This window comes from Actinomycetota bacterium, from assembly GCA_035765775.1.
Classification (GTDB): Bacteria; Actinomycetota; CADDZG01; order JAHWKV01; family JAOPZY01; genus DASTWV01.
Window position 1 is genome coordinate 1 of the sequence record DASTWV010000050.1, and the last position, 57,671, is coordinate 57,671.

Sequence of the window (57,671 nt, forward strand, 5' to 3'; positions counted from 1 at the left end):
ATCACGTGCACGACGTCGGCGCCGTCGTAGCGGTAGCGGTCCTGGATGAACATCTTCGAGACGATGAGCTCGGTGGGGGCGGTGATCTTCGCCTCCACGCCGTAGACGACGATCGTGTCGTTGTTCTCGAACCAGGCGTCGGTGACGGGCGCCGCGCCGTTGGACATGGCGAAGATCACGTCGAAGAAGCGCTGCTCCTGCCAGACCTTGGCGATCCAGCGCTCGTCCTCCACCTCGGTGCGGTAGCCGCGCGCCTGGAAGTAGGCGAGCGCCTTGGGGAAGTCGCCGGCCTTGCAGAACACGTCCAGGTCCTTGGTCGGGCGCACGATGCCCGTGTAGGCGCTCACCGCGTAGGTGCCCGACAGCAGGAAGGGGATGTTGGACTCGGTCAGCAGCCGCAGGCTTTCCGCGTAGAAGGCCTCGGCGTCCGGCGGCGGCTCGAGGGCGGAGGCGTCGTGGGCCTGGGACATCGGGCGGTGGAACGGGGCCGTGCGGCGAGGGTTCCGCCGGGCGGGACGGCCGCGGCCGCCTTCGGCGGGCCTGCCGATATTTGCGGGCGGCCGGGAACCCGGGCCCGAAACCTACGTTTGCGCGATAGGGTGGGGGTGCGCCTCCGCGCAACTCCCCGCCATGCGCACGAGCTCCCCGGGGGATACATGCCTGCCCAGACCAAGACCGCCGCCAAGGCTCGCCGCGGCGCCGATTCGGACACCGAGGCCGATACGGCCCAGCTCCTCGCGGCCCTGCGCGCCTTCCGGCGGGGCGACTTCTCGGTCCGCCTGCCGCGGGCCGCCGGCATGGCCGGCGAGATCGCCGACGCTTTCAACGAGGTCGTCGAGCTCAACGATCGAATGACCAAGGAGTTCGAGCGCCTGGGCGATACGGTCGGCCGCCAGGGCAAGATCAGCCATCGCGCCAAGCTCCCCGCCGCGCAAGGCTCCTGGGCCGCCAGCGTGGACGCGGTGAACGCGCTGATCACCGACATGATCCACCCCACCGCCGAGATGGCGCGGGTGATCGGCGCGGTGGCCAAGGGCGACCTCTCCCAGACGATGGACACCGAGAACGAGGAAAAGCCCCTGCGCGGCGAGTTCCTGCGCATCGGCAAGGTGGTGAACACCATGGTGGGCCAGCTCGGCTCGTTCGCCGCCGAGGTGACGCGCGTGGCGCGCGAGGTCGGCACGGAAGGCAAGCTGGGCGGCCAGGCGCAGGTGAAGGGTGTCGCCGGCACGTGGAAGGACCTCACCGACAACGTGAACTTCATGGCCGCCAACCTGACGAGCCAGGTGCGCAACATCGCCGAGGTGACCACCGCGGTGGCCAACGGCGACCTCTCGCGCAAGATCACCGTGGACGTGAAGGGCGAGGTGCTGGAGCTGAAGAACACCATCAACACCATGGTGGACCAGCTCAACGCCTTCTCCTCGGAAGTGACCCGGGTGGCCCGCGAGGTGGGCACCGAGGGCAAGCTCGGCGGTCAGGCGCAGGTGAAGGGCGTGGCCGGCACCTGGAAGGAGCTGACCGACAATGTGAACCTGATGGCCGGCAACCTGACCGGCCAGGTGCGCAACATCGCCGAGGTGACCACCGCGGTGGCTCGCGGCGACCTCTCCAAGAAGATCACCGTGGACGTGCGCGGCGAGATCCTGGAGCTGAAGAACACCATCAACACCATGGTGGACCAGCTCAACGCCTTCTCATCGGAAGTGACCCGCGTGGCGCGCGAGGTGGGCACCGAGGGCAAGCTGGGCGGTCAGGCCCGGGTGGAGGGCGTCACCGGCGCCTGGAAGGACCTCACCGACAACGTGAACTTCATGGCCGGCAACCTGACCGGTCAGGTGCGAAACATCGCGCAGGTGACCACCGCCGTGGCCAAGGGCGACCTCTCCCAGAAGATCACCGTGGAAGCCCAGGGCGAGGTGGCCGAGCTGAAGAACACCGCCAACACCATGGTGGACCAGCTCCGTGCCTTCGCCGACGAGGTGACTCGTGTCGCACGCGAAGTGGGTACCGAGGGCAAGCTGGGCGGCCAGGCCCTCGTGCCCGGGGTCTCCGGCACCTGGAAGGACCTGACCGACAACGTCAACCAGCTGGCCGGCAACCTGACCGGCCAGGTGCGCAACATCGCCCAGGTGACCACGGCCGTCGCCCGGGGCGACCTCTCCCAGAAGATCACCGTCGAGGTGCGCGGGGAGATCCTGGAGCTGAAGAACACCATCAACACGATGGTGGACCAGCTGCGGGCCTTCGCCGACGAGGTCACCCGGGTCGCCCGCGAGGTGGGCATCGAAGGCCGCCTCGGCGGTCAGGCGGAGGTGCCCGGGGTCTCCGGCACCTGGAAAGCGTTGACCGACAACGTGAACCAGCTGGCCAGCAATCTCACCACGCAGGTGCGCAACATCGCCCAGGTGACCACCGCCGTCGCCCGGGGCGACCTTTCCCAGAAGATCACCGTCGAGGCCCGGGGCGAGGTGGCCGAGCTCAAGGACACCATCAACATCATGGTGGACCAGCTGTCGGCCTTCGCCGACGAGGTCACCCGCATGGCCCGCGAGGTGGGCATCGAAGGCAAGCTGGGGGGCCAGGCCACCGTGCCGGGCGTTTCGGGCACCTGGAAGGACCTCACCGACAACGTGAACCAGTTGGCCGGCAACCTCACCTCCCAGGTGCGCAACATCGCCCAGGTGACCACCGCCGTGGCCAAGGGCGACCTCACCCGCAAGATCACCGTCGAGGTGCAGGGCGAGCTGCTCGAGCTGAAGAACACCATCAACACCATGGTGGACCAGCTGTCCGGCTTCGCCGACGAGGTCACCCGCGTGGCCCGCGAGGTGGGCACCGAGGGCAAGCTCGGCGGCCAGGCGCAGGTCAAGGGCGTGTCCGGGACCTGGCGGGCGCTGACCGACTCGGTGAACTGGATGGCGGACAACCTGACCGACCAGGTGCGCAACATCGCCCAGGTGACCACCGCGGTGGCCCAGGGCGACCTCTCCCAGAAGATCACCGTCGACGCCCGGGGCGAGATCCTGCAGCTGAAGAACACGATCAACAAGATGGTGGACCAGCTCTCGGCCTTCGCTCGGGAGGTCACCCGGGTGGCCCGGGAGGTGGGCATCGAGGGCCGCCTTGGCGGGCAGGCCGAGGTGGAGGGCGTGTCGGGCACCTGGAAGAACCTCACCCTGAACGTGAACCAGCTGGCCGGCAACCTCACGTCGCAGGTGCGGGCCATCGCCGATGTGGCCACCGCCGTCACCCAGGGCGACCTCACCCGGACCATCACCGTCACCGCCGCCGGCGAGGTGGGCGAGCTCAAGGACAACATCAACCAGATGATCGCCAACCTGCGGGAGACGACCATCGCCAACCAGCAGCAGGACTGGCTGAAGTCCAACCTGGCCCGCATCGGCGCCGCCCTGCAGGGCCAGCGGGACCTGGCGGCGGTCTCCCGGCTCATCATGTCCGAGCTGACCCCGCTGGTGGACGCCCAGCTGGGCGCCTTCTTCCTCGCCGAGGTCACCGACGGCGACGAGACCGGTTTCCGGCCGCTGGCCGCCTACGGCCTCAAGTCCAAGCGGGGCACCCGCTACCTCCTGGGTGAAGGCCTGGTGGGGCAGGCGGCGCTGGAGAAGAAGACCATCGTCCTGTCCGACGTGCCCACCGGCTACCTGACCGTCGCCTCCGCCCTCGGCTCGGCGTCGGCCAGCAACGTCATCATCCTGCCGGTGCTGTTCGAGGACCGGGTGCTGGCGGTGATCGAGCTGGCCTCGTTCCGGCCCTTCTCCCCGGTGCACCAGGCGTTCCTGGGCCAGATCGTCGAGTCGGTGGGCGTGGTGCTGAACACCATCATCGCCAACGCCCAGACCGAGATGCTCCTGGAGCAGTCCCAGACCCTGACCGCCGAGCTGCAGAGCCGCTCCGCCGAGCTGCAGGCCCGCCAGCAGGAACTGCAGAACACCAACGCCGAGCTGGAGGAGAAGGCGGTGCAGCTCGAGCGCCAGAACCGGGCGATCGAGGTCAAGAACGCCGAGATCGAGCTGGCCCGCCGGGAGCTGGAGGACCGGGCCGAGCAGCTCTCCCTGTCGTCGAAGTACAAGACCGAGTTCCTGGCCAACATGAGCCACGAGTTGCGCACGCCGCTGAACAGCCTGCTGATCCTGGCGAAGCTCTTGGCCGAGAACCCGGACGCCAACCTCACCCCCCGCCAGGTGGAGTTCGCCTCCAGCATCCGTGACGCCGGCTACGACCTGCTCACCCTCATCAGCGACATCCTCGACCTCTCCAAGATCGAGGCCGGCAAGATGGACATCGCCATCCGCCCGGTGCGCCTGAGCGCCCTGTGCCGGGACCTGGAGCAGACCTTCCGGCCCATCGCCGCCCAGCAGGACCTGAGCTTCACCGTGGAGGTCGCCGAGGAGCTGCCCGAGACGATGCTCACCGACGAGCACCGGGTGCAGCAGGTGCTGAAGAACCTGCTGTCCAACGCCTTCAAGTTCACCGAGAAGGGGGCGGTGTCGCTCCGGGTCTCGCTCCAGCAGGGCGGCGCGGTGTGCGCCTTCGCCGTCAGTGACACCGGGATTGGCATCGAGTCGGGCAAGCTGGCCATGATCTTCGAGGCCTTCCAGCAGGCCGAGGGCACCACGAACCGGCGCTACGGCGGGACCGGCCTCGGCCTGTCGATCAGCCGGGAGATCGCCACGCTGCTGGGCGGCCAGATCACGGTCGAGAGCGTGCCGGGGGCAGGCAGCACCTTCACGCTGTTCCTGCCGATGGGGCCGGCGGGCTCCCACATCGAGATCGCCGAGGACCTCGACGACGTCTTCATGGAGCCGATCGAGTCCTACCTGGCCCCGGTGGACGCCGAGGCCCCGGTGGTGGCGGGCAAGCGGGTGCTCATCGTCGACGACGACATCCGCAACCTCTACGCCCTCACCAGCGCCTTGGAAGACCGAGGCATCGAGGTGCTGTGCGCCACCAGCGGGCTCGACGGCGTGGACCTGTTGCGGCGCAACGCTTCCACCGACCTCGTGCTGATGGACGTGATGATGCCGGACATGGACGGCCACCAGACCACCCGGGCCATCCGGGAAATCGAGGAGTTCTCGGAGCTGCCGATCATCGCCCTGACCGCCAAGGCAATGCCGGGCGACCGGGAGGCGTGCCTGGCGGCCGGGGCCAACGACTACATCACCAAGCCGGTGGACCTGGACAAGCTGCTGAGCCTCATGCGGGTGTGGCTCTACCGGTGACCGCCCCCGAGGGCCGGGCCCGGATCCTGCTGGTCGACGACCGGCCCGACAACCTGCTGGCCCTCGAGGCCGTCCTCGAGCCCCTCGGGCTCGGGCTGACGACGGCGACCTCCGGGGAGGAGGCGCTCCGCCTGCTGCTGGGGGAGGAGTTCTCCCTCATCATCCTCGACGTGCAGATGCCCGGCCTGGACGGGTTCGCCACCGCCCGGCTGATCAAGCTCCGGGAGAAGACCCGCCACATCCCGATCATCTTCCTCACCGCCATCAGCGGCGCCGAGGAGCACCACCTGGAGGGCTTTGCCAGCGGGGCGATCGACTACGTCTACAAACCGTTCGAGCCCTCGATCCTGCGGGCGAAGGTGGCCGCGGTGCTGGAGTTCATGGAGGTCCGCCGGCGCCTGGAGCAGGAGGTGGCCGAGCGCCGGGCCTCGGAGAGCCGCCTGGCCGAGCGGGAGCGCCAGCTGGGCGAGAGCGAGGAGCGGTACCGGTCGCTGGTGGAATATGCCGCCGAGGCGATCGTGGTGCTGGACCTGGATACCGGGCGCTTCGTGGACGCCAATCCCGAGGCCGAGCGCCTGCTGGCGGTGTCCCGGGCGTCGCTCGTCGCGGGCGGCGCCGCCGGCGGCCGCGCCCGGGGGGCGCCGGTCGCTCCGGACGCCTGGCTGGAGCGGGCGCGCCGGGGCGGCACCGAGGCATTCGAGTGGACCCTCGACGGTCCTGACGGCGAGCCCGTGCTGTGCGAGGTGCGCTTCCACCCGCTGCCCTCCGCCGGCCGCCACCTGGCGCGGGGGACCGTGATCGACATCACCCAGCTGCGCCGGGCGCAGGAGGCGCAGGCCGCCATCCGGGAGCACGAGCGGGCCCTGCGCCAGACCCGCCAGGTGGCCGAGACGCTGCAGCGCAGCCTGCTGCCCGACCGGCTGCCCGAGATCCCCGGCATCGGCCTCGCCGCCCGCTACATGCCGGGCAGCGCCGGCCTGGAGGTAGGCGGCGACTGGTACGACGTGCTGCGCATGTCCTCGGGAGCCATCGGCCTGGCGGTGGGCGACGTGGTGGGGCGCGGCCTGCGGGCTGCCGCCACCATGGGCCAGCTGCGCACCGCCCTGCGGGCCTACGCCATGGACGACTCGTCGCCCGCCCGGGTGGTGGAGCGGCTGTCGGCGCTGGCTCCCAGCTTGCCCGAGGCCGAGATGGCCACGCTGGTGTATGCCATCTACCGGCCCGAGGCCGGCATGGTCACCTACATGTGCGCCGGCCACCCCGCGCCCCTGCTGGTGGCGCCCGACGGCACCGCCCGCTTCCTGGAGGAGGGCCGCATCACGCCGCTCGGCCTGCCCACCCCGGCGGTCGCCGAGGGGGTGGCACCGGTGGAGCCCGGCTCGCTGCTGGTCTTCTACACCGACGGCCTGATCGAGCGCCGGGAGGTCAGCCTCGAGGAGCGCTTGGAAATGCTGGCCCGGGCGGCGGGTGGCGTGGCCGGGGCGGGGGCCGAGATGGCGTGCGAGACGATCCTGGCGGCCATGACCGCCGACGCCCCGGCCCGCGACGACCTCGCCCTGCTGGTGGTCTCCTGCGCCGTCGGGCTCTCCCGCACGTTCCGCCTGAGCGTGGCGGCGTCCCCGGCTGAGCTCGCCACGGTGCGCCAGTCGCTGGGGCGGTGGCTGGCCCACGCCGGAGCAAGCAACGACGAGCGCCGGGACGTGGTGCTGGCAGTCTCCGAGGCCGTGACCAACGCCATCGTCCACGCCTACGCCCCGCACGAGGGACTGGTGGACATCGAGGCCAGCCTGGACGATGCCCAGGCGGTCACCGTGCTGGTGCGCGACCGGGGCACCTGGCGCTTCCGGCAGTCGCCGGGCGGCGGCCGCGGCCTGCTGCTCATGCAGGCGCTGGTGGACCAGTGCGACCTGGAACCCGGCCTGGAGGGCACCGAGGTGCGCCTGCTGCGCCGCCTGGGCCAGCCCCTGCGCTCCTCGGCCCCCGCCGAGTGGCCCGAGGCGCTGCCCGAGCCGCCGGCGTCGGTCGGCGGGGACGAGCCGGTGGTGGTGGTGCACCTGGCCGAGGACCTGGACGCCGCCAGTGCAGAGCAGACCGCCGGCGCCCTGGCCCGGGCGGTGGGCAAGGAGCACGGGGGCCTGGTGGTGGACCTGTCCGGGGTCGGGTTCGTGGACAGCAGCGGCGTGCGGGTACTGGTGGAGCTGTGGCGGGCCATGCGCCGCCGGCGCCAGGAGCTCCGCCTGGTGGTGCCCCCGGGTTCGCCCGGGCGCCGGGTGGTCGAGCTGACCCGGCTGGCGTCGGTCATCCCGCTGGCGACCTCCGTCCCCCTGGCGGTGGCGGAGATCGAGGGCCTGCTGGCGGGCCGGGGGGCGGGGGCCTAGGGTCTAGCCTCTGCCTGTGCGCTCCGAGGTTCCGCCAAGAAGGTTGAGATGCTCCTATAGATCGTCAAGCCGCGGCGGCGACCGGTTGGGGCGACTTGGGGAGCAGCGCGGCGTTGGCCTGCCGCTCCCCATCCCGGTTCAGGTCCGCCGCCCACAGCATTCGGGGGACATTTGTCCCACTGGCCGGGACGAATGTCCCCCACCTCAGCCGAGGGTGCCGCATGCGTGCACCCCGAGCAATGGCATGGGTCCGGGTGCCCCTCGACCAGCAAAATTTCGTATCAGACCCGGACTCGGGCCGCCGCCCACATCATCGCGGGTCGATTTGCCCGCAAAAAGCGAGCAAAGCGACCTCGCCGGCAACCGACCTGCGAACGGCGCCCCCCCGCTAGGACTTCTCGGCCCGCTCCAGCGCCGCCGCCAGGTCCTCGTAGCCGACCTTGCGCCCGGGCACCCAGGCGGTGAGCCCCTCGAGGTCCATGAGGCGGCGCCACTTGGGGTCGTTGTAATTCATGCGAAGCAGGGCGTCGGTCCACCGGGCGCCCAGCTCGGCGTCGAAGTCGGGCAGGGCGGTGAAGTTGCAGTGGCAGTAGGGCGGCGACGTCCACAGCGAGCTGACCAACCCGCTGTTCACGTGCCCCGCCTCCAGCTCCCGCACCCAGGTGGGGTCGCCCACGGCCCCGACGTCGGCGATCCCTTCATGGACCGCCCGGAGCACCTCCAGCTCGCTGGTCCCGGTGTCGCCGTGCTTGCCGACGTCGAGGTTGAAGCGCAGCAGCTCCACGTCGGTGCCCGGCGTGAGCCCAGCCTGCTCCACCCAGTAGAGCGGCAGGATGGCGGCCTGGGCCGAATCGGCGCTCCCCAGGGCCAAGCGCTTGCCCTTGAGCTCCGACAGGTCGGTGATCTTGCCGCCCCGGCCGACCAGCCGGGTGGTGAAGCCGATGTCGGTGTTGCGCATGCCCAGCACCTGGCACGCCCCGCCGGCGCGCACCTCGGAGCGGAGGTAGGCGACGTTGGTGTTCCAGGCCACGTCGATCCGGCGCCCGAAGAGGGCGTCCACCTGGGCTTCGTAGTTGGAGAACAGGACGTAGTCGGTCGGCACGCCCGCCTCCCGGAAGTAGTCCCGCATTGACTCCCAGATCGGCACGACCTTGGCGTCATAGGCAACCGCGCCCAGGGTCAGGATGCCCTCACGTACGGTGGTCATCTTGCTTGTTCCCCCCGAGATATATGAGTTAGAAAAGAGGTAGTCCGGTGGCCAGTTTCCCGACCCACTGCTTGAGGACCTCGTTGGTCGGCGCCATGACCGAGCCCGCCCGGCCGTCGCGCCAGTAGCGCTCGATGGGCAGCGCCCGGGAGTAGGCGATGCCCCCGCACGCCTCCATCGCCCGGCCGGTGACCGCGATGACGGCCTCGGTGGCGGCGATCTTGGACTGCATCACCAGCGGGAGGGCAGCCTCGTCGCCGGCGTCGGCGGCCTTGGCGGCTGAGGCCAGCAGTGCCCGGGCCTGCTCGGTGATGAGGGTCATCTCTGCGATCTCGGTCTGCATGGTGGGGAGTTCGGCCAGCGTGCCCCCGGCGTTCTTGCGGGTCTTCACGTGTTCGATGGTGTCGTCCAGGGCGGCTTGGGCGATGCCCACGTTGATCCCGGCGATGCCGATAAGGAACGTGGGCGCCACGACGTTGAATACCAGCTCCTGGCCGGCCCCTTCCCCGCCGATCAGCCGGTCCGGCCCCACCTTGACCTCGTCGAGGACCAGCTGGACCGAGGAGTTGCCGGTCATCCCGATGCCCTCCCAGCTGCCCTGGAACGAGACGCCCGGGTCGTCGGCCTCGAGGACGAGGATGTCGAGCCCGGCCTCCTCGGAGGCGTTGACCAGCACCGGGTACAGGTCGGCGTGGCCGCCGCTGGTGACGAAGCTCTTCTTGCCCACCAGCCGGAAGGCCCCCTTGGCCGCCTGGGCCGAGATCTCGGGCATGTAGAAGTGCGCCCCGGTGGTGCGCTCGCTGAAGGCCAGGGTGGCGAGGATGTCGCCCGCCGCCGCCGGCTTCAGCCAGCGGTCGGCCTGGGCGTCGGTGGCTTTGGCGGCGATGACCGCCGTGCCGCACAGGTGCATGAGGTAGCACAGCCCGGTGGACCCGGCGCCCCAGCCGATCGCCTCGCAGATGAGGGCCAGGCCGAGCAGGTCGCCGCCCTTGCCCCCCAGGTCGGGGGAGATCATGAGCCCCAGCAGGCCGGCGTCGGCGAGGGCCTCCAGGTGGGGTGCGGGGAAGGCCCGCTGGGCGTCGAGCTCGGAGGCGGTGGCGTGGATGCCCTCGGCGATGCTCCAGGCGCGCTCGACAAGGGCGTCCCGGTCCTCGGCAGTCATCGGCATGATTCGTGCTCCTTTCTGAGGGTCAGTCGGTGGATCGGTCGCGTGCTACATGAAGTTCGGCGTATGGAGTTGGGAGATTTTCTCGGCCGTGGCCCGGTCCAGGCCCACCTGCAGCATCCGGCGGATGCGGTACTCGTCCATCGAGCGGTGCAGGGCCCGGACCGCCTCGGTGCCGGCCCGGCGCTGCGCCGCCGACGACCCGCCGCCCCCCAGCACCGTGAGGGCCTCCAGGACCGGCGGGTTGATGCCGGTGGTGGCCTGCAGGATGGCGGAGCGCTCCTCGGCCGAGGCCACCAGCTCATCGGCCCGGGTGGGGTCGTGGCGCAGGTGCTGGCGCACGTGGGCGATGCCGTAGGCCACGTGGCGGCCCTCGTCCATGCGGGCCTTGCGGACGACATCGGCGGTGACCGGGTCGGGGGCGTGGTTCTCGATGTAGCCCAGGAGGTCGAGGAAGGTCCCCTCGCCCAGGACGTGCAGCAGGAAGCTGGACTTGAAGTAGTCCTCCTGCAGCAGCAGGCTCTGCAGCGACCACTCGGTCATCGCCGCGGCGTACTGCAGCCCGCCCCCGTTGGCCAGCGCCCGCTTGGTGAAGACCTCGATGTGGCGGGCCTCGTCGTTGATGATCGTGGCCAGGAACAGCACCGGCTCGACGTAGCGGGCGTTGATGCGGGGCAGGAACTTCGCCGGGATGTAGAGCGCGAGGTACTCGTTCTCCGCCAGGAACGTCATGACCTGGCACACCGCCCGCTCGAGGTCGTCGGGCAGGGCGGGCAGCTGGTCCCAGGCGATGTCCTCGCTGGCATTCCACTGCTGGGCCTTCGCCTGCTCGTACAGGGCGGCGATGTTGTCGGCCCACACCTCGGCCTTGGTGTTGAGGGTGAAAGGGTAGGACGGCATGCCGGGCTCGGCGACCGCTCCCCGGGGGACGAAGCCGTAGTAGGTGGGGGCCTCGTCGGGCACCTCGCCCGCCCGGCCGGCGAACCAGTCCCGCAGGTCGATGCGCCTGCCGTCCCGGCGGGGGAGGGTGACGCCCCAGTCCGGCTTCTCCCAGGCCGGTGCCGCCGGGCCCTTGCGGAGCAGCCATTTGCGCCCGGCGCCGGCATCGAGGCGGGCCAGGACGTCGCAGCCGTTCAGCCGGCACCAGCTGGACAGGTCGTCGTCGAGGTCCTGGTCCTCGGCGGCGCCCACCTCGAGGACGTCGCCCTCGTCCAGGCGGGACACGGCGTTGCGCAGCATGAGCAGCACCGGCCCGGGGTCGATCCCGGCGGCGTCCAGCACCGCCGCCGGGGTGATCCCCACCAGGCTGAAGTCCTTGCTGGCGTTGGGTTCTTGCTCTTCGTCCATGGCGTTCTTCTGGGTTTTGTCGCTGCCTTCGGGGAGCCGCCGGGGGGGCAGCGCCCACCGACTGACTCCAAGCCGACTCCAAGCCGCCGAGCATAGCTGAACGAAATCGATATGCAGACCCCATGCGAGTTCGGTATGAATATGAGTGGCGTGGCGATGAACACCGATCAGCTGCAGACCTTCGTCGTCCTTGCGCGCACGGCGAGCTTCACGAAAGCCGCCGCCGAGCTCAACCTCAGCCAGCCCGCGGTGAGCCGCCACATCCAGAAGCTGGAGCACGAGCTGGGCGTCCCCCTCCTCGACCAGCGCCGGGGACGGGTGGAGCTCTCCGAGGCGGGAGAGCGCCTCCTGACGTTCGCCGAGGAGGTGATGGAGGGCCGCCGCCGGCTGATGGAGACGCTGGGGGCCGGGCCCCGGGCGCTGGAGGGCGAGCTGCGGATCGCGGCATCGACCACCCCGGGAGAGTTCCTCGTGCCAGGGCTGGTGGCGGCATTCACGAAACGCCATCCCCGGGTCACCACCCAGGTGCTCATCGCCGACTCCTCCGAGGTGCCCGAGCGCCTGCGCTCCCGGCGCTACGACGTCGGCTTCTCGGGCGTCGAGCTGCCGGACAAGGACCTCTACCACCAGGAGGTGGCCACCGACGAGATCGTCCTGGCCGTGCCGCCGAAGCATCCCTTCGCCGGGCGGGGGTCGGTGGAGCTGAAGGAGCTGGCCGGGCAGCCCTTCGTCATGCGGGAGGCGGGGTCGGGGACCTTCATGAGCTTCCACGCCGCCCTGAAGGAGATGGGGGCCGAGATGCCGCCCTACCGCACCGTGATGGTGCTCTCCACCACCCAGGCCATCGTCTCGGCGGTGGGAAGCGGCTTCGGGATCGGCCTGGTGTCCCTGATGGCGCTGGACGCCCGGGGGCCGGGCGGGCCGGTGGCGGTGCGCATCGAGGGCCTCCCGCTGCGCCGGATGCTCTACCTGGTGCTGGAGCGGGAGCGGGCGCTGCCGCCGGCACCGTCGGCGTTCTGCACGTGGGTGATCTTCCAGACGGGCAACGGGGAGCGCCGGTAGTTCGGCGGCTTTTCCCGCTCTCCGGCGGGCCCGGAGGGGCGGGTCTATATACTCGGCCTTCTTAGCGAGCCGCCTGCGCGGACTGGCGGAAAGGACCTCCGACGGTGCTGTATCTCGTGCTCGTGGCGCTCGCGGTCGGGCTCATGGTCGGCGGCATCTGGCTCATGAAACGGCCCGGCGACGAGTCGTCGCGCTCCATGGCTGCGTTCAAGCGCGGCCTGAACGCCCTCGACGAGCAGAGCCGCAGTGTCTACGGCCGCACCCGGCCCCGGGCCGGGAGATACCGCTGATGGCCCGCGACCTGGCCATCGACCTCGGTACCGCCAACACGCTGGTGTTCGTTGAGGGCCGGGGCATCGTCCTCAACGAGCCCACCGTCATCGCGCTGAACCGGGAGAACGGCCAGGTCCTCGCCATGGGAAGCGAGGCGTACCGCATGATCGGGCGGACGCCGGGCTACATCGTGGCCGAGCGCCCGCTGCGCCGGGGCGCCATCACTGACTTCGAGGTCACCGAGCGCTACATCCGCCTCATCCTCGAGAAGGTGGGCGTGCGCAAGCGCATTCCGCGGCCCCGGGTGCTCATCTGCGTCCCCTCGGCCATCACCGAGGTGGAGCGCCGCGCGGTGCAGGAGGCGACGATGGCCGCCGGCGCCCGGGAGGCCTACCTGATCGAGGAGCCGGTGGCGGCGGCGATCGGGGCCGGCCTGCCGATCAGCGAGCCCGTCGGCAACCTGGTGGTGGACATCGGCGGCGGCACGTCCGAGGTCGCAGTCATGTCGCTGGGCGGCGTGGTGGTCAACAAGGGCGTGCGGGTGGGGGGCTTCGACATCGACGAGGCCATCTCCCGCCACATCCGCAAGGAGTACGGGATCGTGGTGGGGGAGCGCACCGCCGAGCAGATCAAAATCGCCATCGGTTCGGCCTTCCCGCTGGCGGACGAGGAGAAGGCGGAGATCAAGGGGCGGGACCTCGCCGCCGGGCTCCCCAAAGTGGTGCACATCACCTCCGAGGAGATCCGGGAGGCCATCGACGACCCGGTGCGCGCGATCGTCGAGTCCGTGGTCCAGGCGCTGTCGATGACGCCGCCCGAGCTGTCGCAGGACATCCTGTCGCACGGCATCGCCCTCACCGGCGGCGGGGGCCTGCTGCGCGGGCTGGAGGCCCGGGTGGCCCAGGAGTGCGACGTGCCGGTGCACGTGACGCCCCGGCCGCTGGAGTGCGTCGTGCTGGGGGCAGGGAAGTGCCTGAGCTCGTTCCAGGCGGCCAAGGACCTGTTCCTCTCCAGCCGCTGACCAACGCTCATCCCGCTTCTAACCCCACAGCGCAATCGAGACGTTACAAAATCCTCATTCCGTGCCGGGCCTGGTTTCCCGAACCAGCTCCGGTTCTGTGTGCACCCAGTGCCGTCTCGGGCACTCCCGTGTACACAGAATCACAGAGAGTGCTTTGCCGGCGCCCCGGCACCACCATCGACCCCACCCTGACGGGGGAGGACTACGCAGTTTTCCCGGAGTCCCTGGCTAGAGAGCCAGGCCCTCGCGTAGCCGACAATATCGGCGAGGACTCCCCTATCCCCCGCACGGAGTAGCCAACGGCCTTGTTCGCGCGTCCCAGGTGGTCAGCAGAGACGTGCCCCCGGACGGCGCGGAGGGGGGCGCGGGCGGCGGGCGCCCTGGGGGCCGCGGTGCTGCTCGCCATCGGCCCGGCGGCCTCCGCCTCCCTCCCGTACCCGCCCAACGACCCCTACTTCGCCAGCCAGTGGGCGCTCAAGGTCATCAAGGCCCCGCAGGCCTGGACCAAGAGCACCGGAGCGGGGATGACCGTGGCGGTGGTGGACACCGGGGTGCAGTTCGGGGTCCCGGACCTGCCGGCGAGCGACTCGGCCGGCTCCTTCAACTGCATCGGCACCGGCGGGACCTCGACCCCGTGCCCGGGCGATACCAGCGGCGACGGCCAGGGCCACGGCACCTGGGTGGCCAGCGTGATCGCCGCCGACACCAACAACGGCGCCGGGATGGCCGGGGTCGCCCCCGACGCCAAGATCCTCTCGGTCAAGGCCATCGGCTCCGACGGCACCGGCTCGGTGCAGGACATCGCCAAGGGCATCGAGTTCGCCGCCGACCAGGGCGCCGAGGTCATCAACCTCTCGGTCGGGCCGGATGCCTTCGGCACGCCCTTCCCGCAGCTCGACTGCCCGCCGGGCACCGCCGGCGGCTGCCTCTCCTCGCCGGTCAGCAGCCCCGACACCCTGCATCAGGCCCTCCAGCCAGCCGTGGACTACGCCTTCAACCACGGGGCGTTCGTGGTGGTCTCGGCGGGCAACACGCTGCCCAACGCCGGCCCGGGCCCATCGATGTACCTCGGGATGGACCACCTGCTGATTGTCGGGGCCACCGGCTCGAGCGACACACCGGCCAGCTACTCCGACACCGGGAGCGGTTCGACGTTCATCTGGGCGCCCGGGGGCGACGGCTCGTGCGCCTCGGGGCAGACCAGCACCTGCATCATCCTGGCGTCGAGGTCGGGGGGCTACCAGGTGAGCGAGGGGACCTCGTTCGCCGCCCCGCACGTCGCCGGCGTCATGGCGCTGCTCATGGCGATGGGCTACTCCAACTCGGCGGCTGCCGCCCGGATCGAGTCCACGGCGGACTCGACGTCGGCCGGCCTGCGCCTGGATGCCGCCGCTGCGGTGGGGGCGTCGTCGGCCACCCCGGCCACCACGTCCCAGCCGGCCAGCCCGCCGGTCCTGCCGGTTGCCCCCTCGCCCCCCCGGACCACCGTGACCCACCCCGCCGCCAGCCCGGCGGCCGCCAAGCCCCCGGTGGTTCCGGCGGCGGCCACGACGCCCCCCCCGTCGCCCGTCCCGTCGCCCAGCCCCTCGCCCCAGCCGTCGCCCAGTGCCTCCCCGACCCCGGCGGGAGGCGATGCGAAGGATCCATCCGGGCTGTCGGTCGCCCGGGCGGTGGCTGACAAGGCCGCCCCATCGGGCAAGGAGTCCCCCCAGGTCGTGGCCCTGATCCTGGTGATCGCCGCCGGCGGTGCGGCGGGCGTCGTGTTCATCGAACGCCGCCTGCGGGTGTGAACCGGCGGCCCCCTCTCCGGCCCACCACACCTTCTGACCACGCGCACTATCCTGGGTGGAACGCATCTCCGGCGTGTGCTGTGGATGCCCTCATGTGCCCGACCCGCCCTCAACTGAACGCGGGAGCGCGGGCTGACCGTCGAGGTAGTGCCCGTGCGAGAACCGGTCGTCCAGCAGCCGCCCCCGCCGTGGATGCAGCCCCCACCGGGCGCCGGGAAACGCAGGGGGTTCCCGGGCCTGAAGACCGCCGTTGTGGTGGGTGCCCTGGCGATCATCGTCGGAGCGGTCATGGCGGTGCACCTCAACTACGACGTCTTCGTGCCCGGCGAGGCGCCCAGCGCCGAGGCCCGCATCAGCATCAACGCCCCGCAGGCCGGCTCGGCGCAGTGCACGGGCACGATCTGCGTCCACAAGCGCGCCGGGTCGATCCACCTGACGACGGTGGGCGTGTACTACGGCGTCCGCCTACCGCAGCTGATCGCCGCCAAGCTCAACCACCGGGATGCGGTCTACCCGGAGTCGGCCTACCCCAACGACGCCGCCGCCCAGGTGACCGAGATGGACGAGAGCCAGCACGATGGGATCGTGGCGGGACTGGGCGAGGCGCTCGGCTACACCAACCTGAAGCTGGACGGCCTCCTGGTGGTGGGCCTGGTCACCAACACCCCGGCGAACAAGATCCTGCAACTGGGCGACATCATCACCTCGGCGGACGGCCAGGATCTGACCGCCTCCAGCGGCACCAACCAGTTGGGCACCATCGTCTCCAACCATGCGGTGGGGGAGAGCGTGCACCTGAGCGTGCTGCGGGGCGGCAAGCCGATGTCGCTGACCGTCGGCGTGGTGAAGAACCCGTCGCCCACGTCGGGCTCGAACCCGGGCCCCGCCCGGGTGATCGGGGTCGAGATCGAGCCGGACTACATCCCACCCGTGCCCATCAAGATCAACGCCGGGGAGATCGGCGGCCCGTCGGCAGGGCTGTCCTGGGCGATGTCGATCGTGAACCTCATCGGCCCGAACGACCTCACCCGGGGGCGGATCATCGCCGACACCGGGACGATCGACTACGCCGGCACCGTGGGCGACATCGGGGGCATCCAGCAGAAGGTGTACGGGGCCGAGGCCGAGCACGCCACGATCTTCATCTGCCCCAAGGACCAGGCCAAGGACGCCCAGGCGACGGTCAACCAGTCGCACGTCAAGATGCGGGTGATCGGCGTCTCGACGCTGCACGAGGCCATCCAGGCCCTCACCGCCTCCTGACCGCCCCGCCGGGGGCCGGGATCCGGGCCTCGGCTACAGGCCGGACGTACGGTCTCGGGAACAGGCCATGAACACGCTGTCGGTTCCCTTCCACTTCACGACCACGTTCGTGGTCGCCGTCGGGGCCTTCGCCGGCCTCTGGCTGGCGATCTCCCGGCCCCGCTTCGCCCCCAAGGGCTGGGCCCGGGCTCTGTTCGGCCTGGGGTGGGGGATCCTGGCGGTCGCCGAGACCTTCGACGGGGCCCAGATCATCACCTCGGCCACCGACGGGCGGCTGCTCATCGTGCGCTCGGCGGCCTACCTTGCCCTGCTGATCTCGCTGGTGCCGTCCGCGCTCGCCGAGAACAAGCTGGACCCGTGGCGGCCCGGGGAGGCGGGCCAGGGGGCCTGGGCAGTGTCGGCCGGCGCCGTGGTGCGGGGCGCGGGCCCGGCGGTCATCGTCCTGTGGACGGCCCTGGTGGCCTTGCGCAGCCGGCTGGAGGGCGCCCGCCGCCTGGGGGTGGCGTTCGGGTTCCTGGGGCTCTCTGAGATCATGCTGGCCCAGCCGGGCGGCGGGAACAACCCCTCCAGCGTGCCCTGGCTGGTGGGCCACACGCTCATCCTCCTGGCGGGGATGGCGCTCGGGTGGTGGCTGTGGCAGGCGTTCCGGGTGTCGGTGCAGGCCCGCTTCGTGGCCGCCTTGGTGCTGCTGCTGATCATGGTGGTGGCAGTGATCTCGTCGACGGTCACCTCGGTGTTCGCCAACAGCTCGCGCTCGAACGCCTTCAAGGCCGAATCGGCGGCGGCGTCGTTCGAGACCACCGCGCTGGGAAGCCTCACGAACCTCTATCTCACCGCCGCCACCCAGAGCGCGAGCACGCAGGGGGTGGGGGACCTCATCCAGTCGAACAGCGCCGCCACTCTGGCGATCTACGCCGGATTCGTCCGTGGGAAGTCCGATTTCTTCGTGTTCTGCTCCCCGGCGCCCAACCTCTACTGCCTGCCCCTGGGGGTTGCCGCCGATAAGGCGGCGGTGACGGACACGGACACACCCCAGATCTACGGGAGCCCCGTTGCCCGGAGCGCCCTGACCGGCACCGCCGCCGGGGCGGTCGTCAACATCGGCCTGGGGAGGCCCAAGCTCGCCGTCATCGGGGGGGCACCGGTGTTCGTCTCCGCCACCCCCGGGGGACCGGCCCACCTCGTGGGCGCGGTGCTGGTGGGCAAGGTCGTGACCGACGCAGTGGTCGGCAGCCTGTCGTTGCCGGGCAACCCGGGCGTGACGGTGGTCGGCCCCGACGGCCGCATCGTTGCCCAGTCGCACGTGCACCGGGGGCTCGGCGCCACCCTCAGCCGGATCGGCCGGAGTGTTGTCGTTGGCGGGCATACGCAATCGAGCTCGGTGTCGGTTGATGCGGGGTCCTACAACATCGTTGCCGCCCCCCTGGTCGGTTCCGGCAACGCCGTGGTCGGAGCCCTGCTCGTGTCCGAGCCCGAGAGCCAGGCCGCCCCGCCCCGCTCGGAGAGCATCGCCCTGTTCTTCGGGGCGCTGGCCGCCACCTTGTTCGCCGTCGGGGCGTCGATGGTCTCCGGGGCCCGCATCGCCCGGCCGATCCGGGAGCTGACCGCCGCCGCGGTGCGGGTGCGCACGGGCGACCTCACCGCCCGGGTGCCGGTGGACGAGGCCGACGAGATCGGGGCCCTCGGCGAGGCCTTCAACCAGATGACGGCGTCGCTCACCAGCCTGACCGGAGAGCTGCGGGAGGCGGCCGTGCAGGAGTCCCAGGTCCGCGACGAGCTGGAGACCGTCCTGCAGTCGATGAGCGACGGCCTGATCGCCCTCGACCTCTCGGCGCGCATCGTCACGATCAACCGGGAGGCGCAACGGCTGGTGGGGATGTCGGCGGACCGGGCCCGGGGGCGTCAGATCGAGACCGTGCTGGGGCTGGTGGACGCCGGCGGGGCGCCCATCGACCTGCCCGTCTACCGCCTCGAGGCCGGCTCCGCCGTCGGCTTCGTGCCCTCCCCCGACCGCAGCGACCCGGACACCAAGGTGTCGCTCACCTCGGCGCCCATCTCGGACGACGAGGGGACGGTGCGGGGTGCGGTGGTCGTGTTGCGCGACCTCACCTCGGAGCACCTCATCGACAAGATGAAGGTGGAGTTCCTCTCCAACGTGTCCCATGAGCTGCGCACCCCGCTGACGCCCATCAAGGGCTACGCCGATCTCATGCGGCGCAAGACCCTCCCGCCCGAGAAGGTGCAGACCTTCCTGAACGTCATCGTGGCCTCGACGGAGCGGATGGAGCGCATCGTCAACATGCTGGTCGACTTCTCGGCCATGCAGGCGGGCAACATCACGATCCGGCGGGTCAATGTCAGCCTCGACGCCGTCACCGACGAGCTCGTCACCAAGTGGCGCCCGGCGGCGCCCAAGCACACCTTCCTCCGGGAGGGCTTCGAGTCCCTGCCGCCGGTACCGGTGGACAAGCGGCTGTTCCCCCTGGCCGTCGACGAGTTGATCGACAACGCGGTCAAGTTCAGCCCCGACGGCGGCAAGGTCTGGGTGCGCGGCCTGATGGACCCCCGGCGGCCGGACCGGGTACTGGTGTCGGTGACCGACCAGGGCATCGGGATCGCCGAGGCGGAGATCGAGCGGATCTTCCAGGACTTCGTGCAGGTGGACGCCTCGGAGACGCGAGAATTCGGGGGCCTGGGACTGGGCCTGGCCTACGTCCGGCGCATCATTGAGGCGCATGGGGGGGAACTGCGGGTGGAGAGCACGCCGGGGGAGGGGTCGACCTTCACGCTGGTGATCCCGATCTTCAACGTGCCCGAGAACGATGGGGGCGAGGCGCCCGAGGGCACCAGCGCCGAGGCCCGGCCGGGCCCGCAGCGTCCCCGCCCCACACCCACCTTCCGCCGGGTCCATTCCGCACGCCGACCGCCACCGGAGTCACCCGAGGACCGGGACAAGTGACCGGTCGGGGGGGCCGGGTCCGGGCGGGTCGCCCGGCGGGCGGGGCGCTGGTGGTCGCCCTCGGGATGGCGGTGGGGTTCCTCCTCGTCGCGTGCTCGACGTCGCACCCGAAGGGCTCGGCGGGCCCGGCGATGAGCCTGTCGGTGTCTACCGGGAAGGTAACCGTCAACGGCGGGGGCAGGTCGACCACCGTGACCACCCGGGCGGGCGTCGCCGTGGGCTACCGCATCCAGGTGGCAGCCGGGGGGCTCGCCACGCTGAACCTCAGCCCGGGCCGGGTCTTCCAGATCCAGTCCGGGGAGGCCGACATCACCGCCCCGGGGACCGTCGAGCTGGTGTCGGGCAGTGCCCTCGGGCAGTTCACCGCCCCGGGCGAGATCGACGCCCAGGGGGTGGCGACCACCGCCAGCAACGCCACGTTCCGGGTGGACAGCGGGGCCACGACCACGGTCGCCAGCTACGCCGGGACCGTCACCGTGACCATCCCGGGCTCCTCCATGCCGGTGCCTGCCTACGACCGGGTGCAGGTGGTGGGCGGGGTGCTCCCGGCCAACCCGGTGCCGCTGCAGTACACCAATGCGGGCGACGTGTGGGACCACGACTTCGTGCAACCGGCCCTCGACCTGGACGGCCGCCTCGCCAGCTTCCGCAACGGGCTGGACGCCCAGCTGGGCAACGCCTCGGGGGCGGCCTTCTTCCGGCTGGCGGTGCCCGACCCGGTGGCCCTGGCCGCCATCGCTCCGTTCTACGGCGACCCCCGCTCCGACGTGCTGATCGGTTGGGTGATCGCCAAACACGCCCCCGTGCCCGCCGACAAGGTGGCGCCGACGTTTGCCGTGGTGATGACCCTGTGGAGCCAGGGCCAGCCGTGGGGACTGATCGCCATGGAGTTCCAGGTCCCCGCCGACACGGTGTTTGCCGGGCTGGAGGACGCCATCCACCAGGTGGGCATCTCGGTGTCGAACCCGATCCCGAAGCTGACCGCCCCGCCGATCACCATCCCGACGGGCCGCCCGACGCCGTCGCCGACCACGCCGGCGGTGTCGCCCACCCCGCCGGTCGTGGCTCCGACCCCGACCCAGACCCCGGGTGGGCTCGGCACCCTGTTGAACCCTGTGGTGGATACGGTCAACACCCTGCTGAACAACCTGCTGCACCTGCTGCTGCCCGGGCCGAGCCCGTCGCCGTAGAGCTGCGGCTGGGGGGCTACGCCGGCACCGTCGGGCGCTCGGCGCACGCGGTGAGGATGCGCGTGCGGGATTCCGCCGGCGACAGGTCATCCGCCTGCTCCACGGCGGCCACCTCGTCCGCCAGCTCCCGTCCTTGATCGAGGCCCGGATCCAGCGCGAGTAGTCGCCCCGGCGCAGGTGGTAGGCCCAGGTCCCGTCGCCCACCCCCCGGGCGATCTCGCCGAACAGGGTGAGGTTGGGCGCCCGCAGGTGGAGCCTGGCCTCGGGGCCCCGGAACCAGAAGCTCTCCTCGCCCAGTTCACCCTTGGCGTGCGTGCGCCGGTGGCGCCGGCGCTGGGTCCGGGGGCTCGGCACCACCGCGCGGAATACCGTGCCCGCACGGGCATCCCACACCACCACCCCACCCTCTTCGTCCGCCGGGCCGGCGGCGTCGGGCCCCTCTGGCGGCTCCCGCCCGGTCGCCATGGCGAAGCCCCCGAGGGTTTTCTCCGGTTCCGCCCCGACCGCCATCACGAGGCCGAACTGCTGGAGCGCCTCGGGGGCAACGTCGCGCACCTCTTGGGGGGGGTATCGCTCGCCGTCACCCAGGCTCAGGTGGGTGCTCTGCGGCTCGAGGCGTCGTAGTCGCCATCCGGGTCCAGGATGCAGGCTTGGTAGCCGGCATCGACGACCTGCTCGATCAGCGCGGTGGCGGTGGATGACTTGCCGCGGCCCGACGGCCCGGCGGCGAGGAGGTGGGTGCCCTAGGGGCTGAGCGGGTGCACGGTGCCGGCGACCGCCCAGCCGCACTCGCTCAGATCGAGGAGGGCGTGGTCGTTCTCCCCGTCGCCCATCGCCACGGTGTTGTGGCGGGTGAGCTTCAGCTCGGCGAGCGCGGCCTCGAGGCCCGACGCCTTGTTGACCCCCGAGGGCAGGATCATCAGGGCGCCCTTGTTGGAGACCAGGTGGTTCTCGAGGCCGAGGTCGGCAATGGCTGCCAGCACGGTGTGGCGGTGCTCCTCCAGCGTGGCGAGGATGCTCGCCCCGATAGACAGCGCGGCCACGCCCCCGGTCTCAATCTCCCGCACCAGGTTCTCGGAGGGCGCATCCCCGAGCCGGCGGTCGCGCTGGGTTTCCGGCCCGTAGAGGAGGGCGCCGTTCTCGGCCGGGATCCGCTCGAAGAGGTCCAGGCGGGGGAGCACAGTCCGGAGGTCGTCCAGTTCGCGCCCGGTCACGATCACCAACCGGCGCCCGGAGTCCCGCAGGGCCTGGAGGGCGGCCACGGTGGCGTCGGCCACGCCCCCTCCTGGGCGAGGGTGCCGTCAAAGTCGACGGTGAAGACAACGAACCGCGGGCTGCTCTCCTTTGGTTCTCAGACGCAGCGCCCGCCGGGCCGCCGGCGGTCCCTCGTGGGCCGCACCGGGCCGGGAAACACGGGGCCGCCGCGGCGGTGTCGAGTACGCTTCGCCCATGAGGCCTGACGACGCTGCGCCGGAGCCGGCCGGGGGCGGCCTGCCCGCCGATCCCGCCGCCTATTTCCGCCAGCTGGGCGAGCAGACCTCGCAGGTGCTGGCCGCCGCCGAGCAGGCCGCCCAGGGGATCCGGGACCAGGCCCGCAAGGATGCCGCCGGGATCATTGCCGAGGCCCGCATGCAGGCCGAGGAGGTCGGCCGGGCGGCCGCCGGGCAGCGCCGGGCCGCCGAGGAGGAGCTGCGCCGATTCCGGGCCGCCCGCACCATCCTCGCCAACCAGATCGAAGACGTGCACCGGCGCCTCGAGGAGGTCATCCTCCGGCTGAAGACGCCGGTCGAGGCGCCGGATACGGCACGCCCGGGGGCCGGGTCGGCAGCCGCCGAGGCGCCCGGCCGGGGCCGGGGCCCGTTGCCGGCCCCCGGTGGGCCGGTGATGGAAGAACCCGTTGCTGCCGAACCCTCGCGCCCGCCGTCGCCGGAAGTCCCGCCGTCGCCGTCGTCCTCGCCGTCGTCCTCGCCGTCGTCCTCGCCGGAGTCCGAGGCTCAGCCCGGGTCCGAGACCGAGACCGATGCCGAGGTCGCCCCGGTGGTGGTGCCCGAGCCGGTGGCCGCCGAGCCGGAAGCGGCGAAGGCAGCGGGGGTTCTGGAGCCTGCCGGCACCGCTGCGCCCCCGGAGGAGCCCGGCACCTCAGCCCCGCCCGATCTGCCCGAACTCGAGGTCGAGGCCAACGGGCAGGCCCAGTTGGAAGAGGTCGCCGTGGCTGTGGTCATCGAAGAGGTGGTGGAGTCGGCCGAAGCGGCCCTCGAGCGGGCCTCCCCGCCCCAGCCGGCGGCTGCCGCCGAGCCCGTCGCCGCTGAGCGCACGCCGATCCTCACGGCGTCACCCGAGCCCGAGCCGGACCCCGCCGAAGCCGCCGAACGGGAGGGCTTCGCCAGCCGGCGGGAGGCGCTGGGCGACGCCCCGCTGCTGGCCGCCCGCAGCCTGAAACGGTTGTTGCAGGAGGACCAGAACGACCTGCTGGACCGCATCCGCCGCCACCGGGGGCGGGGGACCTTCGAGGCCGACATCCTGCCCGCGCCGGTGCAGGTCGAGCGCTTCGTCGCCGGGCTGCGGGGCGTGCTGGAGCCCGCCTTCCGGGCCGGCCGCCGCCTGGGCGGGGCGCCGACGCTCGGGGACCCGGCGGACTCGGTCGCCGGGCTGGTCGCCAAGCAGGTGGTCGCCCCGCTGCGGCGGGATCTTGCCCGTATGATCGAGCCCCGGCTGGCCGCGGGGGACACCGCGACCACGGTGTCCGAGCGGGCCGGAGACGTCTACCGGGTGTGGAAGGGCGTGCGGACCGAGCTCCTCGGAGAGGGCCTGGCCTACGCCGCCTTCCACCACGGGCTGCTCGACGCCTGGCGGGAGGCCAACGGGCCCGCCAAGCGGTGGGTCTTCTCTCCCGACGAGGCCGACTGCCCGCGGGATGTGTGCCGCACCAACGCCGCTGCCGGGGCCGTGGCCGTCGATGCCTCGTTCCCCAGCGGCCATCTCGCCCCGCCCGCCCACGGAGCCTGTACCTGTACCGTCATCGCGGCACGCGTGTAGGCTGAGCCGGCATGGTCCAGCGCTTGCCGACGGGGCGGCGTACCCGTCAGGTCATCCTCGCCCTCGCGGTTGTGGTGGTGCTGTTCCTCATCAGCCTTTCGACGCTGGTGAAGGCCTACACCGACGAGTTGTGGTTCCGGGAGGTCCACTTCACGACGGTGTTCTGGACCGTGTTGCGCTCCGAGTTCGTGCTCGGTGTGGGCATGGGATTCCTGTTCTTCGTCTTCTGCCTGGGCAACCTGCTCATCGTCGCCCGCCTCACGCCGGTCTACCACCTGGCGGTCGAGCCCAATGACCCGCTCAACCGCTACCGCACCGCGGCGCTGCCCTACGTCTCGTGGATCGCAGCGGGCGGGAGCGCCTTCCTCGCTCTGCTCTTCGGGCTCAGCGCCGCCCCGCTGTGGAGCAAGCTGGTGCTGGCGCTGCACAGCGTCCCGTTCCACCAGGCCGACCCGATCTTCAAGCGGGACATCAGCTTCTACGTCTTCCGGCTGCCCTTCTACCAGGTGCTCTACAACTGGGCGTTCGCCGCCCTGATCGTCGTCACCCTGGTGGTGGCGGTCGCCCACTACGCCACCGGTGGCATCCGCCCGCAGTCGGCCGCCGAACGGGTGACACCTCAGGTGAAGGCGCACCTGTCCGTGCTCATCGGCCTCATCGCCGTGCTCAAGGCCTGGGGCTACCGGCTGGGCGAGTACAACCTGCTGTACTCCACCCGGGGCAAGGTCACCGGGGCGTCGTACACCGACATCCACGCCGAGCTGCCGGCACTCCGCCTGCTGGTGGTCATCTCGGTGATCGGGGCGGTGCTCTTCCTCATCAACATCCGGTTCAAGGGCTGGGCGCTGCCCATCGTGGGCGCCGGCCTGTGGCTGCTGACGTCGGTGCTGGCGGCGGGCGTGTTCCCGTTTGTCATGCAACGTTTCATCGTCGTCCCCTCCCAGCTGCAGAAGGAGACGAAGTACATCAACTACAACATCGCCGCCACCCGCAAGGCGTACGGGATCAACATCCCCCCGCAGCCCTACACCGATACCGGGGACATCACCTCGGAGGTGGTGAACAACAACGCGGCGGTCTTGAATGCTATCCGTCTGTGGGACCCAGATACGCTGGAAGGCGCATTCCAGACTCTCCAAGAAATCAGACCATACTATTCTTTCGTCGACGTCAATCCGGACCGGTACATGATCAACGGGGCGCTGCAGCAGGTGATGGTGTCGGCCCGGGAGTTGAATACGTCGAACCTGCCCGGCCGGAACTGGCAGAACCAGCACCTGATCTACACGCACGGCTACAGCCTGGACGTGTCGCCGGCCAACACCAAGACGCCCGAGGGCCAGCCCGACTTCCTGGTCCAGGACATCCCGCCGACGTCCACCGCCGACACCCTCAAGATCACGCAACCGGAGGTGTACTTCGGCGAGAACGTGCAGCAGGGCAGCTACATCCTGGTGAACTCCAAGCAGCAGGAGCTGGACTACTCGACCCCGAACGGGGACGTGTACTCCAACTACCAGGGCAGCGGCGGCGTGCCGATCTCGAGCTTCTTCCGCCGCATGCTGTTCGCCTGGCGCTACAAGGACATCAACATCCTGATCTCCGGGCTGGTCACCTCCAAGACCCGCATCGTCTACTACAGCCAGGTCCAGGAGCGGCTGCAAAAGGCGGCGCCGTTCATCAACTGGGACACCGACCCGTATCCGGTGGTGGTCAACGGCCGCATCGAGTGGGTGGCCGACGGCTACACGGTCACCGACATGTACCCGTACTCCGAGCAGGTCGACTTCACCGACCGCACGACCCGGGACAACAGTCTGGGCCAGACGACCAGCATCGGCAGCCAGGAGAACTACATCCGCAACTCGGTGAAGGCCACCGTGGATGCCTACAACGGTTCCATCCACTTCTACATCTGGGACCCGAGCGATCCGCTGATCCAATCCTGGTCCAAGTCGTTCCCCGGGATGTTCCGGCCGGGTTCGGCGATGCCCCCCGGTGTCGCGGCGCACCTGCGCTATCCCGAGGACATGTTCAGCGTGCAGACCTTCCTCTACCAGACCTACCACGTGACCAACCCCCGCACGTTCTTCTCCCAGGGCGACATGTGGCAGATCCCGGCGAACCCCAACGGCGCCGGCGGGGTGCCCAACGGGCACCTGTCCGAGATCCAGCCCTACTACGTTCTCGAGACCCTGCCCGGGCAGACGACGCCCACCTACCAGCTCATCCTGCCGATGAACGCCTCGGGCAAACAGAACATGACCGCCCTCATTGCGGCGCAGTCGTCTTCGTCGGTCGGGGGCCAGGGCTTAATCGACCTGTCGTTCCCGCCCGGGGCGCTGGAGGACGGCGTGGGCCAGGTCCACGCCCGGATCAACGCCAACAGCGCCGTGTCCCAGGCCCGGACCTTGCTGGGCCAGCAGGGCTCCCAGGTGACCTTCGGCAACCTGCTGGTGATCCCGCTGGCGAACTCGCTGCTCTACGCCGAGCCGATGTTCGTGGGCGCCCAGGCCAACACGGTGCCGCTGCTGGAGGACGTGATCATCGCCACGGCGAACCAGGTGGCGTTCAGCCCGGACCTGGAGACCTCCCTGCAGCAGATCGTCACCGGGACCACGCCGCCCCAGGGGCCGCCCACCACCGGGGGCGGGGGCGGGCCGACGCCGACACCATCACCGGGCGCCTCGCCCTCAGCGGGGGCCTCGCCTCCGCCGGCGGGGGGCGGGACCGTCGCCCAGCAGGAGCTATCGCTGCTGCAGCAGTACGAGGCCGCCCAGGGCCGGGGGGACTTCGCGGCGGCCGGGCAGGCCCTGACCCAGCTGGCGCAGCTGCTGCAGTCGGCGGCTACCGGGCCGGGCTCGGGCGGGGCGGGGGCGAGCGGGACGGCGACGCCTTCCGTGGCTCCGTCGGGGTCCGCTTCGCCGAGGGCGTCGCCGACGCCGACGAAGTGAGGGCCGTGGTAGGCTAGCGGGGCGAGGTGGAGCAGTCTGGTAGCTCGTCGGGCTCATAACCCGAAGGTCGCAGGTTCAAATCCTGCCCTCGCAACGAGCATCGGCCCTGGCCAGACGTACTTTGGCCGGGGCTTTCTGTTTGTCCGGGGCGACAGCGAGCCGCCGTCCCTCGATCCCTCCCGATGCCCGGCCAGTTGACCCGCTCCGTCGTACCGCGATATCACTTCCCCGGCGGTGGGCGCCGGGTCCAGAGGAAACTGCCCCATGGCTGACCAGGCTTCACCGGCGCTCGTCGTCGAGCACCTCACCAAGGCCTTCGGCGAGCGGGTCGCCTTCAGCGACGTCTCCTTCGAGGTGGCCCACGGGGAGGTGTTCGGCTTCCTCGGCCCCAACGGAGCAGGCAAGACCACCACCGTCCGCACGCTGGGCACGCTGCTCACGCCCACCTCGGGGAAGGCGGTGGTCGCCGGGATCCCGCTCAGCGCCCAGGCCGGGCCGCAGATCCGCCAGAAGATCTCGATCATGCCCGAGGCGCCGGGCCTCTACCAGCGCCTGACCGTCGCCGAGAACCTCGAATGTTTCGCCGGGCTGTTCGGGCTGAGCGACCCCAAGGCGCGCATCGAACAGGCCCTGAAGGCGGTCAACCTCAGCGCCCGGGCGGACGACCCGTGCGGGTCGCTCTCCAAGGGCCTGCGCCAGCGGGTCGGCCTGGCCCGGGCGCTGCTGAACGACCCGGTGGTGCTCTTCCTCGACGAGCCGACCTCGGGGCTCGACCCGGTGGCTGCCCGGGAGGTGCACGAGCTCGTTGCCTCGCTCCGGGAGCGGGGTGTGACCATCTTTCTCACCACCCACCGCCTGGGCGAGGCCGAGCGGCTGTGCGACCGGGTGGCGATCCTGAACACCACGCTGCGCATGATCGGCCGCCCGGACGAGCTGCGGGAGCAGCTCTTCCAGCGCACGCTCGAGGTCCGTGTCCACGGGCGCATGGGCGACCCCGGCGCACTCTTCTCCGGCCTGAACGGGGTCGAAGGCTGGTCGGAGCGAGATCCGGGCACGTACGTCCTCACGGTGGCCGACCCGGAGGCCGCTGCCCCCGGGGTGGCCCGGGCGCTGGTCGGGGCCGGGGTTGACATCGTGGCGATCGGTGAGTCCCGCCACTCACTGGAGGACGTCTACCTCGAGCTGGTCGATGAGGACGTCGAGGCGGTCCGGCGATGAGCTTCTCGTGGGGGCGCGTCGGCGCCATCGTCCGCAAGGAGCTGCGCGACTACCGGCGCAATCGCTTCGTCCTCGTCTTCACGATGGCGGTGCTCCCGCTGCTCTTCATCATCTTGCCGATGGTCCAGCTCTTCACCATCCCGGAGGTGGCCGCCACCACCGTGCTCGACCGGCGCATCGGCCTGTCGCTGCTCTACCTGCTCCTGATCCCGGCGATCGTGCCCTCCGCCCTGGCGGCCTACACGGTGGTGGGGGAGCGGGAGCAGGGGACCTTGGAGCCGATCCTCACCACGCCGCTGCGGAGCGAGGAGTTCCTGGTGGGCAAGGCGCTGGCGGCCCTTATCCCCACGCTGATCATCGCCTATGCGATGCTGGCCATCTTCTACATCGGCGCCGCCATCGTCGCCCACCCGGCCGTGTCGTCGGCGGTGTTCCAGCGCTCCCACGTCCTGGTGCAGCTGGTGTTCACCCCGCTGCTGGCGGCCTGGTCGATCTGGGTGGGTATCGCCATCTCCACCCGGATGAGCGACGTCCGGGCAGCCCAGCAGCTCGGAGTCTTCGCCAGCCTCCCGCCGCTCGCCATCGTGGCGCTCATGGGGCTGAACGTGATCACGCCGAGCCCGGCCCTCGCCCTGGGGCTGGCGGCGGCCCTGCTGGCGGTCGACGTGCTGGGCTGGCGGGCGGTGGCGGGGATGTTCAACCGGGAGCGCCTGATCGCCGGCCGGCGTTGATCCCAGCAGCGTAGGAAAGTACAGGGCAACGCCCGTCGGCAGGAGTGCTGGTTGCTGTCGCTTCAGGCGAGCCGGCGGGCGATCTCGGCGGGGTACTCGGGGAAGTAGCGGGTGATGTCGCTGAGCGAGAAACGGGTGAGGATCGAGGAGGCTCGCTCCCGCTCGAGCAGGAAGCGGAACGATTCGCCCACGATGCGCTCCAGGTCGTCGGCCCCGAGGTCGGGGCCGTTGGGTAGACGCTCCGGCACCGTCACCTGGTGCTGGGTCTCCGTGCCGCCCTGGCGCACCCGAACCTCGAACAGGCGGCCCCCCAGTGGCGCAATGGCGATCTCAGCCACGGCTCTCCATTCGACGTCCCCCAGCAGATCTCCCTCACCTTAGGCGACGCAATGGCAACCCGCCGGGCGTCCCGTCGCCACCGGTTGGCCCGAGCCTCGAGGTGCCCCGGGACATAGTTGGTGGAGTGGTACATCCCACAGCTGTTCCACTCCACCAACTAGGAAGCGGCCGCCCCAACAAGGAGACGGCCGCCCCCACGCTGTCGCCCCGCTGGGGCCCGGCCGATGATTACTACCCCACGCGGGTACCATGTCGGGGTCTCCCGCAGCCGCCGAAGCCCGCCAGAGCCCAGCCAGCAGCCAGTAAGAGGACTCCCGTGGTCACCTCCCAGTCGTCCACCCAGCCCGCCGTGCACCGCTTCGAGGACGAGGCCCTCGCCTTCGCCGACGCCCTCTACGGCACCGCGCTGCGGATGACCCGCAACGCCGCCGACGCCGAGGACCTGGTCCAGGAGACCTTCCTCCGGGCGTTCCGGGCCTGGGACCGCTTCGAGCCCGGGACCAACCTCAAGGCGTGGCTGTTCAAGATCATGACCAACCTGTTCATCTCGAGCTACCGGGCCCGCCGGCGGGAGCCGGTCACCATCTCCACCGACGACACCGAGGAGTTCGACCTCTACCGCAACCTGGTGGACGCCGACGGGCAGGTCGGGCGCTCGGCCGAGTCGATCGTCATCGACCGCCTGGTGGACGACGACGTCAAGGGCGCCCTCTCCAACCTGTCCGAGAACTTCCGGATCCCCGTCCTGCTGGCCGACGTCGAGGGCTTCTCCTACCGCGAGATCGCCGACATGATGGGCGTGCCGATCGGCACGGTCATGTCCCGGCTCCACCGGGGAAGGAAAGCGCTGCAAAAAGCGTTGTGGGACAAGGCGGTGGAGACGGGCCTTGTCGATGCAGGAGGATCAGCGAAGCGATGAGCATGGACTGCGGCGAGGTACTGGAGCGCATCTCCCTCATCCTCGATGGTGAGTTGTCCCCCGAAATATGTGCCGAGCTGCAGATGCATCTTGAGCGCTGCGCGGTGTGCTACGGCCGCCACGAGACCGAACGCCTCTTCAAGCACCTCATCCGGGAGCGCTGTGGCTGCGAACCGGCTCCGCCGGGTCTCGTCGCCCGCATCAGAACGGTGATCTACGAGGAAGCCACCGTCATCTATCCGGAGTAGTGGTCTGACCGAAGACTCCGGCTCCGCCGGACGTCGTAGCCCCTCCCGCAGTACCTAGTCATTTTTGACTATCTGTTTTGACCCCGTTTGTCCATTCTCCTCAGGGCTGGAGTGGCCGACGTATTGAGGCGAACGGGTCTCGGTGCTCCACGCCGGGACGCCGTGCCCCACACAACGGTCGCCCTAGAAAGGAGCCGGACGATGGAACAGGTGAAGGTATCTCGGAACGGGGAGTACCTCCGCACGGCGGATGTGGCCCGGGCGCTGCACGTGTCCACCAAGACGGTGTCGCGCTGGGCGAACGACCACAAGCTTCCCTACATGCGGACCCTCGGCGGCCACCGGCGCTACCCGGCGCAGGCGATCCGGGACCTGGCGCAGGGCCTCGTGGGCCACGACTAGACCCGGCGAAGCCGCAACCAGGCACTTCCCTCAGCGACTCCCCGACGGCGGATCCAGGGCTTCGCCCGAGGGGGCCGCATGCGCCGCGTGCTCGACCCCATGGCGCCCCGGAGGGGGATTCCCCGACAGGCGCCTGGGCTGGTAGCCCACCAGCCGCTGCACCAGCAGGAAGACTCCGGTCCCGAGGGTGACGTCGCCCACGCTCACGATCCCTAGGTAGGGGATCGGGATGATGTCGCCCAGGAAGCTGAGCCGGGTGGAGCGGGTCATGGCGTGATGCTTCACGCCGGTCTGGAGGCCGGGGAGCGCCTTCAGGCCGAGGTGGTGCACGGCGGCCAATGAGACCGGCATCGCCCCGTTGGCCAGAATGACCACGATGTTGAGCGCCAGGCCGGCACCGATGAACGCGGTGCCCGGGTAGCGCAGGTTCGCCACCACGAAGGCGATGATCAACCCGTAGGACACCATGAGCACGGCCGTGCCCGCCCACCCCCGGTAGAGCGCGGGGACCGACGAGGCGAGGGCCTGGGCGCCGATCTGCAGCCCGAGGCCGGCGAAGACCAGCCCCGGCAGGCGGAACTGGGCCGCGGAGACGTTCTCGAGGTGCCCTCCCCGGGCCAGCCCCGCGAGGATGCCGAGCACGAGCAGGGCGAGGGCCAGCAGCACGGCGGGCAGGATACCGTTGGGTATCCTCCGGGTGCGGAGCCGGCACCCCGGAACCGCCGGAACGACCTACAGCGGCTGCCGGCCGGCGAAGCCCGAGCCCGGGTCGTGCCAGAAGTCGACCGCCGCCTCGCCCTGGCGCCAGCACAGGTAGATCTCCCGCCCGTCACGCTGGCCGGGGAAGTCGAGCAGGCCCTGGGCGATGTCCCGCAGCACGATCCCCGCCTCGCCGAACCAGGTCAGCTCCTCGGCAGCGATCTTCGAGGCGGCCAGCCAGTCCCTCGCCCCCGCCCCGCCGCCGTTGCGCCCCGAGGCGGCCACCGTGGTGATGCGGTGCCCGGCGATGGTGGCCGACGCCCCTTGGAGGCGGTGCAGGCGGACCTTGACCTCGGGCAGGAGGTCGTTGGCGCTCTGCCGGGTGTAGACCGGCGCCCCGTCGTCCACCCGCCTATCACATCATTTTCTCGGGGCGCCGGGCTCCGCTCGGCCGCCGAGGAGCCACATAGGATGGCCGCCATGACCACGCCGGCCGACCGCGCCTGGGACCAGGGCGACCTCACCCCGCCCGAGGTCGCCCACCTCCACCGTTTCCTGGGGGCCTGGCAGCTCATCGCCGACCTCTCCTTTGCCGACCTGCTGCTGTGGTGCCGCATGGAGGCGGCCCCCGGCTTCGTATGCGTCGGCCAGATCCGGCCGGTGACCGCCCAGACCCTGCACCCGGAGGACGCCATCGCCCGCACGATCCGCCCCGAGGAGCTGCCGATCATCGACCGGGCCTTCGCCGAGGGGCGCAGCTGGCGCCGGGACGAGCCCGTCCTCCTCGACGGCCTGCAGGTGCGCATGGAGGCAGTCCCGGTGCCCTTCGACGGGCGGATCGTGGCGGTGATGTCGATGGAGGGCATCCCGCTCGGCCACCGGCGCCCGGGCCAGCTCGAGCAGACCTACCTGTCGTGCGCCCTGGCCCTCACCCGCATGGTGCAGGAGGGCAACTTCCCCTTCGAGGGCGAGACCCTCGACCCCGAGCTCGCCCCCCGGGTGGGCGACGGATTCCTGCGCCTGGACTCCGAGGGCCGGGTGCTCTACGCCAGCCCGAACGCGATCTCGGCCTACCGCCGCCTGGGCGTGGTGTCCAACGTGGTGGGGGAGCGGCTGGCGGACATCGGCGTCGAGCCGTCGCTGGCCTGGGCGGCGCTGCACATGGGCACTCCGCTGGACGCCGAGGTCGAGGTCGGGGCGACGGTGGTGCTGCAGCGGGCGGTGCCCTTCCTCCGGGGGCCGATGCGGGCGGTGGTGGGCGGCATGCTCCTGGTGCGCGACGTCACCGAGCTCCGCCACCGGGAGCGCATGCTCGCCCGCCAGGAGGCGGTGATCCAGGAGATCCACCACCGGGTGAAGAACAACCTGCAGACCATCGCCAGCCTCCTGCGCCTGCAGGCCCGCCGGCTGGGCTCGCCCGAGGCCCGCAGCGCCCTTGAGGAGGCGGTGCGCCGGATCGCCTCCATCGCCCTGGTGCACGAGACCCTCTCCCGGGACCCCCGGGAGGCTGTGGAGTTCGGCGAGGTGGGCCGGGCGATCATCCGCATGGTCAACGACGGCCTCACGATCCCCGACCGCCGGGTCCACCTCCAGTTCGAGGGCGACCCCGGCGAGCTGCCCGCCGAGGTGGCCACCCCGCTGGCGGTGGTGCTGGTGGAGCTGCTGCAGAACGCCGTCGAGCACGCCTTCGGCCCGTGGGGCGGCAGCGTGGTAGCCCGCATGAGCCGGGAGGAGGACGGCACGGTGCGCCTGGCGGTGGAGGACGACGGTCAGGGGCTGCCCGAGGGCTTCAACCTCATGGGGCCGGGGCTGGGCCTGCAGATCGTGCGGGCGCTCATCGAGAGCGAGCTGCACGGGACGATCGGCATCCAGTCGGGGGGCGCGAACGGGGGGGTGTCGGTGGTGGTGGAGGTGCCGGCGACGGCGGTGAACCGGGTGGGGCGGGAAGCCTGACGCTCAGGCGAACTGCGGGTGGCGCCGGGACTGCTGGATCTCGCGGCGTTCGTCCTCGGAGAGGCCGCCCCAGACACCGATGTCCTGGCCTGTGGCGAGCGCCCACTCGAGGCACTTGGACCGTACGCAGCAGTTCTGGCAGATGCGTTTGGCGGCGTCGATCTGTTCGAGGGCTGGTCCGGTGGTGCCGATCGGGAAAAAGATATCTGGATCGTCAATCTCGCGGCAGGCGGCGTCATGGCGCCAGTCGCACGCCGCGGAGGCGGCGGGGTCCAGGTAGAACGTCACTTCCTTCATTGCGCAGTCCCTTGAAGCTATCGCCGACCCTTGCTGCTCGACAGGAGCGTGAGGATACGGGACATGTCTCGCCAAAAACAAGCCCTAATTTTGTTTTTGTGCGAAGATTTTGATTCTCTAAGGACGTATCTCGCCCTAACGGGGCCCGGGCACCGGTACAGGTACGTTACCCGGTGGCTTGGGCCGCCTCGGGCTGAGCGTCCTTCTTGGCCTTGGTGGCCTCTACGCTGGCTCGGAGGGCCTCCATGAGGTCCAGGATCTGCGTCGGCTCTGAGGCAGTCGGGGCAACTGCCACTTCCTGGCCGGCAATCTTCGCCTCGGCGGCCTCCTCGAGGCGCTGCCGGTAGCTGTCGACGAACTGGCCGGGGTCGAAGTGGTCGGTGAGGTTGTCGATGAGGGTCTTGGCCATCGCCAGCTCCTGCGGGCGGATGTCCACCTGCTTGGAGAGCTGGTCGAAATCGGCGTCCCGGATCTCGTCGGGCCAGTACATGGTCTCCATCACGAACACCCCGTCCCGCAGGCGCAGGGTGGCCAGGTGCTCCTTCTCCCGCAGGGTGATCTTGGCGATCCCCACCCGCCCCGAATCGGTCAGAGCCTGGGCGAGCAGCCGGTAGGCCTTGATGCCCGTGGGCTCGGGGGCCAGGTAGTAAGAGCGCTGGAAGTAGATCGGATCGATCTCTTCCAGGGGCACGAACGCCACGACATCGACCGCCCGGACGCTGTCGCTCGGCAGCCGCTCCAGCTCCTCCTCGGTGAAGATGACGTAGCGGTCCTTCTCGTACTCGTAGCCCTTGACGATCTCGTCGAAGGGAACTTCCTCGTCGTCGATCGAGCACACCCGCTTGTAGCGGATCCGGCCGGAATCGGAGGCGTGGAGCTGGTGGAACTTGAGGCTCCTCTCCTCGACCGCGGTGAAGAGGCGCACAGGGATGCTGATGAGGCCGAAGGTGATGGCCCCGTTCCAAATGGACCGCATGGCTGGCATGGCTGGCTCCCATGATAGACAGCGCCGGCGGCGGAGCGCCCACCGACCCCGGGCGGAGTTCGCACAAGAAAATTTCCCGAGCTTCGATTGTTTGCCGCTGGATTGTCATACCCCCTCAGTAGCATCGCGGCCATGGTTGGTTCACGGGTGGAACGGATGTGGGTCGAGGCGTGGAGCCCGGAGTACGGCACCTCCTACGGGCTGCGGGACGACGACGGGGCGTCGGGGGCCGAGGAGCCCCAGGGCGAGGCACTGGGCGAGGTGCCCTGGGAGCCGGTCGACCCGGCGCCGGTCCCCTGCCCCGCGGTGGCCTTCCTCGACGGGGTGAGCCGGGTGGATGCCCGGGTGTTCCTGGACACCGGCGGGGATCCCGCCGTCGGCCTGTGCGGCTCGGTGGGCGTCGGGGCGATGCTTACCGACGGCACCGCCCACTTCGCCCCGCCCCGCATCCAGCGGGCCCGAGTCTTCGGCCCCGGGGTGGAGCCCTCGGTGCCGCTGGCCATCGGGAGGCTGGACTACGTCGACCGCCCCGCCCGGAGCGCCACGCCCGAGGGGATCCGGATGGCGCTCGAGCGCCTGCGGGAGGAGACCGAGGTGGCCATGGCCGCCAGCCTGGCCCACGACGGCTGGGTGGTGATCGCCGACGGCCGGCTGCGCCGGGTGGAGCCCGAGAACATCGTCGGCTACATCAAGAGCCAGGACGGCCGGTACCTGGGGCCGGACCTGGCGCCGCTCGTCGGGCGCCTCGGGGCGGGCCAGCGCACGCCGCTGTTCGGGCTGCGCAGGTCGCACCACTTCTCGTGGTACCTGCGGCTGGCCTCCAGCCCGGGCGGGCACCCATGGGCGGGCATCGTGCGCTGCGAAGTGAGTGCCTCGCTGCCCCTGTCGAGGGTGGTGGCGCTGGCCGACCTGACCGCCGCCCACCTGCCCCGCTTCGCCTCGCCCGGCTACTGGGACAGCCGGTCGCCGCAGAACCTGGTGCCTATCGCCACGCTGGAGCGCCGGCTGTGGCACCTGCTGGGCGACCGGGAGATCGTGCTGCGCCGGATCCGGGCGGCCGCCGCCGGGGGTGGGTCGTGAGCGACCTGGTGGCCCCGCCGCTGGGCGACCAGCAGCCCGAGCGGGTGGGCTACGTCCTCGGCCTGGAACCGGCCACCACCACCGAGTTCCGGGTGCTCATCGACGACGACAACTACCTGCAGCTCGACGACCTCGTCGTGGTCTCGACGCCGGTGCCCAAGGTGGGCGAGGTGCGCACCTACGGGGTGGTCACCGAGGTCGCCGCCCGCTATGAAGGCGGCCGGTTCGAGTCCGACACCCTGCGCATCGCCGAGGAGGGCACGATGGACGCCGACCGGACCCGCTCGGCCACCGTGCAGACCATCCGGGTGGTGCCCGAGGTTTGGGTGGCGCCCAACCCGGGCCAGCCGGCGGGTCGGGTGGCAGGGCCGTCCCGGGACGAGGCGCTCTACGCCGACGAGATGGGACGCCGCCTGCCGGTGGGCTTCGCCAAGGACGGCCTGCCCCTGTGGGTCGACGTCGACTTCTTCGATGGCACCAAGGGCGCCCACGTGTCGATCTCCGGGGTGTCGGGCGTGGCCACCAAGACCTCGTTCGCGCTGGCCTTCCTCCGCCTGCTCACCGCCCACCCCGCCGTGATGGGACCGGCTGCCGCCAACCTGCGGGCGCTGGTGTTCAACGTCAAGGGCGAGGACCTGCTGTGGCTGGACCGGGCCAACCAGCGGCTCCGGCCCGAGGCGGCGGAGCAGTGGGCGGCGCTGGGTGTCCCTGCCGAGCCGTTCCCGTCGGTGTCGCTGTGGGCGCCGGTGCGCAGCGGGCCGGAGCTGATCCCGGACACCGAGTCCCGCATCGACGGCGTCCGGGCCTTCTCGTGGACGCCCTACGAATTCGTCCAGCGGGGCCTCCTGCGCTTCCTCTTCGCCGAGACCGGCGACTTCCGGGCGCAGCTCACCTACGTCGAGGAACGGGTCCGCTCGCAGCTGATCCGCCACGCCGAGCCCGACCCCCGCCACCCGGGCGTCGTGGTGATCGAGGGCCGGGCGGTGGCGTCGATGCACGACCTGGTCGAGGTGATCGAGGACCACCTGGAGCCGCCCGACGGCACCGAGCCCGAGATCGCCTGGACCGGGCGGGTGGCGGGCGGCACGGCGTCGGCGTTCATGCGCCGCCTGCGGGCGGCCGAAGCCCGCCTCGGGCGCCTGATCCGCCCCGGCGGCCAGCGGGTGGACCGCCTGGCGGAGGCGGTGTGCGTCGTCGACCTCCACAAGCTGCACGAGTTCGCCCAACGCTTCGTCGTCGGCGCCATCCTGGACGAGGTCTTCGCCGACAAGGAGGCCACCGGCCAGCGCGAGCCGCTGCAGGTCATCGTGCTCGACGAGCTGAACAAGTATGCCCCCCGGGATGGGCAGTCGCCCATCAAGGACACCCTGGTGGACATCGCCCAGCGGGGCCGGTCGCTGGGGATCATCCTGGTGGGGGCGCAGCAGACCGCCTCCCGGGTGGCGCCCGAGGTGGTGGAGAACGCCTCGATCCGGGTCGCCGGGCGCCTGGACGCCGCCGAGGCGGAGCGCAGCGAGTACGGCTGGATGCTGCCCTCCACCAAGGCCCGGGCCCGCCTGTTCAAGCCCGGGACAATGGTGCTCTTCCAGCCCGGGATCCCGGCTCCCCTGGTGTTCACCTTCCCCTTCCCGCCGTGGGCTACCCGCAAGGAGGAGGCCGCCCCGGCGGTTGGGCAGGAAGACCCGTTCCGGGGCTTGCGATGAGGGGCATTCGGGCCCCGTTCCACAGTTGGGGGCGCAGGGCCACGGGCAAGGAGTTCTGGGGTCATTTTTCCGCCAAAAAGACGGCAAAAAGTCCCCAGAACTTGTGCCGAAACGGACTCATCCCCGGTCTGGCCACCGTCGACGACCCCCCCGTCCATCGGGGCCTGGCTTCACTGCCGGGTGGTGTCCGATGAGGATCCTGCACACCGCCGACTGGCACGCCGGCAAGCGGCTGGGGCGCATCGACCGCAGCGCCGAGTTCGCCGCCGCCTTCGACGAGGTGGTGGCAGTGGCCAAGGACCAGAAGGTGGACCTGGTGATCGTCGCCGGGGACCTGCTGGACCGGGCCCTCGCCACCTTCGATGCCATCGCCCTGGTGCTCGACACGCTGCGCCGCCTGGCCGACAGCGCCGGCCACGTCGTGGCCATCACTGGCAATCACGACTCCCCCGCCCTCTTCGAGCTCCTCGCCCCGCTGCTGGCCTCGATGGGGGTGCACCTGGTGCCCCGCATCCGCCCGCCGGGTGCCGGGGGGGTGGTGACCGTGCCCTCCCGGGACGGGCGGGAGACCGCGGCGGTGGCCGCCCTCCCGTTCCTGCACGAGGCCGAGGTGGTCGACTTCCTCGCCCAGTCCGAGGAATGGTTCAAGGGCTACGACGCCCGGATCCAGGCGCTGTGCGGGGCGCTGTGCGCCGCCCTGCCGGCGGACGCCGTGCGCATCCTGACCGGCCACTTCTTCGTCGCCGGCGCCGAGCTGGGCGGCGGCGAGCGCAAGATCCAGGTCGGCCCGCAGTACGCCGCCACCCAGCAGGCGATCCCGGCGACCATCCAGTACGCCGCCCTCGGCCACATCCATAAGCCGCAGGAGATCAACGGGGCGGCGGTGCGGGCCCGGTACTCGGGCAGCGTCCTGCAGCTCGATTTCTCCGAGCGCACCCACCAGAAACAGGTGGTGGTGGTCGAGGCCGCCCCCGGGCGCCCGGCCAAGGTGGAGTGCATCCAGTTGGTGGCCGGGCGCCGCCTGCTCCGGGTCGAGGGCACGATGGAGGAGTTGCGCGCCCGGGTGGACGAACTCGCCGGTGCCTACCTCGACGTGCGGGTGCAGACCGCCGGCCCGGTGTTCGGCCTGGCCGAGGAGGTCCGCCGGTTCCTCCCCGATGCGGTGCAGGTGTCGGGGCACTGGGAGCGCCAGGAGCCCGGGGCGGGCGATGGCACGGCTCTCCAGGACCGCTCCCTCGCCTCGGCCTACGCCGAGTTCCACGCCCTGGACAAGCCCCGGGGCTACGGGGTGCCGGCGCCGCCCGCCCTGCTGGCCGCGGTCCGGGAGCTGGAGGAGGAGGTGCTGCGTGCGACCTCTTGAGCTCACCCTGGACGGCTTCCGCTCGTACCGGTCCGAGGCCAGCTTCGACTTCGAGGGCCGGGGCCTGTTCGGCATCGTCGGCCCCACCGGGGCGGGCAAGTCCTCGATCCTGGACGCCCTCATCTATGCCCTGTACGGGCGCACCCCCCGGATCGGGCGGGAGACCAAGCAGCTCATCCATTCGGGCGCCGACCTGGCCCGGGTACGGCTGCGCTTCGAGGTGGACGGGGTCGGTTGGGACGTCCTGCGGGTGCTGCGCCGGGCGGGTTCGTCGCAGGTGACTTTGCGCCGGATGGACGACGGGTCGCTGGAGCGGGAGAAGGAGCGGGATGTCAACGACCGCATCGTCGAGATCGTGGGCTTGGACTACGAAGCCTTCTGCTCGTCGGTCACCCTGCCCCAGGGCAAGTTCGACAAGTTCCTGACCGCCACCCCGGCGGAGCGCTCCCGGATCCTGAAGGGCATCTTCCGCTACGAGCGCGTCGATGCCATGCGGGAGGCGGCGAAGGCCCGGATCGGCGACATCGCGGTCGACCTGAAGGCGGCCCAGTCGGAGCTGGACGGGCTGGCGCCCGACCTGGAGGGCTCCATCGCCACGTTGGCGGCGCAGCGGGAGGCGGTCGATGCCCGCTGCACCGCGCTCTCAGCCGCCGCCGACGAGTTCGCCGCCGCCGAGGCCCTGGCCGCCGGTGTGGCGAGGCAGCTGCAGGAAGTCGCCGCCGAGGTATGGCGCATCGAGCAGGCCTTGGCGAGTGTCCCGGCCGACGGTGCCCTGGAGGCCCTGGCCGAGGAGGAAGAGCGGGGCGCGGCCCGGGTCACCGCCGCCGCCGACTGGGAAGAGCATGCCCAGGCCGAGACCGCCCGGCTCACCTCCGAACTGGTCGGCCTGGAGGCTGAGCTCGCCGGCCCCGGGCTGCAACAGGCTAGGAACCGCTGGGCACGCCACCAGCAGCTCCGTTCCGGCGACGCCGCCCGGCGGGCGGCCGTCGCCCAGCGCGCCGCTGCCGCCGAGGCGGCCCAGCGGGAGCTGGCGTCCCGGGTGGCTGCCCGTGCGGCGGCCGAGCAGGCGGCGGCCCAGGCGTCGGCCGCGGTCCGGGCGGCCCACCAGGCCCACGCGGCCCATGTGCTGCGGGAGGGCCTGCACCCGGGAGACCCGTGCCCGGTATGCGCCCAGGCGGTGGGCACCCTGCCCGCCGTCGCGGCCCCGCCCACCCTGGCCGCTGCCGAGAGCGCCGACCGCAAGGCGGCGGCCGCCCTGCGAGGGGCCGCCGAGGCCGCCAGCGATGCCCAGTCGGGGGCCGGGGTCGCCGAGGAACGCCGGGCCGCCGCCGAGGCAGAGCTGGCCGCCGCCGAGCGGGAGGTGGCGGGGCTGGTGGCCGACCTTGCTGCTTTCCTGGGCGGCGGGATCGACCCGGGCGCCGAGATCGCCCGGCGGGAGCAGGTGGTGGCGGCCGCCCGGGAGGCCGCGTCCGCTGCCTTCCAGGCCGCCGACCGGGCCCGGCGCGAAGCGGACAGCGCCCGCCGAGCCCTGGATGGCGTCCTGCTCCGGCGCCGCTCGGCCGCCGCATCGTTGATCGGGGTCGCTGCCCGGCTCGGGCTGGAGCCACCGAGCCCGGAGGACGAGGCATCGGTGCTGCTGGGCGTCGCCAAGCGGGCCCGGGACGCCGGCGCCGAAGCCCTGGGTGCGCAAAGCACGCGCCGGACCGACGTGGTGCGGGAAGAGGAGGCCAGCCGGGCGGCACTCGCCGGTCTCCGTACCCGGCTCGGGCTGGCCCCCGGGCAGCGCCTGGACGAGGCCCTGCAGGAGGCAGCCCGCCAGCAGGGCGCCCTGGCCCACCGGATCGACTCGCTGCGGGCTGACATCGAGAAGCGGGACATGCTGCAGGCGAAAGTGGCGGCCGCCCAGGAGCGCCGGGCGATCTACCAGCAGCTGTGGTCCGACCTGAGCGACACCAAGTTCATCGCCTACCTGCTGGACACGCACCGCCAGGCCCTGGCCCGGGTGGGCTCCGAGAAGCTCTTCCAGCTCACCAACCGCTACCGCTTCGACGACGAGGGCCAGTTCCAGCTGCTGGACAGTGCCCAGAACGACGAGCCCCGCACGGCCGACACCCTGTCGGGCGGGGAGACCTTCCTGGCGTCGCTGGCCCTGGCCCTCGCCCTGGCCGACGCCGTGTCGCAGGGGGGCAGCCGCCTGGAGTGCTTCTTCCTCGACGAGGGCTTCGGATCGCTGGACATCGCCAGCTTGGACCTGGCCCTGGACGGGATCGAGAGCCTGGCCGAGCCGGGCCGCCTGGTGGGGGTGATCTCCCATGTGGGCGGCGTGCAGGCCCGCCTCGACGACCTCATCGTGCTGGACAAGGCGGAGGACGGGTCGACGGTCGTGGTGCAGTCCGAGGGCCCGATCGCGTACCACGCAGCGACGATCTGACGGCCCGGCCGGCGGAGGCCGCCTGCGCATGACCTTCCCTCTTTAGAAACGTCGCCGGTGGGGCGGTTCGGCAGCGGGCCGGGTTCTGGGCAACAAAAGCCGTGGAATCCGTGGAATCCGTGGAATCCAGGGGTTTTGTCGCCCGGTTCGCTGACTATTGCTGCGGCGGCGGCCCTCCCGGCCCGCCCACCGGGGCCGCCACCCGCGCCGGGTGCGCCGGCCGGCGCTGGCCGGGCGGCCGCCTCGCCGTCCCCGGCACCCAAGCCTCCTGGGCGCGCAGGAGCGTGCCGGCGAAGCGCACCAGGCCCGGGGCGTCCCGGAGCCGGCTCAGATGTCCTCCTGCGGGGGTCACGTGGTTGAAGGCCCCCACCAGGGTGAGGCGCGCCCGGCCCCGCCGCCGGATGGCCCGCACCAATTCGACCGACTCGATCGCCGGGGCCGCCGGGTCGAGCCGGCTGTGCAGGGCGAAGACCGGCACCCGGACGCCGTCGATGTGGGCGGCGGGGGAGAGACGCTCCAGGGTGCCGCGGATCGGCTCGGGCAGGTCGGCCACCAGGCCCACCACCCGCCGCGGGTTGCGGTTGGTGATCACGTGGTACACGGCTGCCGCCCCGGCACTCAGGCCCGCAGGATCGTCGGTTGCCAATGCCTTCTGGATGGCGCTGGCTTCCTCCCCGCCCAGGAAGCCCGCCAGCAGCGGGGTGACCTGGCCGAGTGCCGAGGCGGGTGGCGCCCACGGGTGCAGCACCCCGTCCACCACCACCGACCCCGTGGTCACCCCCTCGATCACGTGGACCAGGTCGAAATAGGTCCCGATGGTGGCCAAGGCCCGGACCCGGCCCTGGATCGACGGGCGCTCGGCCAGCGCACAGAGCGCCAGGGCGCTCCCGTAGCTGAAAGTCACCACCACCACCGGGCCGGTCTGGTCGGCCAGGGCGTCGATGGCGTCCCGGATGCGGGCGAGGTCGGCCATGTCGAGGCGCCGCTCGGCCAGGACGAGCGCCGGGGCCATGACCGTGCGCCCCACCCGGCAGAAGGCTCCGGCCAGGCCAGCGATCCGGGGGTCGGTGATGCCCCCGACGTTGGCCCCGTGGACCACCACGACGCCCGGGGCGCCGGGCCGGCCCTCGTACAGGTCGGCCTCGCCGTGGGGGAGCGAGATGCGGGTGACCCGGGGGGCGGGCGAGACCGCCGACAGGGGATGCACGGGGGACGGGAGGATCTCGCACAGCACGAGCGCACCTTTGGCGGTTCCGCGCCCGGCGGGCGTCGCGGCCAGGGCGGCCAGGGATCCGGCGAGGAACAGGGATGCGGTTCTACCCACCGGACCAGCATACGGGCGGGCGGAAACCGGCCCTCAGCCCGTCTCAGTCGGAGTTGCTCTGCTCCGGGTCCTCCCAGGGCACCGTGAGGCGGAGGGTGTGCGCCGCGGCGTTGTACTCGGCGTTGGGGAAGAGGGCCTGGAGGAGGGCCTCACGCAGCTCGTGCTCCCAGTTCGCCGGGGAGATGGGCTCCCCGCCCGCGGGGTTCTGGCCATCCGGGTTGATGTTCAGGTGGTCCACACCCTGGCCCACCTCTACCTGGAGCGCCTCGGTGGCCGGCTGCAGCGAGATCCAGATCGGGCCGGCGGCGCCGTCCTCCACCGCGCCCGAGCACACCTCGGAGACCGCGACCTTGACGTCGGCCAGTACCTCTTCGCTGAGCCCGTAGTGCCGGCCCGCGGCGGTGAGGAACAGCCGCGCTGCCCCGACGTATTCGGGTTCCGGAGGGATGCTCAATTCCAAGAGGTCCAGCGCGCCCATCATCGGGCGGAGTGTACCCTGCATCCTTGACAACAAACGGTTTCCTCCGAGCCGACGGGGTTTGCCGCATGGCGGGGAAGGGCAAACAGCCAGTACGTGGACGTAGTCAAGGTGGGGACGATGAGCGATGTATCGCTGAGCGTACCGGCGCGGCCGGCGTTTCTCCATGTCATCCGGGCGGTGGTGTCGGGCGTTGCCGCCCGCCAGGGGTTCTCCTACGAGGGCATCGAGGACGTGTGCCTCGCAGCCAATGAGGCCGCGGGCTACCTGCTCGGCCTGCGGGATCCGGCCCAGCGCATCCGCCTCGTGATGCGCCCCGCCGGGGGGGACGGCGCCGCCGACGGCGGGGTCGAGTTGTTCTTCGCACGCGACGCACCCTCCAGCGGATGGCCGCCCGCCGAGCGGGAGTCCCTGGCGTGGGTGATCCTGTCGAGCCTGGTCCCAGGCGTGGAATTCGCAATGGAGGACGGGTGCCCTGCCATCCGGATGCGGATGGTGGGCACCGGTGACCGGCCATGAAGGGCCGGCATGGTTGATGAGGCGCAGCGCGACATCGATCGTGAGCGAACCCGGGAACTGTTCGAGCGGCTGCACTCGGATCCCAAGGCCCGGGAACAGCTCGTCGAGTTGCACCTGCCGCTCGTGGAATACCTCGCCCGCCGCTTCCGCGGCCGGGGCGAGCCCCTCGACGACCTGGTCCAGGTAGCCAGCCTGGGCCTCCTGAAGGCCATCGACCGCTTCGACCCCGAACGCGGCGTCGAGTTCTCCACCTACGCCACGCCCACCATCGTGGGCGAGCTGAAGCGCTATTTCCGCGACAAGGGCTGGGCCATCCGCGTCCCACGCCACCTCCAGGAGGTCGGGCTGCAGGTGGCCGAAGCCCTGCCCGCCCTGGCGCAGGAGCTCGGCCGGTCGCCCAAGCTGAGCGAGATCGGCGAGGCCCTCGGGTACCAGGAGGAAGAGGTCCTGGAGGCGATGAACGCCGCCCAGGTCTACTCGCTGCGCTCGCTCGACGCCCCCGCCGGGGCGGACGACACCACCCAGGCGGTCGCCCGGCTGGGGGCCGAGGACGAGGCCATCGAGCTCTTCGAGTCCTGGGCCAGCGTCGCCCCGCTGCTGAAGCAGCTCCCCGGCCGGGAGCGCGAGATCCTGTACCTGCGCTTCGTGGCCAACGAGACCCAGAGCGCGATCGCCGACAAGCTCGGCATCTCGCAGATGCACGTCTCCCGCCTGCTGGCCAAGACCCTGTCAACGCTCCGGGAGGCCGTGGGCAGCTTCGACGGCTGAGGCCCTCTAGGGGAGCGGCGACTCCAGGCGCAGGAGGTCGTCCAGGGTCTCCCGGCGGACGATCTCGTGGGCCTCCCCGTTGCGCACCAGGACCACCGCCGGCCGGGGGGCCTTGTTGTAGTTGGAGGCCATCGAATAGCCGTAGGCCCCGGTCGCCGGGATGGCGAGCACGTCGCCCCGGCCCACCGACGCCGGCAGCGGCACGTCGGGGACGAGGATGTCGCCCGACTCGCAGTGCATGCCGGCGACCGTCACCAGGCGGGTCGGCTCGTGGCGGGCCTTGTTGGCGACGACGGCGGCGTAGCGGGCCTGGTACAGGGCGGGGCGGATGTTGTCGCTCATGCCGCCGTCCACCGACACGTAGGTCCGGATGCCCGGGATCTCCTTCACGACCCCCACCCGGTACAGGGTCACGCAGGCGTTGCCGGTGAGGAACCGGCCGGGCTCGAAGCACAGGTGGGGGACCGGGATGCGGTGGCGGGCGGCTTCCCGCTCGGCGGTCTCGGCCACCAGGGCGGCGAGGAGGTCGAGGCGCAGCGGGTAGTCGCCTGCCACGTAGGGGATCCCGAGGCCCCCGCCCAGGTTCACTTCGCTCAGCCGCACCCCGCACCGGGCCTCGGCGGCGGCCAGGAAGGCGAACAGGATCTCGACCGTCTTGCCGAAGGGGTCGTAGGAGAAGATGTTCGAGCCGATGTGGGCGTGGATGCCCACCAGGTCGAGGGCAGGCTGGCCCACCGCCGCCTCGACCGCCGCCATCGCCAGGCCGGCTTCGATCGAGAGCCCGAACTTCGAGTCCTCCTGGCCGGTCTGGATGTAGGTGTGGGTATGGGCCTCGACGCCCGGGGTCACGCGGAGCAGGACCGGCTGCCGGCGCCCGGCGGCGGCGGCCGCGGCGGCGACCCGCTCGACATCGTCCAGGTTGTCCAGGGCGATGCGGCCGATGCCGGCTTCCACCGCCCGCACGATCTCGGCCCCCGACTTGTTGTTGCCGTGCAGGATCAGGTGCGCAGGATCGAGCCCGGCCGCGAGGGCGGCATGCAGCTCGCCCGCCGAGGCGACGTCGGCGCCCAGGCCCTCCCGCCCGGCCAGTTGCAGCACGGCGAGCGACGGGAACGACTTGGCGGCGAAGTAGAGCGTGGCGTCCGGGAAGGCGGCGCGCAGGGCGCGGGCGCGGGTGGCGAAGGTCTCGTCGTCGAAGACGTACAGCGGGGTGCCGAAGCGGGCGGCCAGCTCCGGGGCGTCGCAGCCGCCGATCTCCAGGTGGCCGGCCTCGTTCACCCGGGCGGTCACCGGCAGGACGTCCTTCAGCGTGTGGGGCATCGGCCTCGGCTCCGGTCCGCTACATCCGTTCGGGGGCCGAGACCCCGAGCAGCCCGAGGATGTTGGCCAGCACCTGGCGGGTGGCCTCGGCCAGCCACAGCCGGGCCTGGGTGAGCTCGGCGTCCTCGCCGATCACCCGGCAGTCCCGGTAGAAGGCGTGGAAGGCTGCGGCCACCTCGTGGGCGAAGGTGGTGAGCCGGTACGGGGCGCGCAGGTTGGCCAGCACGGCGATGGTCTCGGGGTACTCGCCCAGCAGGCGGGCGAGGTCCTTCTCGCTGTCGTGGGTCAGGCGCTCGAGCGGCGCGGTGCTCACCGGCATCAACTCGATGCCCTGCTCCTCGCGCAGGCGGAGGATGGAGCAGATGCGGGCGTAGGCATACTGCGCGTAGTAGACCGGGTTCTCCTGGGAGGCGGCCTTCACCAAGTCGAGGTCGAAGTCCAGGGTGGAGTCCAGCGAGCGCAGCAGGAAGGTGAACCGGGCTGCGTCTGCCCCCACCTCCTCGATCAGCTCGTCGAGGGTGACGATGTCGCCGGTCCGCTTCGACATGCGCACTGGCTCGCCCCCCCGGGTCAGGTTGACCAGCTGGTAGAGCAGCACCTCGACGGCGATCGGCAGCCCCAGCGCCGCCCCGGCGGCCATCAGGCTGGGCACCGCCCCGTGGTGGTCGGCGCCCCAGACGTAGATCGCGTGGTCGAAGCCCCGCTCGGCCTTGTTCATGAGGTAGGCGACGTCGGAGGTGAGGTAGGTCGTGCGCCCGTCGGAGCGCACCAGGACCCGGTCCCGCTGGTCGCCGAACTCGCTGGAGCGGAACCACACCGCCCCGTCCTGGGTGAAGGTGTGGCCCGCCTGCTCGAGGGCCTCGAGGGCGGCGGCGATGCGGCCGGAGTCGAAGAGCGACTGCTCGGAGAACCAGCTGTCGAACCGCACGCCGAAGCGGTCCAGCGTGGCAGCGATCCGCTCCAGCATGCGGGCGAGGCCCCAGGCCCGGAGATCGTCGGTCCGGCCGACGAGGCGGTCGCCCTCGCCCTCGGCCAGCTGCCGGCCCAGCTCGACCATGTAGGCCCCGTGATAGCCCTCCTCGGGAAATCCGGTGTCCTGGCCGAGGGCCTGGCGGTACCGGGCATCGAGCGAGGCGACGAACAGGTCCATCTGGCGCCCGGCGTCGTTGACGTAGTACTCCCGCTCGACGCGGAATCCGGCTGCCTCCAGGAGCGCGGCGAGGGCGTCGCCGTAGGCGGCGTTGCGCCCGCTGCCGACGTGCAGCGGCCCGGTGGGGTTGGCGGAGACGAACTCGACCTGCACCCTGACGCCCTCCCCGAGGGCCTGGCGGCCGAAGTCCTCCCGCTCGGTAGCGACCGCCCGGATGGTGTCCTGGAGCCAGGTGTGGGTGAGGAAGAAGTTGATGAAGCCGGGCCCGGCGATCTCGACCCGGTCCACCCAGTCCGCCTCCGGGAGGGCCTCGAGCAGGCGGCCGGCCAGCACCCGGGGCGAGGTCCTGGCCTTGCCGGCCAGGGCGAGGGCGACGTTGGTGGAGAAGTCGCCGTGCTCCGCGCGGGCCGGGCGGGACAGCTCGAGCGGTGCTTCGGCGTCGGCGGGGAGCAGGCCGTCGCGGCGCAGCCCGGCAAGGGCGTCGGCGAGGAGCTCCCGGAGCCTGTCCTGGATCAACGGCCCCGCCCCTGCGGAGGCCGTTGGTACGTCCCGTCGAGGATCTGGCTGATGACGTCGAGCAGGGTGGTGGGGTCGAAGGGCTTGGTGACGTACTCGGCGACGCCGGCCTCGTAGCCCCGGCGGAGGTCGGCCTGCTGCGCCCGGGCGGAGAGGAAGATGACCGGTGTCTCGGCCAGCCCGGGTGTGCTGGCGAGCTGCTCCCGGGCGGCCCAGCCGTCGAGGCGGGGCATCATGATGTCCAGGATGATGAGGTCCGGGTGGCGCTCCTCGGCCTTGTCGAGCGCATCCTGGCCGTCGCACGCGGTCACGACGTCATAGCCCTCCATCTCCAGGTTGACCTGGAGGAGCTTGATGATCGTCGGGTCGTCGTCGGCGATGAGGATGGTCTTGGACATAGCGTGGCACTCGGTGACGTGGTCGGGTCCAAACATCATATGTGGCAGGGGAGAGCCGGCCCGGGCGGAAGGGGGGCGCAGTCGGGGCCGGGCGGCACACTAGAATGGCCCAGTTGCCCTCGTAGCTCAGGGGATAGAGCGTTCGCCTCCGGAGCGAAAGGCCGCAGGTTCGAATCCTGCCGGGGGCACCAATCAGTCCACTTGCGCTTATGCCCGGCGGGCTCGCCTCCGTTTCCCGCCGGGGTCCGGCGGCGCCCGACCCCGGCCCCGCTGGGTCGCCCCGCGCTATGCCCACCGCCAATCCGGGCCGAGCTTCGGTCCCGAATGGTGCGTGAGACCGAGCAGCAGGGGGCGCTCGGAGGTCTGGCCGCTAGCAACCAGACGGTCCCTGAGTGGATCCCTGCATGGAGCCTCGGTACCGAAGGCATCTGAGGAAAGGAAACGCCATGAAATTCCTGCCCACCAAGATTCACGGGGCGCTCGATTACATCGTCGGCATCGCCCTGATCCTCGCCCCCAACCTGTTTCAATTCTCCTCGGTGGGCGGCCCGGCCGTGTGGGTCCCCCGCATCCTGGGCGCCGGCCTCATCGTCTACAGCATCTTCACCAACTACGAGTGGGGCGTGATCCGGAAGCTGCCGATGACCTACCACCTGGTGGTCGACTTCGTTGCCGCCATGTTCCTGGCGATCTCGCCGGTGGTGTTCGGGTTCACCAACCACGGGGTGAACGCCTGGTTGCCCCACGTCGTCGTCGGTGTCGCCGTGATCGCAGTGGTTCTCGTGTCGCAGACCCAGCCGGGCAGCGCCCGGCGCCAGGCGGAGCCGGATGGGTCGCTGGCGGCGTCGCAGCCCGCTCGGGCCCAGGCCGCTCCCCGCAGCTCGGGTGCCTGGATGCCGGGCGCCACGGAGGCGGAACGTCGTGCCGAGCTGAACCGGCCTCGTACCCAGCACTGACGCCGCCCCGCTCGACCCTCTGCCGCCCCGGCAGGCCCTTTGAGGCCGGCCGGGGTGGCTCCATTTCTCCCGGCCCATGGGCCGCCCGGGCTGGAGTTAGGCGCCGCCCGCAAACGCTGTGGCGTGATCGGTGACCCACTGGCGAAACGATCGGGGCGCCGATCCGAGGATGTCGAACACCGTCGAGGAGATGAAGGCGGGCACTCCCATCGTTGCGCCCCAGGCGGCGAGCAGCATGTCCAGGGCCGGGCGGGGCCAGATTCCCTCCGCCTCGGAGCGGAACTCGTCCGGCGACAGGTCGTGAAATTCGATCCGGCGGCCGACGACGTCCCCGATGATCCTCACCTGCTCGGCCTGGCTCAGTGACTCGGGGCCGGTGAGGACGTAGTCGCCCCCGTTGTGCCCGTCTTCGTACAGCGTCCGGGCTGCGACCGCAGCCACGTCGCGGTCGTCGACGGGGGCCGTCTCGGCGGCGCCGTAGGGCCACCGGACCGCACCGCCGGCGCGGATCACCGGCGCCCACCAAAACAGGGCATTGGATGCGAAGATCCCCGGCCGGATGATTGTCCACTCGAGCCCGGAGGCGGCGATGTTCCGCTCGATATCGGCGTAGAGCGCGGCCATGGGATTCGGCTGCTGGAAGAACGGGTGCGGGGTCTGGTGGGGGGCTGAGAGGAAGACGACCCGTCGGGCGTGGGTGGCGAGGCGCTCGACAACCGCCGGGGCAGTGGCCGCCGGAGCGGTCCAGACCAGGAAGACCGTACCGACCCCCCGCAGTCCTGCATCGAGCGATTCAGGCACGGTGAGGTCGCCGGTGACGACGTCGACGCCGCCGGGCAGCGTCCCGGCCACCTCGGAGCGATGGGTGAGGGCGCGTACGGGCACGCCCACCTCCAGCAGGAGGTCGACGACGGCGCGCCCCACCCGGCCGGTCGCCCCGGTAACGAGCACCGGGGGCACTGGCGTCTGCGTCATGCGGCGGTCGAGGTCTTCGTTGACACGGCCACGACGTGGATCATGCCATCGACGACGCAGCGCAGGCCGGGGCCGGGTTGGGCCCCAAGGTATGCTGAGTTGTCATGGCCGTGCACCTGCAGCGGACGTTGGCTGAGAAGGGCGACGGGCTCGGTGACCCGGTTCTCGTCACGGTTGACGCCGAGGGAATCCCGCACACGTCCATGGTCCGTGTCGCCTTGTCCGACCAGGCGGACACGCTGGTCGTGGAGCCCGCCCCCCGGACCTGGCCGGGCTGCGAGGCGGCCGGCCGCAACCGGGTCACCCTGTTCTGGCCCCCGTCCCGCTCGGGCGACCACAACCTGATCGTCGACGGGATCGCCGCCGCCGACATCGGTGGGACGGGCCTGACCGTCTCCTCGCTCCGGGCCGTGCTCCACCGCCGGGTGCCAGCACCACCGGGGACGGAGACGTCGTGCGGCTGGGACTGCGTTCCGCTGGAGTAGCTCTATCTGACAGGCCGATTGCTTGAACAGACACCCCGTCGAAGTCTTATATGACCGTCTCGTGGAACAGCGAATTCCGTACCCGCAGCCTCCCCGAGCCGTCGAGAGGCCCGACTCAGATTCATGGCCGCCGATCAGGGGAGTGGGCTTTTTCCCGGGCGGCTACGGGCTGTGGAGGCCCGACCCATACGCCCCGCTCGCGGACTCCCCTCGTCCCGAGGGGGGTGTCATGTGGGTAGGCAACAACTTTGGGACCGTGGATTATATCGATAGGTGCAGGAACCACGGCAACACGGAAGTACACTTAAAGCTCGACGGACGCTTCGAGTGCCGATGCCCAACGTGGAGGAACTTGCTCAATCTGATTGAAGAGACCGCCACTATATGCCTACACGATAGCTTTTTTACCAACGCCTTTATGGGATTCCTGCCGAGAGGGGCAAGCAATAAGAGTGCTCTTCCAGGGTCGGAGGTGGACGGCGATTTCGAATTAGCCTGCCGTTCATTCATGGCTGTCCAGGTTTCGATCCTGAAACCTCGTTTGATCGTTGCTCTCGGAAAGCCTGCACGCCTCCTTCTCGGCCGAGCTGGAAACAACGAATACTGGTGCAAACCAGTTGGGATGGCTCAGCTCGACGATACAGGTCACGCTATCGACGTGCTGACCTTTGAGTCGCAGGCTATTACAAGTGTGGCACTCGTTCACCCCTCGCAAAGACATGGCGTCTTGAGTCGGTTTCCTCGGCGACTCAGAGCGCCGTCCAAGGGCGACCCAGAAGCGACAATGCTCCGCGATGCCTTCAGGGCGGCCTCCCGCTAGCTGAAAGAGGAGTCTAATGCGCCGCTGTCCTGCAGCAGCTAGCGGGGTTGACCAGCTGACGGTCAGCCCGGCGAAGCCCAATGCGGCATCCAGCGCTTCATGAAGCCGTCGAACATGGGCACCGTGAAGTTGATTTCTCCCCACCTGGGCGAGTAGCAGAGATATTTCCGCAGAAGTCCATCCCGTACAGGCCAGAGAGCGGAAGGCGTCCTGCCCAAGAGGCCAGCAGCATCCTTTGACCGCAGCGGGCCGGGTCCCAGTGCAGCCATGGCTCGGAGGTAGCGCTTCGTTCCAGATTTTTCGTCCGCCCGATCCGTACACGGAAGAAGCCGTGGTCCAATTCCGAGGTGGCGATTGGAATGCTACGTCGGACGTCATCAGCATCGATAATGTCCCACCGACACCCGGGCCGCGTCCCCTGCCTGCTTGCCGAACTCCTGAAAGGAAGTACGGATACCCTGCGGAGATCGCGCGACAACTAGGTTAAGAGTTTATCTGTCCGTGAAACCCCTTCCTGCTCCGCGGGCACTGCTAGGGCTTTCACGGGTTCCTCCCCAGTGAGAGAGCCGATAACGGGGAGGGTGACATCCGCTCGGCATAGGATTTGGCTTGGCCGGTCAGCATCGCCAGCGACGGGAGTCCAGCCCCAGCCACGGTGATGGGCAGATTGAACTGTGCCGCGCGACGCATGCCCATCACGAGGGCCTCCAGCGAGCCAAATCCGATGTAGTGGAGTTCGTCGATAGTGATGAGGATGCCGGTGGCGTGATCCGGAGCCACCTCTCCAAGCTCGACGAATAGACCAGCGAGGTCAGTAGGCAGATCCCCGGAATCGGCCGGTCCCTGGATGGCCTCAAACGTCGATGCCAAGTTCGGGCCCGCCGGGCAGGCGAACGCTGAATGCTTCCAAGATGCCGAGGGCGTGGCGAAGCGGCGGCCAACCTTGCGGGCAACTTGCCGTCCTCGCTGATCTCGATGTGCTCATGGAAATACCCGCGGGAACCGGCGATCTGTCCAAGCTCGTTGAGCAGCACCGTCTTTCCGACGCCTCGCAACCCAGTCAGCATCTGGCTTCTGCCCGGCCGACCGAGCAGGACGCGTTGGAGCGCGACATCCAGCTCGTCGATCTCGCGGTCACGCCCCACCAGACGAGGTGGGCTCGATGCCCGCTCCGGGACTGGAAAGGGTTCTGACCGGGTTCACTGGAAAGGCTAGGGTTTACAACTCAGTGTAGCTTGCTAGCTATAAACCGTTGGCGACGCTATACTTCGGCTTGCTAGGGTGGCCCTGAAGGGGCGTCCAGCAGTCGGGCGGCGGGAGTGACCCGTGGGCAGCGGGGCTGGAGGCTGGGGGAGGCAAGACTGGCCATTGCGGGAGAGAATTCTCCGGAGCTTCCCGGTGACGGAAGCGGACCCAACGAAAGGCGTTCGGAAGGACGTCGGCCATCAAGCACCGCAGCACCAACCGAGCAGTCCGACCGACAGAAGGGGGAGGCACGTGACGCTGCAGATCAACGCCCTGGCACCCGACTTCAAGGCCAACACCACCGAGGGGCCGATCAGGTTCCACGAATGGATCGGCGACTCCTGGGCGGTGCTGTTCTCGCACCCGAAGGACTTCACCCCGGTGTGCACCACCGAGCTGGGCTACATGGCGAAGATCAAGCCGGAGTTCGACCGGCGCGGTGTGAAGATCATCGGGCTGTCGGTGGACACCACCGACAAGCACGAGCAGTGGGCCGCCGACATCGCCGAGACCCAGGGCACGGCCCCCAACTACCCGATCATCGGCGACGGCGACTTCAATGTCTCCAAGCTGTACGGCATGCTGCCCGCCGAGGTGTCCGGTGACCCGGCGGCCCGGACGCCCGCTGACAACCAGACCGTGCGCAACGTGTTCGTCATCGGCCCGGACAAGAAGATCAAGCTGGTCCTGGTCTACCCGATGACCACCGGCCGGAACTTCGACGAGGTCCTGCGGGTGATCGACTCGCTGCAGCTCACCGCCTCCCACAAGGTCTCGACGCCGGTCAACTGGCGGCCGGGCGAGAAGGTGATCATTGCCGGCTCGGTCAACAACGAGCAGGCCAAGGAGCTTTTCGGCGAGTGGGAGTCGCCGAAGCCCTACATCCGCATCGTCCCGGACCCCACGGGTGCAGTGCGGTGATCCTGAAGCAGTACTACCTCGGGTGCCTGGCCCACGCCTCCTACCTGATCGCCGATCAGGTGGGGGGCCAGGCGGCCGTCATCGACCCGCAGCGTGACGTCGAGCAGTACCTGATGGACGCCGCCGAGCTGGATTGCCGCATCCAGCACGTGTTCCTGACCCACCTGCACGCCGACTTCATCGCCGGCCACCTGGAGCTCCGGGACCGCATCGGGGCGACGATCTACCTGGGGGCGGAGGCCAGCGCCGAGTATGCCTTCACGCCGATGGCCGACGGCGATTCGGTCCCGGTCGGTTCCGTGCGCCTCTCGGTCCTGGCGACGCCGGGCCATTCCCCGGAGTCGATCTCGATCCTGATCTTCGACCCCGGCCACAGCGCCGATCTCCCCTACGCCGTGCTGACCGGCGACACGCTGTTCATTGGCGATGTGGGCCGGCCCGACCTGCGGGCGGCGCTGGGCTGGAGCGCCGAGACGCTGGCGAGCATGCTCTACGACTCGCTACACGGCAAGCTCCTGGCGCTGCCCGACGACACCCTGGTCTACCCGGCGCACGGGGCGGGCTCGCTGTGCGGCAAGAACCTGTCCACCGACACCGTCTCGACCATCGGGGTGCAGCGGGCCTACAACTACGCCCTGCAGCCGATGAGCCGGGAGCGCTTCATCGAGATCGTCATGGCGGACCAGCCGGAGACGCCCGCCTACTTCACCTACGACGCGGTGCTGAACGCCCGGGAGCGGCCGACGCTGGACGACGCGCTGCAGCGGGAGTTGCAGGCGCTGTCGATCGAGCAGGTGCTCCGCGCTGTCGCCGGCGGTGCCCAGTTGCTGGACACCCGGGACCCGGCCGAGTTCGAGGGTGCCCACATCCGGGGGGCGCTCAACATCGGCCTCGGCGGGTCCTACGCCACCTGGGCCGGCACCCTGCTGGACCCCGGGCGGCCGGTGGTGCTGGTGGCCGACCCGGGCCGCGAGTGGGAGGCCGCCACCCGGCTCGGCCGGATCGGGTTCGACTCGATGGCGGGCTACCTCGCCGGCGGCATGCAGCACCTGGCTGGCACCGCCGAGCTGGTGGAGCGGACCGACCGGATCACCGCCGGCTCGCTGGCGGAGCAGCTGGCCGGTCCCGAGCCTCCCCTCCTGGTCGATGTCCGGACCCCGCGGGAGTGGAAGGACGGCCACATCGCCGATGCAACGAACCTGCCCCTGTCGAACCTGGCGGAAACCCTCGACACCGTGCCCGCCGGCAGGCGCCTCGTCACCTACTGCGCCACCGGGTACCGATCGGCGGTCGCTGCCAGCATGCTCCGGCGGGCCGGCCGGGAGGAGGTGGCGGACCTGGTGGGCGGGATGTCGGCCTGGGACGCCCACCGCAGCGCCGACTTGGCCGACACTGCCTGACCCGGACCCCCCCGGGTTGACCTGATGGCCTACCTACTTCGGCCCGAACGCCTGGTTCAGCTTCAAGATCGACGACCCTGCCGCCCTCGCAACTGGCCGGTCCCACGCATGCGCCACCCATCGCCACCCATGTGCCACCCATGCGCCACCCACGCCTGCTCTGCCGGGGAGGGGCCCGACAGGGCCGCGATCCACCCGGCGAAGGCGAGCGCCTGCAGGCCCTAGCCGGCAGCCCGGGGCAGCGTCGGGAAGGGGTTCCTCCGGAGGCCGCGTGCCCACGTCGCTGGGCACCCCACCACCCGGCGCCACTCCCCAGGAGGGCGGTGCTCCATGCGTCCATGACCCCGGTGGTCCACAGCTGCCAGCGGTCGATCACCACCGCGGTGGACGACGTCAGCACTCACCGGCGCCACTGCACGCTGACCGCCGTCCTGACGTGGGCGGACCACTGCTTCAATGTCCCACCACCGCTCGCCCTCCCCCCCGGCCGGGTCCGGGTACCACCCTTCGGGCGGGAGCTCCGGTTGTGCCTCACCCCACGACATCGCTCAAGGGTCCTATTCCAACGCTGCCCTCAACTCCGCCCGGGACGTCGCCCCCAGCTTCGCCAGCACCGACGACACGTGGCTCTCCACCGTCCGCACCGACAGGAATAGCCCCTGGGCGATGGCGGCGTTGGACTGGCCCTCCGCAACGAGGCGCAGCACCTCGACCTCCCGGGCTGTGAGTCCCCGGGCCAGCAGGGCGGGGGGGACCGCCTCCGTCCGCCGGCGTCGCGGGACGGCGCCGCCCGCCTCCCGGAGCAGGCGCCGCACCCGGTCGACCGCGACGAAGCCCTGGTGCGCCTCGTAGAGGTCCAGCGCCTCCCGGAGCCAGCGGGCGCGGGACGGCCCGCCCAGGATCTCAGCCGCCAGCACCCGGAGCAGTGCGAGGTCGAAGGGCATCCGGCCGGTCGCCGAGGACAGGGCGGTATCGACGCCTGCCGGGTCGCCGGCCATCACGGCCTCGGCGGTGGCGAGGATCACCGGGGTGGCGTACCACCGGAGGCTGCCGGGGCGCTCCCGGGCCCGCTGCAGGGCCTGCGACGCCTCTGCCACCCGGCCCGCCGCCCTGAGCGCCAGGACCAGGTCGCACGGGCTGGAGGTCGGCAGGGTCCCGGGCTCGGCATCCATGGCATCGACCACCCGTTGGTGCAGCCGGGCGCCCTCCGCCCAGTTGCCCAGATGCATGGCGTGGTCGGCGGCGATGCCGGCGGTGTGGACGACGGCGTCGGTGCTGGCCCCGATCATCGCGGCGGCCTCGGCCAGCAGCTCCTCGAAGGCCGGTTCGCCCAGGATGTGCGCCGCCCCCGCCCGGGCGACACGCAGGAACGGCAGGAGGTCGAGGCGGTGCTGACTGCAGCGTTCCGACGCGGCATCGGCCAGCCGGGCGCCGGCCACCGGGTCGCCCTGGATGGTGAGGGCGACCGAGAGATTGAGCTCTGCCCAGGTCTGCTCCACCAAGGCGCCCGCCGACCGGGCGACCTCCACCGCCTCGAGCATCCGGACCGGGGCCTGCCCGGAGAACAGTTCGAGTTCGGAGAGCGACACCAGCCCCCGGATCCGCTCGGCGGCCAAGCCGGCGCGGGCGGCCACCGCCTGCTGGCGGGCCCAGGCCTCGGCGGCCTCCGCTCGCTGGCCGGCGAGGTCGAGGGCGCGGGCCTCGAGGTCCAGGGCAGCGCTGGCGGTGAGGGCGTCATCTCCGGCGGCGGCGAAAGCCCGGCGTGCGCACTCGATCGCGCGCGACGTGTCGCCCTCGACCAGTGCCAGGCGGCCGATGGCGAACTCCCGGAAAGCCGGAGGGATGCCCTCGAGATCGCCGGCCGAGAGGAGGGAGCGGACGAGGTCCGGCATCCGGGCGTCCAGGGCACAGCGGGTCATGCGCACCCACCGCTCGGCACCTACCGAGCTCCCGGCACCCTCAGCCGCCGCCTGGTCCAGCTCGAGCGCCTCGCCCCACCGGCCCTGGGCGGCGAGAACGTCGGCGAGGGCATCCGCCGCGGCGTCTGTCACCCCGGGCGCCACAGCCAGCCGGCGAGCCCGCTGCGCCAGCGACTCGGCCCGCAGCAGGCGGTGCGCCCTGCGGTTCAGGCCGGCGGAGTCGATCAGTGCCCGGGCGGCGCCGTCCGGGTCCTCGGCCGCGACGAGGTGGCCCGCCAGCCGTTCCAGGGCTGACTCGTCCCCGGCGGCAGTCGGTGCCAGCACTTCGGCCGCCCGGCCATTCAGGGCACGGAGCCGGTCCGGCACGAGGCGGGCGCGCACCGCGTCGCCCACCACGGCGTGGCGGAAGTCCACCGTGCCGCCCACGGTCTCGACTAGGCCGGACTCGATCGCCGCCGACAGGGCTCGGGCCACCACCGCCGGGGGCTGTCCGGAGAGGGCAGCCAGCAGGGCGGTCTCATGAGGCCCGACCACCGCAGCGGCGGTGAGGACCTCGCACTCAGCTTCGCCCAGCCGGTCGAGCCGGGTGGCGACCAGCGCCGCCACGGAGCGCGGCACCACGTGTGCCCCGCCCCGCCAGTGTGCCCCGCGGCCGTCTAGCACCACCGATCCCGCCCGGAAGTGGGCGTCGGCGATCTCCTCGACGAACAACGGGACGCCATCGGCCCGGCCCTCGACGTCGGCTACCAGCTCCGCCGGGGGCTGGGTGCCGAGCAGGGCGGCGAGCAGGTCATGGACGTCGGCGCTGGGCAAGGGGGCGACCGGCCACAGGTCGGCCAACCCCTGCTGCGCCAGGCGGTCCCTGAGCTGGTCGGCCAGGGCGGCCTCGCCCGTCCGGGATGCCGCCAGGATGACCACCCCCGGGAGGGCCGCACCTGCCAAGTAGCGTACGGCTTCGAGGCTCTCGGCGTCGGCGGCGTGCAGGTCGTCGATAGCCAGCAGCAGGCCCGACCGCTCCGCCGGCCCCCGGAGCACATCCACCAGGCCCTCCAGGGCGAGGAGGCGCAGCTGGGCATCGGTCAGCCCGCTCGCCGGGGCCTCCGAGGGCCACTCCGGAACGATGAGCTGCAGGCCGCGGTCGAAGACCGAAGCCACCGCCGGCGCCTTCGGGCCGCCGCCGCGCAGCCAGGAGCGCACGGCCTCGGCGATGACCCCGAAAGC

The 57,671-nt window shown here is 70.9% G+C and carries 46 protein-coding genes and 2 tRNA genes (1 of these 48 running past the window's edge); 30 read left to right on the plus strand and 18 right to left on the minus strand.

The window, feature by feature from the left end; translation table 11 throughout:
* Positions 1 to 470, minus strand: a 470-nt coding sequence (locus VFW71_10970; GenBank protein HEU5003283.1) for a hypothetical protein, incomplete at its 3' end; no start/stop codon positions are given.
* Positions 471 to 656: 186 nt separating this feature from the next.
* Between VFW71_10970 and VFW71_10975 the strand changes: the two genes are divergently transcribed.
* Both VFW71_10975 and VFW71_10980 read left to right on the plus strand, forming a co-directional pair.
* On the plus strand, positions 657 to 5,246 hold the full coding sequence (locus VFW71_10975) for a HAMP domain-containing protein (protein HEU5003284.1): 4,590 nt from the start codon (positions 657 to 659) through the stop codon (positions 5,244 to 5,246).
* Positions 5,231 to 7,624, plus strand: coding sequence for a SpoIIE family protein phosphatase (locus VFW71_10980; protein ID HEU5003285.1), 2,394 nt, complete (start codon positions 5,231 to 5,233; stop codon positions 7,622 to 7,624). Before VFW71_10975 ends, VFW71_10980 begins: the two co-directional genes overlap by 16 nt.
* Positions 7,625 to 8,012: 388 nt before the next feature.
* On the opposite strand, the gene VFW71_10985 is transcribed toward VFW71_10980, so the two are convergent.
* Genes VFW71_10985 through VFW71_10995 form a run of 3 tightly spaced genes read right to left on the minus strand, consistent with a single transcriptional unit; the run spans position 8,013 to position 11,343 of the window.
* Complete coding sequence (locus VFW71_10985; protein HEU5003286.1) at positions 8,013 to 8,831, minus strand: PhnD/SsuA/transferrin family substrate-binding protein; 819 nt, start codon at positions 8,829 to 8,831, stop codon at positions 8,013 to 8,015.
* 28 nt (positions 8,832 to 8,859) lie between these two features.
* Entirely contained in the window at positions 8,860 to 9,999 is a 1,140-nt protein-coding gene (locus tag VFW71_10990; GenBank protein HEU5003287.1) for an acyl-CoA dehydrogenase family protein, read from the minus strand.
* Between the two features lie 45 nt (positions 10,000 to 10,044).
* Entirely contained in the window at positions 10,045 to 11,343 is a 1,299-nt protein-coding gene (locus tag VFW71_10995) for a DUF455 domain-containing protein (protein HEU5003288.1), read from the minus strand.
* Between the two features lie 156 nt (positions 11,344 to 11,499).
* Between VFW71_10995 and VFW71_11000 the strand changes: the two genes are divergently transcribed.
* The 8 genes from VFW71_11000 (at position 11,500) to VFW71_11035 (ending at position 21,525) form a co-directional block, all read left to right on the plus strand.
* Positions 11,500 to 12,405 carry a LysR family transcriptional regulator gene (locus VFW71_11000; protein ID HEU5003289.1) on the plus strand — a complete coding sequence of 302 codons (906 nt, stop codon included), beginning with the start codon at positions 11,500 to 11,502 and terminating at the stop codon, positions 12,403 to 12,405.
* A 104-nt stretch (positions 12,406 to 12,509) separates the two neighbouring features.
* Positions 12,510 to 12,695, plus strand: a complete 186-nt coding sequence (locus VFW71_11005) for a hypothetical protein (protein ID HEU5003290.1) — start codon at positions 12,510 to 12,512, stop codon at positions 12,693 to 12,695.
* A complete protein-coding gene (locus tag VFW71_11010) occupies positions 12,695 to 13,699 on the plus strand; it encodes a rod shape-determining protein (protein ID HEU5003291.1) in 1,005 nt (334 codons plus the stop codon). Before VFW71_11005 ends, VFW71_11010 begins: the two co-directional genes overlap by 1 nt.
* A gap of 392 nt (positions 13,700 to 14,091) precedes the next feature.
* On the plus strand, positions 14,092 to 15,489 hold the full coding sequence (locus VFW71_11015; protein ID HEU5003292.1) for a S8 family serine peptidase: 1,398 nt from the start codon (positions 14,092 to 14,094) through the stop codon (positions 15,487 to 15,489).
* 147 nt (positions 15,490 to 15,636) lie between these two features.
* The gene (locus VFW71_11020) at positions 15,637 to 16,752 is read left to right on the plus strand and encodes a S16 family serine protease (GenBank protein HEU5003293.1); all 1,116 of its coding nucleotides are present in this window, start codon (positions 15,637 to 15,639) and stop codon (positions 16,750 to 16,752) included.
* Positions 16,753 to 16,819: 67 nt separating this feature from the next.
* Positions 16,820 to 19,711 (plus strand): ATP-binding protein, encoded by a 2,892-nt coding sequence (locus tag VFW71_11025; protein HEU5003294.1) that lies wholly within the window; start codon positions 16,820 to 16,822, stop codon positions 19,709 to 19,711.
* Complete coding sequence (locus VFW71_11030) at positions 19,708 to 20,901, plus strand: hypothetical protein (protein ID HEU5003295.1); 1,194 nt, start codon at positions 19,708 to 19,710, stop codon at positions 20,899 to 20,901. The genes VFW71_11025 and VFW71_11030 overlap by 4 nt, the downstream gene beginning before the upstream one ends.
* A 249-nt stretch (positions 20,902 to 21,150) precedes the next feature.
* Positions 21,151 to 21,525 carry a hypothetical protein gene (locus VFW71_11035; GenBank protein ID HEU5003296.1) on the plus strand — a complete coding sequence of 125 codons (375 nt, stop codon included), beginning with the start codon at positions 21,151 to 21,153 and terminating at the stop codon, positions 21,523 to 21,525.
* Positions 21,526 to 21,644: 119 nt separating this feature from the next.
* On the opposite strand, the gene VFW71_11040 is transcribed toward VFW71_11035, so the two are convergent.
* Positions 21,645 to 22,178 carry an HAD-IIB family hydrolase gene (locus VFW71_11040; protein HEU5003297.1) on the minus strand — a complete coding sequence of 178 codons (534 nt, stop codon included), beginning with the start codon at positions 22,176 to 22,178 and terminating at the stop codon, positions 21,645 to 21,647.
* A gap of 172 nt (positions 22,179 to 22,350) precedes the next feature.
* Between VFW71_11040 and VFW71_11045 the strand changes: the two genes are divergently transcribed.
* The 5 genes from VFW71_11045 (at position 22,351) to VFW71_11065 (ending at position 28,840) form a co-directional block, all read left to right on the plus strand.
* Positions 22,351 to 23,937 (plus strand): hypothetical protein, encoded by a 1,587-nt coding sequence (locus tag VFW71_11045; protein ID HEU5003298.1) that lies wholly within the window; start codon positions 22,351 to 22,353, stop codon positions 23,935 to 23,937.
* 11 nt (positions 23,938 to 23,948) lie between these two features.
* Positions 23,949 to 26,891, plus strand: a complete 2,943-nt coding sequence (locus tag VFW71_11050; GenBank protein ID HEU5003299.1) for a UPF0182 family protein — start codon at positions 23,949 to 23,951, stop codon at positions 26,889 to 26,891.
* Between the two features lie 20 nt (positions 26,892 to 26,911).
* Positions 26,912 to 26,985, plus strand: a tRNA-Met gene (locus VFW71_11055).
* Positions 26,986 to 27,155: 170 nt separating this feature from the next.
* On the plus strand, positions 27,156 to 28,109 hold the full coding sequence (locus VFW71_11060) for an ABC transporter ATP-binding protein (GenBank protein ID HEU5003300.1): 954 nt from the start codon (positions 27,156 to 27,158) through the stop codon (positions 28,107 to 28,109).
* Positions 28,106 to 28,840: an ABC transporter permease subunit gene (locus VFW71_11065; protein ID HEU5003301.1), complete on the plus strand. Its 735-nt coding sequence runs from the start codon at positions 28,106 to 28,108 to the stop codon at positions 28,838 to 28,840. The genes VFW71_11060 and VFW71_11065 overlap by 4 nt, the downstream gene beginning before the upstream one ends.
* Before the next feature lie 62 nt (positions 28,841 to 28,902).
* On the opposite strand, the gene VFW71_11070 is transcribed toward VFW71_11065, so the two are convergent.
* On the minus strand, positions 28,903 to 29,178 hold the full coding sequence (locus tag VFW71_11070; GenBank protein HEU5003302.1) for a hypothetical protein: 276 nt from the start codon (positions 29,176 to 29,178) through the stop codon (positions 28,903 to 28,905).
* 317 nt (positions 29,179 to 29,495) lie between these two features.
* Here VFW71_11070 and VFW71_11075 point away from each other — a divergent pair, with 317 nt between their 5' ends.
* The 3 genes from VFW71_11075 (at position 29,496) to VFW71_11085 (ending at position 30,748) form a co-directional block, all read left to right on the plus strand.
* Positions 29,496 to 30,098, plus strand: coding sequence for a sigma-70 family RNA polymerase sigma factor (locus VFW71_11075; protein ID HEU5003303.1), 603 nt, complete (start codon positions 29,496 to 29,498; stop codon positions 30,096 to 30,098).
* On the plus strand, positions 30,095 to 30,346 hold the full coding sequence (gene rsrA, locus VFW71_11080) for a mycothiol system anti-sigma-R factor (GenBank protein ID HEU5003304.1): 252 nt from the start codon (positions 30,095 to 30,097) through the stop codon (positions 30,344 to 30,346). The genes VFW71_11075 and rsrA overlap by 4 nt, the downstream gene beginning before the upstream one ends.
* A gap of 210 nt (positions 30,347 to 30,556) precedes the next feature.
* Positions 30,557 to 30,748, plus strand: a complete 192-nt coding sequence (locus VFW71_11085; GenBank protein ID HEU5003305.1) for a helix-turn-helix domain-containing protein — start codon at positions 30,557 to 30,559, stop codon at positions 30,746 to 30,748.
* A gap of 30 nt (positions 30,749 to 30,778) precedes the next feature.
* Here the strand turns inward: VFW71_11085 and VFW71_11090 are convergent, their stop codons facing one another.
* Positions 30,779 to 31,414: a DUF5317 domain-containing protein gene (locus tag VFW71_11090; protein HEU5003306.1), complete on the minus strand. Its 636-nt coding sequence runs from the start codon at positions 31,412 to 31,414 to the stop codon at positions 30,779 to 30,781.
* Positions 31,415 to 31,480: 66 nt separating this feature from the next.
* Positions 31,481 to 31,855: a DUF2203 domain-containing protein gene (locus tag VFW71_11095; protein ID HEU5003307.1), complete on the minus strand. Its 375-nt coding sequence runs from the start codon at positions 31,853 to 31,855 to the stop codon at positions 31,481 to 31,483.
* A gap of 72 nt (positions 31,856 to 31,927) precedes the next feature.
* Here VFW71_11095 and VFW71_11100 point away from each other — a divergent pair, with 72 nt between their 5' ends.
* Positions 31,928 to 33,400 carry a sensor histidine kinase gene (locus VFW71_11100; protein ID HEU5003308.1) on the plus strand — a complete coding sequence of 491 codons (1,473 nt, stop codon included), beginning with the start codon at positions 31,928 to 31,930 and terminating at the stop codon, positions 33,398 to 33,400.
* Positions 33,401 to 33,403: 3 nt separating this feature from the next.
* On the opposite strand, the gene VFW71_11105 is transcribed toward VFW71_11100, so the two are convergent.
* Together VFW71_11105 and VFW71_11110 are read right to left on the minus strand one after the other, a co-directional pair.
* Complete coding sequence (locus VFW71_11105; GenBank protein ID HEU5003309.1) at positions 33,404 to 33,697, minus strand: WhiB family transcriptional regulator; 294 nt, start codon at positions 33,695 to 33,697, stop codon at positions 33,404 to 33,406.
* 166 nt (positions 33,698 to 33,863) lie between these two features.
* Positions 33,864 to 34,682 carry a Ku protein gene (locus tag VFW71_11110; protein ID HEU5003310.1) on the minus strand — a complete coding sequence of 273 codons (819 nt, stop codon included), beginning with the start codon at positions 34,680 to 34,682 and terminating at the stop codon, positions 33,864 to 33,866.
* Between the two features lie 132 nt (positions 34,683 to 34,814).
* On the opposite strand from VFW71_11110, the gene VFW71_11115 reads away from it, so the two are divergent.
* The 4 genes from VFW71_11115 to VFW71_11130 all read left to right on the plus strand — a co-directional run bounded on the left by VFW71_11115 (position 34,815) and on the right by VFW71_11130 (position 41,256).
* On the plus strand, positions 34,815 to 35,762 hold the full coding sequence (locus tag VFW71_11115) for a hypothetical protein (protein HEU5003311.1): 948 nt from the start codon (positions 34,815 to 34,817) through the stop codon (positions 35,760 to 35,762).
* Positions 35,759 to 37,465 (plus strand): ATP-binding protein, encoded by a 1,707-nt coding sequence (locus VFW71_11120; protein ID HEU5003312.1) that lies wholly within the window; start codon positions 35,759 to 35,761, stop codon positions 37,463 to 37,465. Before VFW71_11115 ends, VFW71_11120 begins: the two co-directional genes overlap by 4 nt.
* A 190-nt stretch (positions 37,466 to 37,655) precedes the next feature.
* On the plus strand, positions 37,656 to 38,825 hold the full coding sequence (locus tag VFW71_11125; protein HEU5003313.1) for an exonuclease SbcCD subunit D: 1,170 nt from the start codon (positions 37,656 to 37,658) through the stop codon (positions 38,823 to 38,825).
* A complete protein-coding gene (locus tag VFW71_11130; protein ID HEU5003314.1) occupies positions 38,812 to 41,256 on the plus strand; it encodes an SMC family ATPase in 2,445 nt (814 codons plus the stop codon). Before VFW71_11125 ends, VFW71_11130 begins: the two co-directional genes overlap by 14 nt.
* 154 nt (positions 41,257 to 41,410) lie before the next feature.
* On the opposite strand, the gene VFW71_11135 is transcribed toward VFW71_11130, so the two are convergent.
* Both VFW71_11135 and VFW71_11140 read right to left on the minus strand, forming a co-directional pair.
* On the minus strand, positions 41,411 to 42,580 hold the full coding sequence (locus VFW71_11135; protein HEU5003315.1) for an alpha/beta fold hydrolase: 1,170 nt from the start codon (positions 42,578 to 42,580) through the stop codon (positions 41,411 to 41,413).
* A gap of 43 nt (positions 42,581 to 42,623) precedes the next feature.
* Positions 42,624 to 43,061: an ATP-binding protein gene (locus tag VFW71_11140; protein HEU5003316.1), complete on the minus strand. Its 438-nt coding sequence runs from the start codon at positions 43,059 to 43,061 to the stop codon at positions 42,624 to 42,626.
* A gap of 117 nt (positions 43,062 to 43,178) precedes the next feature.
* On the opposite strand from VFW71_11140, the gene VFW71_11145 reads away from it, so the two are divergent.
* Positions 43,179 to 43,577 (plus strand): hypothetical protein, encoded by a 399-nt coding sequence (locus VFW71_11145; protein ID HEU5003317.1) that lies wholly within the window; start codon positions 43,179 to 43,181, stop codon positions 43,575 to 43,577.
* Between the two features lie 9 nt (positions 43,578 to 43,586).
* Positions 43,587 to 44,345 (plus strand): SigB/SigF/SigG family RNA polymerase sigma factor, encoded by a 759-nt coding sequence (locus tag VFW71_11150; GenBank protein ID HEU5003318.1) that lies wholly within the window; start codon positions 43,587 to 43,589, stop codon positions 44,343 to 44,345.
* 6 nt (positions 44,346 to 44,351) lie between these two features.
* On the opposite strand, the gene lysA is transcribed toward VFW71_11150, so the two are convergent.
* The 3 genes from lysA to VFW71_11165 are packed head-to-tail and all read right to left on the minus strand — an operon-like array spanning position 44,352 to position 47,729.
* A complete protein-coding gene (gene lysA / locus VFW71_11155; protein HEU5003319.1) occupies positions 44,352 to 45,665 on the minus strand; it encodes a diaminopimelate decarboxylase in 1,314 nt (437 codons plus the stop codon).
* Positions 45,666 to 45,684: 19 nt separating this feature from the next.
* A complete protein-coding gene (argS, locus tag VFW71_11160; protein HEU5003320.1) occupies positions 45,685 to 47,331 on the minus strand; it encodes an arginine--tRNA ligase in 1,647 nt (548 codons plus the stop codon).
* A complete protein-coding gene (locus tag VFW71_11165; GenBank protein ID HEU5003321.1) occupies positions 47,328 to 47,729 on the minus strand; it encodes a response regulator in 402 nt (133 codons plus the stop codon). Before VFW71_11165 ends, argS begins: the two co-directional genes overlap by 4 nt.
* A gap of 115 nt (positions 47,730 to 47,844) precedes the next feature.
* Here VFW71_11165 and VFW71_11170 point away from each other — a divergent pair.
* Positions 47,845 to 47,920, plus strand: a tRNA-Arg gene (locus VFW71_11170).
* A gap of 255 nt (positions 47,921 to 48,175) precedes the next feature.
* Entirely contained in the window at positions 48,176 to 48,685 is a 510-nt protein-coding gene (locus VFW71_11175) for a hypothetical protein (protein ID HEU5003322.1), read from the plus strand.
* Positions 48,686 to 48,781: 96 nt separating this feature from the next.
* Here the strand turns inward: VFW71_11175 and VFW71_11180 are convergent, their stop codons facing one another.
* Complete coding sequence (locus tag VFW71_11180; GenBank protein HEU5003323.1) at positions 48,782 to 49,660, minus strand: NAD(P)H-binding protein; 879 nt, start codon at positions 49,658 to 49,660, stop codon at positions 48,782 to 48,784.
* A gap of 104 nt (positions 49,661 to 49,764) precedes the next feature.
* On the opposite strand from VFW71_11180, the gene VFW71_11185 reads away from it, so the two are divergent.
* Positions 49,765 to 50,145 carry a pyridoxamine 5'-phosphate oxidase family protein gene (locus VFW71_11185; GenBank protein HEU5003324.1) on the plus strand — a complete coding sequence of 127 codons (381 nt, stop codon included), beginning with the start codon at positions 49,765 to 49,767 and terminating at the stop codon, positions 50,143 to 50,145.
* A gap of 1,360 nt (positions 50,146 to 51,505) precedes the next feature.
* On the opposite strand, the gene VFW71_11190 is transcribed toward VFW71_11185, so the two are convergent.
* Positions 51,506 to 51,835: a hypothetical protein gene (locus VFW71_11190; protein HEU5003325.1), complete on the minus strand. Its 330-nt coding sequence runs from the start codon at positions 51,833 to 51,835 to the stop codon at positions 51,506 to 51,508.
* A 627-nt stretch (positions 51,836 to 52,462) separates the two neighbouring features.
* Between VFW71_11190 and VFW71_11195 the strand changes: the two genes are divergently transcribed.
* Together VFW71_11195 and VFW71_11200 are read left to right on the plus strand one after the other, a co-directional pair.
* Positions 52,463 to 53,131, plus strand: coding sequence for a peroxiredoxin (locus tag VFW71_11195; protein HEU5003326.1), 669 nt, complete (start codon positions 52,463 to 52,465; stop codon positions 53,129 to 53,131).
* Complete coding sequence (locus VFW71_11200) at positions 53,128 to 54,531, plus strand: MBL fold metallo-hydrolase (GenBank protein ID HEU5003327.1); 1,404 nt, start codon at positions 53,128 to 53,130, stop codon at positions 54,529 to 54,531. Before VFW71_11195 ends, VFW71_11200 begins: the two co-directional genes overlap by 4 nt.
* Positions 54,532 to 55,088: 557 nt before the next feature.
* On the opposite strand, the gene VFW71_11205 is transcribed toward VFW71_11200, so the two are convergent.
* Positions 55,089 to 57,671: the 3' portion of an AAA family ATPase gene (locus VFW71_11205; GenBank protein HEU5003328.1), read on the minus strand. The gene runs 225 nt beyond the window's last position; the window shows 2,583 of its 2,808 coding nt (coding positions 226–2,808); its start codon lies off the right edge, out of view — the gene reads right to left on this strand; it ends in the stop codon at positions 55,089 to 55,091.

Excerpts from the sequence above, each read along its gene's own strand:
- VFW71_10995 (HEU5003288.1), bottom strand. The coding sequence starts at position 11,343 with ATGGACGAAGAGCAAGAACCCAACGCCAGCAAGGACTTCAGCCTGGTG.
- VFW71_11115 (HEU5003311.1), top strand. The coding sequence starts at position 34,815 with ATGGTTGGTTCACGGGTGGAACGGATGTGGGTCGAGGCGTGGAGCCCG.
- VFW71_10975 (HEU5003284.1), top strand. The coding sequence starts at position 657 with ATGCCTGCCCAGACCAAGACCGCCGCCAAGGCTCGCCGCGGCGCCGAT.
- VFW71_11175 (HEU5003322.1), top strand. The coding sequence starts at position 48,176 with ATGAAATTCCTGCCCACCAAGATTCACGGGGCGCTCGATTACATCGTC.
- lysA (HEU5003319.1), bottom strand. The coding sequence starts at position 45,665 with ATGCCCCACACGCTGAAGGACGTCCTGCCGGTGACCGCCCGGGTGAAC.
- VFW71_11185 (HEU5003324.1), top strand. The coding sequence starts at position 49,765 with ATGGCCGTGCACCTGCAGCGGACGTTGGCTGAGAAGGGCGACGGGCTC.
- VFW71_11010 (HEU5003291.1), top strand. The coding sequence starts at position 12,695 with ATGGCCCGCGACCTGGCCATCGACCTCGGTACCGCCAACACGCTGGTG.
- VFW71_11065 (HEU5003301.1), top strand. The coding sequence starts at position 28,106 with ATGAGCTTCTCGTGGGGGCGCGTCGGCGCCATCGTCCGCAAGGAGCTG.
- VFW71_11105 (HEU5003309.1), bottom strand. The coding sequence starts at position 33,697 with ATGAAGGAAGTGACGTTCTACCTGGACCCCGCCGCCTCCGCGGCGTGC.
- VFW71_11025 (HEU5003294.1), top strand. The coding sequence starts at position 16,820 with ATGAACACGCTGTCGGTTCCCTTCCACTTCACGACCACGTTCGTGGTC.
- VFW71_11180 (HEU5003323.1), bottom strand. The coding sequence starts at position 49,660 with ATGACGCAGACGCCAGTGCCCCCGGTGCTCGTTACCGGGGCGACCGGC.
- VFW71_11145 (HEU5003317.1), top strand. The coding sequence starts at position 43,179 with ATGAGCGATGTATCGCTGAGCGTACCGGCGCGGCCGGCGTTTCTCCAT.
- VFW71_11150 (HEU5003318.1), top strand. The coding sequence starts at position 43,587 with ATGGTTGATGAGGCGCAGCGCGACATCGATCGTGAGCGAACCCGGGAA.
- VFW71_11110 (HEU5003310.1), bottom strand. The coding sequence starts at position 34,682 with ATGCCAGCCATGCGGTCCATTTGGAACGGGGCCATCACCTTCGGCCTC.
- VFW71_11060 (HEU5003300.1), top strand. The coding sequence starts at position 27,156 with ATGGCTGACCAGGCTTCACCGGCGCTCGTCGTCGAGCACCTCACCAAG.
- VFW71_11000 (HEU5003289.1), top strand. The coding sequence starts at position 11,500 with ATGAACACCGATCAGCTGCAGACCTTCGTCGTCCTTGCGCGCACGGCG.
- rsrA (HEU5003304.1), top strand. The coding sequence starts at position 30,095 with ATGAGCATGGACTGCGGCGAGGTACTGGAGCGCATCTCCCTCATCCTC.
- VFW71_11045 (HEU5003298.1), top strand. The coding sequence starts at position 22,351 with ATGAGGCCTGACGACGCTGCGCCGGAGCCGGCCGGGGGCGGCCTGCCC.
- VFW71_11140 (HEU5003316.1), bottom strand. The coding sequence starts at position 43,061 with ATGATGGGCGCGCTGGACCTCTTGGAATTGAGCATCCCTCCGGAACCC.
- VFW71_11050 (HEU5003299.1), top strand. The coding sequence starts at position 23,949 with ATGGTCCAGCGCTTGCCGACGGGGCGGCGTACCCGTCAGGTCATCCTC.
- VFW71_10990 (HEU5003287.1), bottom strand. The coding sequence starts at position 9,999 with ATGCCGATGACTGCCGAGGACCGGGACGCCCTTGTCGAGCGCGCCTGG.
- VFW71_11100 (HEU5003308.1), top strand. The coding sequence starts at position 31,928 with ATGACCACGCCGGCCGACCGCGCCTGGGACCAGGGCGACCTCACCCCG.
- VFW71_11125 (HEU5003313.1), top strand. The coding sequence starts at position 37,656 with ATGAGGATCCTGCACACCGCCGACTGGCACGCCGGCAAGCGGCTGGGG.
- VFW71_11165 (HEU5003321.1), bottom strand. The coding sequence starts at position 47,729 with ATGTCCAAGACCATCCTCATCGCCGACGACGACCCGACGATCATCAAG.
- VFW71_10985 (HEU5003286.1), bottom strand. The coding sequence starts at position 8,831 with ATGACCACCGTACGTGAGGGCATCCTGACCCTGGGCGCGGTTGCCTAT.